The sequence below is a fragment of the Klebsiella sp. H-Nf2 genome, assembly GCF_002806645.1.
Taxonomy (GTDB): Bacteria; Pseudomonadota; Gammaproteobacteria; order Enterobacterales; family Enterobacteriaceae; genus Klebsiella; species Klebsiella variicola.
In genome coordinates this window covers 1-55985 of sequence record NZ_PIBL01000002.1, presented here as the reverse complement: position 1 = coordinate 55985, position 55985 = coordinate 1, and the positions used below count along the sequence as shown (strand labels likewise).

The 55985-nt window shown below is 56.0% G+C and carries 59 protein-coding genes and 2 tRNA genes (1 of these 61 running past the window's edge); 25 read left to right on the top strand and 36 right to left on the bottom strand.

What is annotated here, in order from left to right; genetic code table 11:
• The 3 genes from nusA to CWM58_RS06875 form a co-directional block, all read right to left on the bottom strand.
• A protein-coding gene (gene nusA / locus CWM58_RS06885) for a transcription termination factor NusA (RefSeq protein ID WP_008806630.1) crosses the window boundary here: on the bottom strand, positions 1-734 show its 5' portion. The gene continues 754 nt to the left of window position 1, outside the view; 734 of the gene's 1488 nt are visible here — the first part of the coding sequence; its start codon is at positions 732-734; the stop codon falls past the left edge of the window.
• Positions 735-761: 27 nt separating this feature from the next.
• Entirely contained in the window at positions 762-1214 is a 453-nt protein-coding gene (gene rimP / locus CWM58_RS06880; protein ID WP_002918364.1) for a ribosome maturation factor RimP, read from the bottom strand.
• A 208-nt stretch (positions 1215-1422) separates the two neighbouring features.
• Positions 1423-1499, bottom strand: a tRNA-Met gene (locus CWM58_RS06875).
• Positions 1500-1806: 307 nt separating this feature from the next.
• On the opposite strand from CWM58_RS06875, the gene argG reads away from it, so the two are divergent.
• The 3 genes from argG (at position 1807) to CWM58_RS06860 (ending at position 4854) form a co-directional block, all read left to right on the top strand.
• The gene (argG, locus tag CWM58_RS06870) at positions 1807-3150 is read left to right on the top strand and encodes an argininosuccinate synthase (protein WP_061153203.1); all 1344 of its coding nucleotides are present in this window, start codon (positions 1807-1809) and stop codon (positions 3148-3150) included.
• Positions 3151-3322: 172 nt separating this feature from the next.
• Positions 3323-3952, top strand: coding sequence for a winged helix-turn-helix transcriptional regulator (locus CWM58_RS06865; RefSeq protein WP_023323319.1), 630 nt, complete (start codon positions 3323-3325; stop codon positions 3950-3952).
• A 350-nt stretch (positions 3953-4302) separates the two neighbouring features.
• Complete coding sequence (locus tag CWM58_RS06860; RefSeq protein ID WP_061153202.1) at positions 4303-4854, top strand: YfaZ family outer membrane protein; 552 nt, start codon at positions 4303-4305, stop codon at positions 4852-4854.
• 41 nt (positions 4855-4895) lie between these two features.
• Here CWM58_RS06860 and CWM58_RS28445 read toward each other — a convergent pair whose 3' ends face one another.
• From CWM58_RS28445 to rlmE, 7 genes are all read right to left on the bottom strand, one after another.
• Positions 4896-5144, bottom strand: a complete 249-nt coding sequence (locus CWM58_RS28445; RefSeq protein ID WP_162493299.1) for a hypothetical protein — start codon at positions 5142-5144, stop codon at positions 4896-4898.
• A 297-nt stretch (positions 5145-5441) separates the two neighbouring features.
• Positions 5442-5528, bottom strand: a tRNA-Leu gene (locus tag CWM58_RS06850).
• Positions 5529-5537: 9 nt separating this feature from the next.
• Positions 5538-5867: a preprotein translocase subunit SecG gene (gene secG / locus CWM58_RS06845; protein WP_100680594.1), complete on the bottom strand. Its 330-nt coding sequence runs from the start codon at positions 5865-5867 to the stop codon at positions 5538-5540.
• A gap of 229 nt (positions 5868-6096) precedes the next feature.
• On the bottom strand, positions 6097-7434 hold the full coding sequence (glmM, locus tag CWM58_RS06840) for a phosphoglucosamine mutase (RefSeq protein WP_061153200.1): 1338 nt from the start codon (positions 7432-7434) through the stop codon (positions 6097-6099).
• Positions 7427-8275, bottom strand: a complete 849-nt coding sequence (gene folP / locus CWM58_RS06835) for a dihydropteroate synthase (RefSeq protein WP_061153199.1) — start codon at positions 8273-8275, stop codon at positions 7427-7429. Before folP ends, glmM begins: the two co-directional genes overlap by 8 nt.
• Before the next feature lie 96 nt (positions 8276-8371).
• Positions 8372-10306 carry an ATP-dependent zinc metalloprotease FtsH gene (ftsH, locus tag CWM58_RS06830; RefSeq protein WP_061153198.1) on the bottom strand — a complete coding sequence of 645 codons (1935 nt, stop codon included), beginning with the start codon at positions 10304-10306 and terminating at the stop codon, positions 8372-8374.
• A 99-nt stretch (positions 10307-10405) separates the two neighbouring features.
• Positions 10406-11035 carry a 23S rRNA (uridine(2552)-2'-O)-methyltransferase RlmE gene (gene rlmE / locus CWM58_RS06825; protein ID WP_008806638.1) on the bottom strand — a complete coding sequence of 210 codons (630 nt, stop codon included), beginning with the start codon at positions 11033-11035 and terminating at the stop codon, positions 10406-10408.
• Positions 11036-11158: 123 nt separating this feature from the next.
• On the opposite strand from rlmE, the gene yhbY reads away from it, so the two are divergent.
• A complete protein-coding gene (gene yhbY, locus CWM58_RS06820) occupies positions 11159-11452 on the top strand; it encodes a ribosome assembly RNA-binding protein YhbY (protein ID WP_002918374.1) in 294 nt (97 codons plus the stop codon).
• A gap of 152 nt (positions 11453-11604) precedes the next feature.
• On the opposite strand, the gene greA is transcribed toward yhbY, so the two are convergent.
• Positions 11605-12081, bottom strand: a complete 477-nt coding sequence (gene greA, locus CWM58_RS06815; protein ID WP_008806639.1) for a transcription elongation factor GreA — start codon at positions 12079-12081, stop codon at positions 11605-11607.
• 235 nt (positions 12082-12316) lie between these two features.
• Between greA and dacB the strand changes: the two genes are divergently transcribed.
• Positions 12317-13750 (top strand): serine-type D-Ala-D-Ala carboxypeptidase, encoded by a 1434-nt coding sequence (gene dacB, locus CWM58_RS06810; RefSeq protein WP_061153197.1) that lies wholly within the window; start codon positions 12317-12319, stop codon positions 13748-13750.
• A gap of 54 nt (positions 13751-13804) precedes the next feature.
• Here the strand turns inward: dacB and cgtA are convergent, their stop codons facing one another.
• The 4 genes from cgtA to rplU form a co-directional block, all read right to left on the bottom strand.
• Positions 13805-14983 (bottom strand): Obg family GTPase CgtA, encoded by a 1179-nt coding sequence (cgtA, locus tag CWM58_RS06805; RefSeq protein ID WP_100676248.1) that lies wholly within the window; start codon positions 14981-14983, stop codon positions 13805-13807.
• A gap of 15 nt (positions 14984-14998) precedes the next feature.
• On the bottom strand, positions 14999-15964 hold the full coding sequence (locus CWM58_RS06800; protein ID WP_061153195.1) for a DMT family transporter: 966 nt from the start codon (positions 15962-15964) through the stop codon (positions 14999-15001).
• 92 nt (positions 15965-16056) lie between these two features.
• Positions 16057-16314: a 50S ribosomal protein L27 gene (rpmA, locus tag CWM58_RS06795; protein WP_002434222.1), complete on the bottom strand. Its 258-nt coding sequence runs from the start codon at positions 16312-16314 to the stop codon at positions 16057-16059.
• Positions 16315-16334: 20 nt separating this feature from the next.
• Positions 16335-16646: a 50S ribosomal protein L21 gene (gene rplU / locus CWM58_RS06790; protein WP_002918379.1), complete on the bottom strand. Its 312-nt coding sequence runs from the start codon at positions 16644-16646 to the stop codon at positions 16335-16337.
• A 260-nt stretch (positions 16647-16906) separates the two neighbouring features.
• Between rplU and ispB the strand changes: the two genes are divergently transcribed.
• Both ispB and sfsB read left to right on the top strand, forming a co-directional pair.
• Positions 16907-17878, top strand: a complete 972-nt coding sequence (gene ispB / locus CWM58_RS06785; protein ID WP_008806643.1) for an octaprenyl diphosphate synthase — start codon at positions 16907-16909, stop codon at positions 17876-17878.
• 196 nt (positions 17879-18074) lie between these two features.
• Positions 18075-18347: a DNA-binding transcriptional regulator SfsB gene (gene sfsB / locus CWM58_RS06780; protein ID WP_061153194.1), complete on the top strand. Its 273-nt coding sequence runs from the start codon at positions 18075-18077 to the stop codon at positions 18345-18347.
• Positions 18348-18394: 47 nt separating this feature from the next.
• Here the strand turns inward: sfsB and murA are convergent, their stop codons facing one another.
• The 7 genes from murA to mlaF all read right to left on the bottom strand — a co-directional run bounded on the left by murA (position 18395) and on the right by mlaF (position 23201).
• Positions 18395-19654, bottom strand: a complete 1260-nt coding sequence (gene murA, locus CWM58_RS06775; RefSeq protein ID WP_061153193.1) for a UDP-N-acetylglucosamine 1-carboxyvinyltransferase — start codon at positions 19652-19654, stop codon at positions 18395-18397.
• A gap of 53 nt (positions 19655-19707) precedes the next feature.
• Entirely contained in the window at positions 19708-19962 is a 255-nt protein-coding gene (ibaG, locus tag CWM58_RS06770) for a BolA family iron metabolism protein IbaG (protein ID WP_004144910.1), read from the bottom strand.
• Positions 19963-20098: 136 nt separating this feature from the next.
• Complete coding sequence (gene mlaB / locus CWM58_RS06765) at positions 20099-20389, bottom strand: lipid asymmetry maintenance protein MlaB (RefSeq protein ID WP_008806646.1); 291 nt, start codon at positions 20387-20389, stop codon at positions 20099-20101.
• Positions 20389-21024: a phospholipid-binding protein MlaC gene (mlaC, locus tag CWM58_RS06760; protein ID WP_061153192.1), complete on the bottom strand. Its 636-nt coding sequence runs from the start codon at positions 21022-21024 to the stop codon at positions 20389-20391. The genes mlaB and mlaC overlap by 1 nt, the downstream gene beginning before the upstream one ends.
• Positions 21025-21042: 18 nt before the next feature.
• Positions 21043-21594, bottom strand: coding sequence for an outer membrane lipid asymmetry maintenance protein MlaD (gene mlaD, locus CWM58_RS06755; RefSeq protein WP_061153191.1), 552 nt, complete (start codon positions 21592-21594; stop codon positions 21043-21045).
• Between the two features lie 4 nt (positions 21595-21598).
• Positions 21599-22381 carry a lipid asymmetry maintenance ABC transporter permease subunit MlaE gene (mlaE, locus tag CWM58_RS06750; protein ID WP_004150949.1) on the bottom strand — a complete coding sequence of 261 codons (783 nt, stop codon included), beginning with the start codon at positions 22379-22381 and terminating at the stop codon, positions 21599-21601.
• Positions 22382-22388: 7 nt separating this feature from the next.
• Complete coding sequence (gene mlaF / locus CWM58_RS06745; RefSeq protein WP_100680593.1) at positions 22389-23201, bottom strand: phospholipid ABC transporter ATP-binding protein MlaF; 813 nt, start codon at positions 23199-23201, stop codon at positions 22389-22391.
• Between the two features lie 209 nt (positions 23202-23410).
• Here mlaF and CWM58_RS06735 point away from each other — a divergent pair, with 209 nt between their 5' ends.
• The 11 genes from CWM58_RS06735 to npr all read left to right on the top strand — a co-directional run bounded on the left by CWM58_RS06735 (position 23411) and on the right by npr (position 31307).
• Positions 23411-24388 (top strand): calcium/sodium antiporter, encoded by a 978-nt coding sequence (locus tag CWM58_RS06735; protein WP_008806648.1) that lies wholly within the window; start codon positions 23411-23413, stop codon positions 24386-24388.
• Positions 24385-25389, top strand: a complete 1005-nt coding sequence (gene kdsD / locus CWM58_RS06730) for an arabinose-5-phosphate isomerase KdsD (RefSeq protein ID WP_165785733.1) — start codon at positions 24385-24387, stop codon at positions 25387-25389. The genes CWM58_RS06735 and kdsD overlap by 4 nt, the downstream gene beginning before the upstream one ends.
• A gap of 14 nt (positions 25390-25403) precedes the next feature.
• Positions 25404-25970, top strand: a complete 567-nt coding sequence (kdsC, locus tag CWM58_RS06725) for a 3-deoxy-manno-octulosonate-8-phosphatase KdsC (protein ID WP_100680591.1) — start codon at positions 25404-25406, stop codon at positions 25968-25970.
• Positions 25967-26542: an LPS export ABC transporter periplasmic protein LptC gene (gene lptC / locus CWM58_RS06720; RefSeq protein ID WP_100680590.1), complete on the top strand. Its 576-nt coding sequence runs from the start codon at positions 25967-25969 to the stop codon at positions 26540-26542. The genes kdsC and lptC overlap by 4 nt, the downstream gene beginning before the upstream one ends.
• On the top strand, positions 26511-27056 hold the full coding sequence (lptA, locus tag CWM58_RS06715) for a lipopolysaccharide ABC transporter substrate-binding protein LptA (protein ID WP_002918415.1): 546 nt from the start codon (positions 26511-26513) through the stop codon (positions 27054-27056). The genes lptC and lptA overlap by 32 nt, the downstream gene beginning before the upstream one ends.
• Before the next feature lie 6 nt (positions 27057-27062).
• Entirely contained in the window at positions 27063-27788 is a 726-nt protein-coding gene (gene lptB / locus CWM58_RS06710; protein ID WP_002918417.1) for an LPS export ABC transporter ATP-binding protein, read from the top strand.
• A gap of 47 nt (positions 27789-27835) precedes the next feature.
• Positions 27836-29269 (top strand): RNA polymerase factor sigma-54, encoded by a 1434-nt coding sequence (gene rpoN, locus CWM58_RS06705; protein WP_061153187.1) that lies wholly within the window; start codon positions 27836-27838, stop codon positions 29267-29269.
• 22 nt (positions 29270-29291) lie between these two features.
• Positions 29292-29579, top strand: a complete 288-nt coding sequence (gene hpf, locus CWM58_RS06700) for a ribosome hibernation promoting factor (protein ID WP_004206206.1) — start codon at positions 29292-29294, stop codon at positions 29577-29579.
• 70 nt (positions 29580-29649) lie between these two features.
• Positions 29650-30138, top strand: a complete 489-nt coding sequence (ptsN, locus tag CWM58_RS06695; protein ID WP_004144926.1) for a PTS IIA-like nitrogen regulatory protein PtsN — start codon at positions 29650-29652, stop codon at positions 30136-30138.
• A gap of 45 nt (positions 30139-30183) precedes the next feature.
• Positions 30184-31038, top strand: a complete 855-nt coding sequence (gene rapZ / locus CWM58_RS06690; RefSeq protein ID WP_002918428.1) for an RNase adapter RapZ — start codon at positions 30184-30186, stop codon at positions 31036-31038.
• A complete protein-coding gene (gene npr, locus CWM58_RS06685; RefSeq protein ID WP_002918431.1) occupies positions 31035-31307 on the top strand; it encodes a PTS phosphocarrier protein NPr in 273 nt (90 codons plus the stop codon). Before rapZ ends, npr begins: the two co-directional genes overlap by 4 nt.
• Positions 31308-31370: 63 nt before the next feature.
• On the opposite strand, the gene mtgA is transcribed toward npr, so the two are convergent.
• The 4 genes from mtgA to uxuA form a co-directional block, all read right to left on the bottom strand.
• Positions 31371-32096 carry a monofunctional biosynthetic peptidoglycan transglycosylase gene (mtgA, locus tag CWM58_RS06680; RefSeq protein WP_008806653.1) on the bottom strand — a complete coding sequence of 242 codons (726 nt, stop codon included), beginning with the start codon at positions 32094-32096 and terminating at the stop codon, positions 31371-31373.
• Positions 32093-32746: an isoprenoid biosynthesis glyoxalase ElbB gene (gene elbB, locus CWM58_RS06675; protein WP_100680589.1), complete on the bottom strand. Its 654-nt coding sequence runs from the start codon at positions 32744-32746 to the stop codon at positions 32093-32095. Before elbB ends, mtgA begins: the two co-directional genes overlap by 4 nt.
• A 233-nt stretch (positions 32747-32979) precedes the next feature.
• Complete coding sequence (gene arcB / locus CWM58_RS06670) at positions 32980-35319, bottom strand: aerobic respiration two-component sensor histidine kinase ArcB (protein ID WP_074387488.1); 2340 nt, start codon at positions 35317-35319, stop codon at positions 32980-32982.
• A 149-nt stretch (positions 35320-35468) separates the two neighbouring features.
• Complete coding sequence (gene uxuA / locus CWM58_RS06665; protein WP_047667027.1) at positions 35469-36533, bottom strand: mannonate dehydratase; 1065 nt, start codon at positions 36531-36533, stop codon at positions 35469-35471.
• Between the two features lie 287 nt (positions 36534-36820).
• On the opposite strand from uxuA, the gene CWM58_RS06660 reads away from it, so the two are divergent.
• Both CWM58_RS06660 and CWM58_RS06655 read left to right on the top strand, forming a co-directional pair.
• Positions 36821-37837 carry a Zn-dependent oxidoreductase gene (locus tag CWM58_RS06660; protein ID WP_100680588.1) on the top strand — a complete coding sequence of 339 codons (1017 nt, stop codon included), beginning with the start codon at positions 36821-36823 and terminating at the stop codon, positions 37835-37837.
• Positions 37838-37923: 86 nt separating this feature from the next.
• Positions 37924-39207 (top strand): MFS transporter, encoded by a 1284-nt coding sequence (locus tag CWM58_RS06655; protein WP_061153182.1) that lies wholly within the window; start codon positions 37924-37926, stop codon positions 39205-39207.
• Positions 39208-39259: 52 nt separating this feature from the next.
• Here the strand turns inward: CWM58_RS06655 and CWM58_RS06650 are convergent, their stop codons facing one another.
• Positions 39260-40195: a TIGR01212 family radical SAM protein gene (locus CWM58_RS06650; RefSeq protein WP_100680587.1), complete on the bottom strand. Its 936-nt coding sequence runs from the start codon at positions 40193-40195 to the stop codon at positions 39260-39262.
• Between the two features lie 673 nt (positions 40196-40868).
• Here CWM58_RS06650 and gltB point away from each other — a divergent pair.
• A complete protein-coding gene (gene gltB, locus CWM58_RS06640; protein ID WP_077274658.1) occupies positions 40869-45329 on the top strand; it encodes a glutamate synthase large subunit in 4461 nt (1486 codons plus the stop codon).
• Positions 45330-45338: 9 nt separating this feature from the next.
• Positions 45339-46757, top strand: a complete 1419-nt coding sequence (gene gltD, locus CWM58_RS06635; protein ID WP_008806661.1) for a glutamate synthase subunit GltD — start codon at positions 45339-45341, stop codon at positions 46755-46757.
• Between the two features lie 55 nt (positions 46758-46812).
• Here the strand turns inward: gltD and CWM58_RS06630 are convergent, their stop codons facing one another.
• The 7 genes from CWM58_RS06630 to zapE form a co-directional block, all read right to left on the bottom strand.
• Entirely contained in the window at positions 46813-47517 is a 705-nt protein-coding gene (locus CWM58_RS06630; protein ID WP_100680586.1) for an N-acetylmannosamine-6-phosphate 2-epimerase, read from the bottom strand.
• A gap of 119 nt (positions 47518-47636) precedes the next feature.
• Positions 47637-48131 carry a ClpXP protease specificity-enhancing factor gene (sspB, locus tag CWM58_RS06625; protein WP_008806663.1) on the bottom strand — a complete coding sequence of 165 codons (495 nt, stop codon included), beginning with the start codon at positions 48129-48131 and terminating at the stop codon, positions 47637-47639.
• 3 nt (positions 48132-48134) lie between these two features.
• Positions 48135-48773 carry a stringent starvation protein SspA gene (gene sspA, locus CWM58_RS06620; RefSeq protein WP_002918467.1) on the bottom strand — a complete coding sequence of 213 codons (639 nt, stop codon included), beginning with the start codon at positions 48771-48773 and terminating at the stop codon, positions 48135-48137.
• A 41-nt stretch (positions 48774-48814) separates the two neighbouring features.
• The gene (locus tag CWM58_RS28435; protein WP_136027183.1) at positions 48815-49027 is read right to left on the bottom strand and encodes a hypothetical protein; all 213 of its coding nucleotides are present in this window, start codon (positions 49025-49027) and stop codon (positions 48815-48817) included.
• Between the two features lie 57 nt (positions 49028-49084).
• Positions 49085-49477 carry a 30S ribosomal protein S9 gene (gene rpsI / locus CWM58_RS06610; RefSeq protein ID WP_000829815.1) on the bottom strand — a complete coding sequence of 131 codons (393 nt, stop codon included), beginning with the start codon at positions 49475-49477 and terminating at the stop codon, positions 49085-49087.
• Positions 49478-49492: 15 nt separating this feature from the next.
• Entirely contained in the window at positions 49493-49921 is a 429-nt protein-coding gene (rplM, locus tag CWM58_RS06605) for a 50S ribosomal protein L13 (protein ID WP_002918559.1), read from the bottom strand.
• A gap of 266 nt (positions 49922-50187) precedes the next feature.
• Positions 50188-51318, bottom strand: a complete 1131-nt coding sequence (gene zapE / locus CWM58_RS06600) for a cell division protein ZapE (RefSeq protein WP_061153178.1) — start codon at positions 51316-51318, stop codon at positions 50188-50190.
• Between the two features lie 190 nt (positions 51319-51508).
• Between zapE and zapG the strand changes: the two genes are divergently transcribed.
• The 3 genes from zapG (at position 51509) to degS (ending at position 54594) form a co-directional block, all read left to right on the top strand.
• Positions 51509-51907: a Z-ring associated protein ZapG gene (gene zapG, locus CWM58_RS06595; protein ID WP_012540461.1), complete on the top strand. Its 399-nt coding sequence runs from the start codon at positions 51509-51511 to the stop codon at positions 51905-51907.
• Positions 51908-52080: 173 nt separating this feature from the next.
• Positions 52081-53448, top strand: coding sequence for a serine endoprotease DegQ (gene degQ, locus CWM58_RS06590; RefSeq protein ID WP_100680585.1), 1368 nt, complete (start codon positions 52081-52083; stop codon positions 53446-53448).
• Between the two features lie 87 nt (positions 53449-53535).
• Positions 53536-54594 (top strand): outer membrane-stress sensor serine endopeptidase DegS, encoded by a 1059-nt coding sequence (gene degS / locus CWM58_RS06585; RefSeq protein ID WP_008806667.1) that lies wholly within the window; start codon positions 53536-53538, stop codon positions 54592-54594.
• A 25-nt stretch (positions 54595-54619) separates the two neighbouring features.
• On the opposite strand, the gene CWM58_RS06580 is transcribed toward degS, so the two are convergent.
• Both CWM58_RS06580 and CWM58_RS06575 read right to left on the bottom strand, forming a co-directional pair.
• Entirely contained in the window at positions 54620-55330 is a 711-nt protein-coding gene (locus CWM58_RS06580) for a hypothetical protein (RefSeq protein ID WP_100680584.1), read from the bottom strand.
• Positions 55331-55389: 59 nt separating this feature from the next.
• A partial coding sequence (locus tag CWM58_RS06575) for a sodium ion-translocating decarboxylase subunit beta (protein ID WP_133122414.1) occupies positions 55390-55985 on the bottom strand: 596 nt, incomplete at its 5' end.

Below are 55985 nucleotides of genomic sequence, written 5' to 3'. Positions count from 1 at the left end.
ATACGCTTGTCGTTGGTTTTCACCGCGATTTTCGCACGAGAGCCCGGATCGCGAGCTGCCGCTTTGATCTCCAGCACTTCTTCCCCGATTTCCGGCACTTCGATGCGGAACAGTTCGATCAGCATCTCAGGTTTGGAACGGGTCACGAACAGCTGGGCGCCACGCGCTTCCGGACGGACAGCGTACAGTACACCGCGGATGCGGTCGCCCGGACGGAAGTTTTCACGCGGCAGCATATCTTCACGCAGGATCACGGCTTCAGCGTTGTTGCCCAGATCCAGGGTGATGTTGTCGCGGTTCACTTTTTTCACCACGCCGGTGATGATCTCACCTTCGTGCTCGCGGAACTGATCGACCACCATCGCGCGCTCGGCTTCGCGGACTTTCTGCACGATAACCTGCTTAGCGGTCTGCGTGGTGATACGGTCGAAGGTAACAGACTCAATCTGATCTTCGACATAGTCGCCGACGTTCATGCTTTCATCTTCGTAACGCGCCGCTTCCAGCGTGATCTCGCGCGTCGGCTGAGTCACCTCTTCAACAACCAGCCAGCGACGGAAGGTGTCAAAATCACCGCTCTTACGGTCGATTTCTACGCGAACGTCGATCTCTTGTTCGTATTTTTTCTTGGTGGCCGTTGCCAGCGCGCTTTCCAGCGCTTCGAAAATTTTCTCGCGCGGCAGCGCTTTTTCGTTGGAAACGGCTTCAACAACAGCCAAAATTTCTTTGTTCATCGGGGCCTTTCACCTCAATCCAGACTGTTAAAAGTGGGGAACCAGGTTCGCCTTCTGGATGTTACTCAGCGCGAACACTTCATCTTTGCCTTCGACGGTTACCGTGATCATTTCACCGTCTACCGCTTTGATAATGCCCTGCCATTTGCGACGGTTCTGAACCGCCATGCGCAGCACCAGCGCAACTTCTTCGCCAGTGAAACGTTGATAGTGTTCGGCGGTGAACATCGGACGGTCGAGACCAGGCGAAGAGACTTCCAGGTTGTAAGCGACAGTGATCGGGTCTTCAACATCCATGACGGCGCTTACCTGGTGGCTCACATCAGCACAATCATCAACGTTGATGCCATCTTCACTATCAATATAGATGCGCAGTGTGGATGTGCGACCGCGAATAAATTCGATGCCGACCAGCTCAAAGCCAAGCGCTTCAACCGGCGCAGTGAGCATCTCTGTTAATTTTTGCTCTAATGTGGACAAACCCACCCCCAAGACATAAAAAAAGGGCGTATAGCCCAGTTATTCTGAAGTCAGATAACAAAAAACCCCGATAAATCGGGGCTTTAGATAACTGAACCCTGAGATCGCCATGGCGATCTGGAACACCTTCCGCAAGAATTCTTTCAAATTCGGCTACGAAGGACACTTAGTCCTCACAGTATATTTGAAAAAGTACTTAATGGGAAAGTGGTTGCGGGGGCCGGATTTGAACCGACGACCTTCGGGTTATGAGCCCGACGAGCTACCAGGCTGCTCCACCCCGCGCCTGAAACGTGGCATATTTTACTCTTATTGAGTAAAAGACGCAAATACTGCTGGGATTTGGTACCGAAGACGGGACATAAAATCGGGGTGAATTGTATCGGCAATTAGTATATTTTGTCAACATGCATTTTATCACCCCCGATTGCCGTTTGTGCTGGTATTTCAGGCTTTTTTAGCAAAAAGATGATGAAGCCCTTCCTGTCGCCAGTAAAAGATGGTTAAATGAATACTCACAATTAATGCATAAAAATGCAGTTAAGGTTGTTGAGTCGAACTCACCACAGTCTATCGAGCAGGGTTTTATTTTATGACGACGATTCTCAAGCATCTCCCGGTTGGTCAACGTATTGGTATCGCTTTCTCTGGTGGACTGGATACCAGCGCCGCGCTGTTATGGATGCGCAAAAAAGGCGCCGTGCCTTATGCATATACCGCTAACCTGGGTCAACCGGACGAAGACGACTACGATGCTATTCCGCGCCGCGCGAAAGAGTATGGCGCCGAAGGTGCCCGTCTGATCGACTGCCGCAAACAGCTGGTCGCAGAAGGGATCGCGGCGATTCAGTGTGGCGCATTCCATAACACCACCGGTGGGTTGACCTACTTCAACACCACGCCGCTGGGCCGCGCGGTCACCGGCACCATGCTGGTGGCGGCAATGAAAGAAGATGGCGTCAACATCTGGGGCGATGGCAGCACCTATAAAGGCAACGATATCGAACGTTTCTATCGTTACGGCCTGCTGACCAATGCTGAACTGCAGATTTACAAGCCGTGGCTGGACAGCGACTTTATTGATGAACTCGGCGGCCGTCACGAAATGTCCGAATTTATGATCGCCTGCGGCTTTGACTACAAGATGTCAGTCGAAAAAGCCTATTCCACCGACTCCAACATGCTCGGCGCGACCCACGAAGCGAAAGACCTCGAATTCCTGAACTCCAGCGTCAAGATCGTCAACCCGATTATGGGCGTGAAGTTCTGGGACGAAACCGTGAAGATCCCTGCGGAAGAGGTGACTGTACGCTTTGAGCAAGGCCATCCGGTGGCGCTGAATGGCAAAACCTTCGCCGATGACGTCGAGATGATGCTGGAAGCCAACCGTATCGGTGGTCGCCACGGTCTGGGCATGAGCGATCAGATTGAAAACCGCATTATCGAAGCGAAAAGCCGCGGCATTTATGAAGCCCCGGGGATGGCGCTGCTGCATATCGCCTATGAGCGTCTGCTGACCGGTATCCATAACGAAGATACTATCGAGCAATACCACGCCCACGGTCGTCAGCTGGGCCGCCTGCTGTATCAGGGACGCTGGTTCGATTCCCAGGCGCTGATGCTGCGTGATTCACTGCAACGCTGGGTTGCCAGCCAGATCACCGGTGAAGTCACCCTCGAACTGCGTCGCGGTAACGACTACTCGATCCTCAATACCGTTTCAGACAACCTGACCTATAAAGCAGAGCGTCTGACCATGGAAAAAGGCGATTCTATGTTTACCGCCGAAGACCGTATCGGTCAGCTGACCATGCGTAATCTGGATATCACCGATACCCGCGAGAAGCTGTTTGGCTATGCCCAGTCTGGCCTGCTGAGCGCCTCCTCAGCAACCGGTTTACCGCAGGTTGAGAATCTGGAAAACAAAGGCAAATAATCGCCTGACGATGTTTGCTCTCCGCCGGCGGCTTTCCGCCGGCTTTTTATTTTTTGTTACCCACCAACATCAAAAAAAATCGCCAGGACGCATTTTTTCCTTATCGCCCGACCAGCAAAATTGTTGACTATAATAACTTCAATTGATTAATTCATATCTGGTGATAAACATAATGAATATTAAACCACCGATCAGGCCACAAAAGGCCATTGACCGACTGATCGATGTGCTTGAGCCGCACGCCACGCCCGTTAACGCGATCGCCAGAAAAAGACTGACATGGGAATATAAAGGCAAAACTCAGCTCTTTATTTTTAAAAAAGGCGAACTGTCGATTATCCGTAATTCCGACAAGCTATTGATGGTAACCGTCTATGAGCCGCACCTTTTCGGCGTGGCGGAAATGCTACAGCCTAGTCGTAGCCATAGTCTGCGGGCGGAGGTCTCTTCCGAGCTGCTACGGATCGACTATGACCTGGCCTCCGCACTATTTCGCCAGCATAACCTTTGGGAAGAGGTGACCAGCCTGCTGGCCTATCATACTTCGTACCTGGTATATCGTGACGATCTGGTCCTGCAACAGCGAACCTATTCGGTCATACGTAACCATCTACTGGAAATGATGCTATTAACCGAAGAGACCCGACAGCGCGTGTCTATTCTTGAATATATTCAGGACAGGACCCACCTGTCGCGCAGCAGTATTCTCAATGTCTTGTCAGCATTAAAGAAAGGCGGTTATATTGCCTTTGCCCGCGGCGGTTATTTGCAAAGCATCGCCTCACTTCCTGAAAAATTTTGACCGCGCCAGTCACCTTTATTTGTTGTTATTCACCTCACTGTTGAAAATGTTTAAATTTAAATCAATAAACGCTAACGGTAAAAAAAGAAAAATTTTATGCTGAGCATCTGAATTTACCGGCGGACAACATGTCCCTGGGCTCGACCAGCAGGCAGCCACTCACGGCGTTAACCGCCGGGCCTGCACCGGCTCAGGATGTGCCACCGGAAATCGGCCAGGCGTTAGCAGCGGTAGCGGGAGTTGACCCCCTCGCCTGTCGTCTGCAGCGACCATAACGATGAGATCCAAGAACCCGTTAATTTTGCCCGAACGCCCGTATCGGGCTTTTTTTTATCTGAAGGAATTCCACAATGAAGTCTATTACTCCAAAATTGGTTGCCGTGATGATCGCCCTGGGGGCCAGCAGCGCCGTCTGCGCATCCGTTAACCTGCATGGTGAAGCCGGTGCCGAGTTCACCAATCTCTCCGCCAGCTTTGGCGCCGGGGAACCGGGTATGACGTTCAATACCCAGTGGGTCCACAGCGACAACGACGGGGATAGCGTAGGACTGGGAATGGGCTACAACTTTAACCTTGGGCCTTTTCTGATGACGCTGGGCGGTAAAGGTGTCTATCTGAACCCCAACGATGGGGATGAAGGTTACGCCATTGCTGCAGGTGGCGGAGCAGAGCTCCCCCTCGGCCAGTACTTCACGCTCTTCGGTGAGGGCTATTACTCACCAGACTCAATGTCCAGCGGCGTCGATGATTATGTGGAGGCCAATGCCGGATTACGTATTAACGTGCTCCCGTCTCTGAATATCGAAGCAGGCTATCGTTATATCGATATTGCGGGGAAAGATGGCCATCGTGACAACACCCTGGCCGACGGGGCCTATGCCGGGGTTAACTTCCGCTTTTAATCCTTACACAGGGATTGCCGTCCGGCAGTCCCTGTCTTCTCTCAGCTGGCCAACGGCACGCTTTTCAGCACGCGGTTGATCTCCTGCAGACCAGCAACATTATTCTCTTTCCGGTAAACGTCATTCATGGACGCCATCTGCTCCAGACGGGTCAGGGCGCCATACACCTGGTACGCCTCACTATGTCTGTCAAACACATCGCGGCGCTCCACATCCTGCAAATAATGATTTTTCAACGAATGGTTAAGGCGACCAATCAGTGCCGTATTGTCCTGGAAATAGCGCGTCACCGCCTGGGCATTATTCGCTGTAGCCCCAGGCTCACTGTGCGATACCGGTACCGTTAGCGCATTAATCGTCTCCACCGTTTGGGAGGGCGATGTTGAACTGCACCCTGCTAAACCGAGCACGCCGGCGACGATAAGCAACCCGATCTTGTTCATTATGTCACTTCACCTCTGTTAATTTGACGAGGCGACTTTAACGACAGTAAAAGGAGGGAACCAGCAAAGAGATGTTTATAAATAAATGGCCGGTGGGGACAAAAACAAAAAAAGACGCTTTTCAGCGTCTTTTTTCTGGAATATTGGTACCGAGGATGGGACTCGAACCCACAAGCCCGTTAGGGCACTACCACCTCAAGGTAGCGTGTCTACCAATTCCACCACCTCGGTACAGAATACTTAGTGCGGGATGTCGCTGCTCGGCTGAGCCGGTGCAGTTGACTGAGTTTGCTCCGTTTTCGGCGCGCTCAGGTTATCCCACTCACTTCCTTTACTGGTCTTGTTGCTGTTGATATTACCCAGCGCCAGACTGATGATGAAGAACAGCGCAGCCAGGATGCCGGTCATACGGGTCATGAAGTTACCAGAACCGCTGGACCCAAACAGTGTGCCGGAAGCGCCTGCACCGAAGGAGGCTCCCATATCAGCGCCTTTACCTTGCTGCAGCATAACCAGACCAACAAGGCCAATCGCTACAATAAGGAAAACTACCAAAAGAGCTTCGTACATAATCAACCTGTTCCTTGCGGATTTGCCGCATACCAAGTGCTTCGACCAATAAAGCGGGACGTTTTAACGTTTCCCACTGAAGCGGGTGTGAATACTAACCAAAGCGAATGACCTTCGCAAGGGCAATTTCGACACATTGTATCAACTGCAGAAAAAAACAGCAAAAAGTCGGTTTTCTATCATAAAAAAGGCGGCAAGCGCCGCCTTTTTAACCACTTAGCCCGGAAAGCTAAACGCTTTTTACCGCTTCGGCGATACGGTGCGCGAACTCGTGCACCTGCTCTTCATGCTCGCCCTCCACCATGACGCGGATCAGCGGCTCCGTTCCGGATTTACGCAGCAGGACACGGCCCCGCTTCCCTAACGCCGCTTCCACTTCTGCGGTTACCGCTTTGACATGCTCGTTCTCCAGTGGATTACCGCTGCCTTCGGTAAACCGCACATTCACCAACAGTTGAGGGAACATCTTCATGCCGCTGCAGAGGTCATGCAGGCTCATATGGTTGCGTACCATCGCCGCGACCACCTGCAGACTGGCGACGATGCCATCGCCGGTGGTGGTTTTATCCAGCAGGATCACGTGGCCGGAGTTTTCCGCACCAATGCGCCAGCCTTTTTCCTGCAACATCTCGAGCACATAGCGGTCACCGACCTTCGCGCGGGCAAATGGAATACCTAACTGCTTGAGCGCCAGCTCCAGTCCCATATTGCTCATCAGCGTGCCGACGGCGCCGCCGCGCAGCTGCCCCTGACGCAGTCCTTCCCGGGCGATGATGTAGAGGATCTGGTCGCCATCGACTTTATTACCTTCATGGTCAACCATGATCACCCGATCGCCATCACCATCGTAGGCAATGCCCAGATCGGCTTTCTCCGCCAGCACGCGCGCCTGCAGCGCACGCACGTCGGTGGCGCCGACCTCTTCGTTGATGTTGAGGCCGTCTGGCTCGCAGCCCATCGCGATAACCTGGGCTCCCAGCTCGCGGAAGACATTGGGGGCAATGTGATAGGTCGCGCCGTGCGCGCAATCCACCACCACTTTCAGCGTGGAGAGGCTCAGTTCGTTGGGAAAGGTGCCTTTACAAAATTCAATGTAGCGCCCGGCGGCATCGACGATACGGCTGGCTTTGCCCAGTTCTGCCGAATCCACGCAGGTAAGCTCCTTCTCCATTTCGGCTTCAATCGCCTCTTCCACATCGTCTGGCAGCTTGGTGCCCTCAATGGAGAAGAATTTAATACCGTTGTCGTAGAAAGGGTTATGCGAAGCCGAGATAACGATCCCCGCCTCGGCGCGGAATGCGCGCGTCAGGTAGGCGATAGCCGGTGTCGGCATGGGTCCGGTGAACGACGCAGAGAGCCCCGCTGCCGCCAGCCCAGCTTCCAGCGCCGACTCCAACATGTAGCCCGAAATACGGGTATCCTTGCCGATGATAATTTTACGCGAGCCGTGGCGCGCTAACACTTTCCCTGCCGCCCAGCCCAGCTTAAGCACAAACTCCGGAGTGATCGGCGCATCGCCGACGCGGCCACGAATACCATCGGTGCCAAAATACTTGCGGTTACTCATAACGTTTTTTTCCCTTAGCGGCGAGGGTGGCTTCCACCACGCGCAGCGCTTCTACCGTTTCTTTGACATCATGGACGCGGATTATCTGCGCGCCCTGCATTGCTGCAATGACGGCACACGCCAGGCTGCCGTTCAGCCGTTCTGACGGCCCGACGTTCAGCAACTGACCTACCATCGACTTACGCGACATACCGACCAGCAGAGGCAGCCCAAAGTGGTGAAATTCACCCAGTCTGGCCAGCAGTTGATAATTATGGGAGAGATTTTTACCGAAACCGAATCCCGGGTCGAGCAGCAATTTTTCTTTTGCGATCCCCGCCTGCTCGCAGCGCACAATATGTTCTGTAAAAAAGCGCTCGACATCGGCGAAGACATCCTCATATTTCGGCGCCTCCTGCATGGTTTTCGGCTGACCCTGCATATGCATCAGACACACCGGCAGCCCGGTTTCCGCGGCGGCCTGCAGCGCGCCAGGTTCGGTCAGAGAGCGAATATCGTTAATGATATGCGCCCCTGCCCGGGCCGATTCGCGGATAACCTCCGGTTTGGAGGTATCCACCGAGATCCACACTTCAAAGCGCTGAGCGATCGCTTCGACGACCGGGATCACCCGTGCGAGTTCCTCTTCTACGCTCACCTCAGCCGCCCCGGGCCGCGTCGATTCACCGCCGATATCAATGATGGTCGCCCCGGCGTTAATCATCAGGTTGGCATGCTTCACCGCCTCAACCAGCGAGTTGTGGGCACCGCCATCGGAGAAGGAGTCGGGCGTCACATTAAGAATGCCCATCACATGGGGATGAGAGAGATCGAGGGTTGAGCCCTGGGCTACAAGTTTCATCACAAAATCCCTGAGACTGAAGAGGTTAAAAAAGAAAAACCCCGGAGCGGGCGCCCCGGGGTTTTAAGGTTAAAACAAGACATCAACAGCGGTAGCTTACTTGTCGCCCAGCTGCTCTGACATGGTGTTGCCCGGGTTCGGCGTACGCGGTTCATCAACCGGGCGCGGCGCACGAGGCGTACCATTGTTGTCAGAGTTGTTCGAAGAACCAGATTCTTCCCAACCCGCTGGCGGACGAACATCGCGACGAGCCATCAGGTCGTCAATCTGCGGCGCATCGATGGTCTCATATTTCATGAGCGCATCTTTCATCGCGTGCAGAATATCCATGTTGTCGTTCAGCAGCTGACGAGCACGACCGTAGTTACGCTCAATCAGCGATTTCACTTCCTGGTCGATGATACGCGCGGTTTCATCAGACATATGCTTCGCTTTCGCTACGCTACGGCCGAGGAAGACTTCGCCCTCTTCTTCCGCATACAGCAGCGGACCGAGTTTGTCGGAGAAGCCCCACTGAGTCACCATGTTACGCGCCAGGTTTGTCGCCACTTTAATATCGTTGGACGCACCGGTAGAAACATGTTCCGGACCGTAGATAATCTCTTCCGCCAGACGACCGCCGTACAGCGTGGAGATCTGGCTTTCCAGTTTCTGACGACTGGCGCTGATCGCATCGCCTTCCGGCAGGAAGAAGGTCACACCCAGCGCACGACCGCGCGGGATAATCGTCACTTTATGGACCGGATCGTGTTCCGGTACCAGACGGCCGATAATGGCGTGGCCCGCTTCGTGGTAAGCGGTCGATTCTTTCTGCGCTTCCGTCATCACCATGGAGCGACGTTCCGCACCCATCATGATTTTGTCTTTCGCTTTTTCGAACTCAACCATCGACACAACGCGTTTGTTGCCGCGAGCAGCAAACAGCGCCGCTTCGTTGACCAGGTTCGCCAGGTCCGCACCGGAGAAGCCCGGGGTACCGCGCGCAATGATCGCCGCGTCGATATCCGGCGCCAGCGGTACGCGACGCATATGCACTTTCAGGATCTGTTCACGACCGCGAACATCCGGCAGACCAACAACAACCTGGCGGTCGAAACGGCCTGGACGCAGCAGCGCCGGGTCAAGAACGTCCGGACGGTTAGTCGCCGCGATAACAATGATACCTTCGTTACCTTCGAAGCCGTCCATTTCAACCAGCATCTGGTTCAGGGTCTGCTCACGTTCATCGTGACCACCGCCAAGGCCCGCGCCACGCTGGCGGCCGACGGCGTCGATTTCATCGATGAAGATGATGCAAGGCGCTGCTTTCTTGGCCTGTTCGAACATGTCACGCACACGAGATGCACCGACACCGACGAACATTTCGACGAAATCAGAACCGGAAATTGTGAAGAACGGCACCTTCGCTTCGCCAGCGATCGCTTTCGCCAGCAGCGTTTTACCGGTACCCGGAGGGCCGACCATCAGGACGCCTTTCGGGATCTTACCGCCCAGTTTCTGGAAGCGGCTCGGCTCACGCAGGTATTCCACCAGCTCACCGACTTCCTCTTTCGCTTCGTCACACCCGGCAACGTCGGCAAAAGTGGTTTTGATCTGGTCTTCCGTCAGCATACGGGCTTTGCTTTTGCCGAAGGACATCGCGCCCTTCCCGCCACCGCCCTGCATTTGCCGCATAAAGAAGATCCAGACGCCGATCAACAGCAGCATTGGGAACCAGGAGATGAAGATGGAAGCCAGCAGGCTTGGCTCTTCTGGTGGTTCGCCAATAACTTTGACGTTTTTAGTCAACAGGTTATCGAGCAGCTTCGGATCGTTAACCGGAATGTAAGTCGTGTAACGGTTACTATCTTTCTTGGTAACGTTGATCTCACGTCCGTTGATACGCGCTTCGCGAACCTGGTCCTGATTGACCTCTTGCAGGAAGGTAGAATAATCCACCTTGCGGCCATTCGACTCGCTGGGCCCAAAGCTCTGGAATACTGACATCAGCACAACGGCAATGACCAGCCAGAGTATTAGGTTTTTCGCCATGTCACTCAAGGGATTAACCTCTTATTACAACTGTGTTAAAAACAGCGTCAGGATACTCTATATCCAGTTTCATTCAAACTTTCGTTTGAAATCTGCCGGTTATGGTTTACGCCCGGTCGCTACAATATACACTTCACGCGAACGAGCGCGGGAAGAGTCCGGCTTACGAACTTTGACCTTCGTAAACAGGGAGCGAATTTCTCGAAGATACTCATCGAAGCCTTCGCCCTGGAACACCTTCACTACAAAACTACCACCTGGCGCTAATACATCACGAGACATTTCAAGCGCCAGTTCTACCAGATACATAGCCCGGGGAATATCCACCGCCGGTGTTCCGCACATATTCGGCGCCATATCGGACATGACAACTTGGACTTTACTGTCGCCCACTCGCTCAAGTAACGCTTTCAGGACTAATTCATCACGAAAATCGCCCTGAAGGAAGTCCACACCAACGATTGGATCCATTGGTAAAAGATCGCAAGCAATGATGCGGCCGCTGTTGCCGATCTGCGTGACCGCATACTGCGACCAGCCACCGGGAGCAGCACCGAGGTCAACTATCGTCATCCCCGGCTTAAAAATTTTGTCACTTTGCTGTATTTCATCAAGTTTAAACCAGGCACGGGAACGTAACCCCTTTTTCTGTGCCTGTTGAACATATTTATCGCTAAAGTGTTCCTGAAGCCAGCGGCTTGAGCTGGCAGAACGCTTTTTACCTGTCATTTAACATTCCCGTTCGGGTTCATCGTACTTTACTGCGTAAAAATCGACGCGGTAGTTTGGCGATATATGGGAGATGGCGGTAGAATGACCCGTTTTCAATCCCAACGTAAGCAAAAAAATACGATGAATCTGAGTACTAAACAAAAACAGCACCTGAAAGGTCTGGCACATCCGCTCAAGCCAGTAGTTATGCTTGGCAATAATGGTTTGACCGAAGGGGTACTGGCCGAGATCGAACAAGCGTTAGGGCACCATGAGCTCATCAAGGTGAAGATCGCCTCAGAAGATCGCGAAACTAAAGCCTTGATCGTGGAAGCCATCGTGCGTGAAACCGGCGCCTGTAATGTACAGGTCATCGGTAAAACGCTGGTTCTGTACCGCCCAACGCCAGAGCGTAAGATCTCGCTGCCACGCTAAGAATATCCTGAATCTCGACACAACTTTGTGTAAAACGAGGGATTTCTGCGGCCAGGCGAGCAAAATGCCATGCTCCTGACGTTGATAAAAGGCCGCTATGCGGCCTTTTTCCTTTCTTTACAATCTATAAACATCGTAGCGGGAAATACGCCTTACAGGTATTCAACCTTAGTAATTTCGTATTCCACTTCACCACCCGGGGTACGGATAGTCACGACATCATCCTGCTCTTTGCCGATCAGACCACGCGCGATCGGTGAGTTCACGGAGATCAGATTCTGCTTAAAATCCGCTTCATCATCACCCACGATGCGGTAGGTCTGTTCCTCGTCGGTATCCAGGTTCAGCACGCTGACGGTTGAACCAAAAATCACCCGGCCATTATTCGGCATTTTGGTGATATCAATCACCTGGGCATTGGACAGCTTCGCTTCGATATCTTTGATTCGCCCTTCGCAGAAGCCCTGCTGCTCACGCGCGGCATGATACTCAGCATTCTCTTTCAGATCGCCGTGCTCACGAGCGTCAGCAATAGCGGCAATGATTTCAGGACGACGCACAGACTTCAGATAATCCAGTTCTTCGCGCAGTTTCTCAGCGCCACGTAAGGTCATCGGAATCGCTTGCATTAGTTATACCTCTTTATCATTCCTTCAGGGAACGGATAGTCCCGCCCCGCCACCTGTCCTGCCCACAGGCAGGACACGAGCAAAAAGAAACCGACCCGGGAAACACTCCCCAGGTCAGCAGCAATTTTTCATTTGATAGGTATTTTACCCCGAAGTTCATTATGGGTCATCGTTTACTTTACTGGGCGTTGCACCGTAGTATGACGGCCTGGCTTCAGGTTGTTAGCGCGAGATTATGCGATTTCCCAGATTTATCATCGGATTGACTGCCGGTATAGCGCTTAGCGCTCAGGCGGCGAATATTGACGAGTACATCAACCAGCTTCCCGCCGGTGCGAACCTTGCCTTTATGGCGCAAAAGGTCGGCGCATCGACGCCGGAAATCGACTACCACAGCCAGCAAATGGCGCTCCCGGCCAGTACGCAAAAGGTTATCACCGCGCTGGCGGCTCTGCTGCAGCTGGGGCCCGATTTCCGCTTTACCACCACGCTGGAAACCAAAGGCTCACTTGACGGCGGCGTGCTGAAAGGCGACCTGATTGCCCGCTTCGGCGGCGATCCGACGCTCAAACGGCAGGATATTCGCAATATGGTGGCGACACTGAAAAAAGCCGGCGTGCAGCGTATCGAAGGCAATGTGCTCATCGATACCTCGGTCTTCGCCAGCCACGACAAAGCGCCGGGCTGGCCGTGGAACGACCTGACGCAGTGCTTCAGCGCTCCGCCGGCGGCGGCGATTGTCGACCGTAACTGCTTCTCTGTCTCACTGTATAGCGCGCAGAAACCGGGCGATCTCGCCTTCATTCGCGTTGCGTCCTATTATCCGGTCACCATGTTCAGCCAGGTGCGAACGCTGCCGCGTGGCTCATCGGAAGCGCAGTATTGCGAGCTCGACGTGGTGCCGGGCGATCTCAACCGCTATACCCTCACCGGCTGCCTGCCGCAGCGTAGCGAACCGCTGCCGCTGGCCTTCGCCATTCAGGATGGCGCCAGCTACGCCGGGGCGATCCTCAAAGCGGAGCTGACCCAGGCGGGGATCACCTATAGCGGCACGCTGCTGCGCCAGACGCTGGCCAATGACCCCGGAACGGTATTAGCCACCACTCAGTCGGCTCCTCTGCACGATCTGCTGAGGATCATGCTGAAGAAATCAGACAACATGATTGCCGACACCGTCTTTCGCACCATCGGCCACGCCCGTTTCGGCGTACCAGGCACCTGGCGGGCAGGATCCGATGCCGTACGCCAGATCCTGCGGCAACAGGCTGGGGTCGATCTCGGCAACACGATCATCGCCGACGGCTCTGGCTTGTCGCGCCACAACCTGATCGCCCCCGCGACCATGATGCAGGTGCTGCAGTATATCGCCCAGCACGATACCGAACTCAACTTCATCTCGATGCTGCCGCTGGCGGGCCACGATGGATCGCTGCAATATCGCGCCGGTCTCCACCAGGCGGGCGTGGATGGTAAAGTCTCGGCGAAAACAGGTTCGTTGCAGGGGGTTTATAACCTTGCTGGCTTTATCACTACCGCCAGCGGACAAAAGGTGGCCTTCGTGCAGTATCTCTCCGGCTACGCCGTGGAACCCGCCGACCAGCGTAATCGCCGCATCCCGCTGGTCCGCTTTGAAAGCCGCTTGTATAAAGATCTGTACCAGAACAACTAAAAACAAAAGGGCCGCATGAGAGATGCGGCCCTTTTTGATCCAGAGAAGTCAGGATTAACGTTTGTAGATGAATTCGACGCCTTCTTCGTCGTCTTCGTCCCAGTCGTCATCCCAGTCTTCGTCATCTTCCACTTCGACTTCGGCTTCTTCAAGCTGCTGACGGTGATAGTCGTCCCACATGAACTCGACTTTCTCCGGCTTCTGCTCTTCTTCCGCGTGCACGATCGGGTTTTCGATGATAAAGGTCATCACATCCCAGCACAGATCTTTCACGCCCTGCTGGCTGGCAGCTGAGATCAGGTAGAATTTCTCTTCCCAACCCAGCGCTTCGGCAATCGCCTTCGCTTTGGCTTCGGCTTCCGCTTTGTCCATCAGGTCAATCTTGTTAAAGACTAACCAGCGTGGCTTAGAGGCCAGCTTCTCGCTGTATTTCTCCAGCTCGCCAATGATAATGCGCGCATTCTCAACCGGATCGGAACCGTCGATTGGCTCGATGTCGATGAGATGCAGCAGCACACGGCAGCGCTCAAGGTGCTTGAGGAAGCGGATACCAAGGCCTGCGCCTTCCGCCGCCCCTTCAATCAGCCCCGGGATATCAGCAACCACGAAACTCTTCTCGTTATCCATACGCACCACGCCCAGGCTCGGCACCAGGGTGGTAAACGGATAGTCAGCCACTTTCGGCTTGGCAGCAGAGACCGCACGGATAAAGGTGGATTTACCGGCATTCGGCATCCCCAGCATCCCGACGTCGGCCAACAGCATCAGTTCAAGCTGCAGGTCGCGCTTATCGCCCGGGGTACCCATGGTCTTCTGACGCGGGGTACGGTTAACGGATGATTTGAAACGGGTGTTGCCCAGACCGTGCCAGCCGCCTTTCGCCACCATCAGACGCTGACCGTGTTTGGTCATATCGCCCATGGTCTCGCCGGTCCCCTGATCGATAACCCGCGTCCCTACCGGCACTTTCACCGTCACGTCTTTACCGCGTTTACCGGTACAGTCGCGGCTCTGACCGTTCTGCCCGCGTTCGGCGCGGAACGATTTTTCAAAACGGTAGTCGATCAGGGTGTTCAGGTTCTCGTCCGCTTCCAGCCAGACATCGCCGCCGTCACCGCCATCGCCGCCGTCCGGGCCGCCACGTGGAATATATTTTTCGCGGCGGAAGCTTACGCAACCATTGCCGCCGTCACCTGCTACGACCAGGATCGTTGCTTCATCTACAAACTTCATTTTACTCTCCGTAAATCATTCGCCTGAGCGGGGCAGCGGTACAACCGCCTCTCGCTTACGCCAACGCCCCCAAAGACGATGGCCGATGGCGGAATACATCGCGCCCGCAACCACGACAAACGCACCGAGATAACCAATCAGGTTTAACATCGGTCTGGCGAAAAAATCGGGCCAGGCCATTGATAATAAATCAGAAAACAGTAGCGTAAACAGTGGCGTCAAGGTGATTAACGCGCTGACCTGCGCCGCCTGCCAGCGCGCCATGGCTTCCGCCAGCGCCCCGTAGCCGACCAGGGTATTCAGCCCGCAAAAAATCAGGCATGCCAATTGCCAGTCGCTTAACTGGGATATCACCCCGGGCTTAGCGAGCGGCAGTAATGCAATCGTACATAAAGTGTACAGCAAAAATAGTATCTGCTGTGATGCCAGACGGCGCAATAACACCTTTTGCGCGACGCCATAGCTTACCCACACCGTTGCAGCAGCAACGCCGAAAATTACCCCCCATGTGTAATCCGTCAGGCGGGTAAAGATTTCAATCAGGCTGGTATTGAAGAACATCACCAACCCGCTGAGCAACATCAACGCGCCCACCACCTGGGTGCCGCGCATGCGCTCTTTCAGTATCACGACGCTTGCCACCATCATGCCCACCGGCGATAGCTGGCCGATGACCTGAGAAGCTGTGGGGCTGAGATATTGCAGGGAAGAACTGAACAGAATGAAGTTACCGAACAGGCCACCGGTGGCAATGGCTAATAAGACCAGCCAGCGCGGCTTACGAAAAATTCGCAGCGGCGGCAGTTTGCCTTTGATCGCGAGGATCGCGCCAAGCCCAATACTTGCCATCAGAAAGCGATAAAACACCACCGTAGGCGGCGCCATCACCTCGAGAACCTGCTTCATTGCAATCGGCAACGCTCCCCAGCACATCGCGGTGGTGAGCGCCAGAATAATGCCAATCCCAGCCTGCTGCTTCATGCCTGTTTCCCTGCAAAATTTTCCAGTAGACGAATGTAAAAAGCCCCGCAACGTGTTGCGGGGCTTTCATCCGTTACCGGGACGCGAAAAACTTATTCAGCAACGATGCTGATGAATTTACGGTTTTTCGGGCCTTTAACTTCGAACTTGACTTTACCGTCAGTCAAAGCGAACAGAGTGTGGTCACGGCCGCAACCAACGTTGGTGCCAGCGTGGAATTTGGTACCACGTTGACGAACGATGATGCTACCTGCCAGAACTGCTTCACCGCCGAAACGTTTTACGCCCAGACGTTTAGCTTCTGAATCGCGACCGTTACGAGTCGAGCCGCCAGCCTTTTTATGTGCCATTTAAATCTACTCCTCAGGTCTTAGGCGCTGATGCCAGTGATTTTCACATCAGTGAACCACTGACGATGGCCCTGCTGCTTACGATAGTGTTTACGACGACGAAACTTAACGATTTTAACTTTCTCGCCACGACCGTGAGCAACAACTTCAGCTTTGATTACGCCGCCCTCAACGAAAGGAACGCCGATCTTGATTTCTTCACCGTTTGCGATCATCAGCACTTCAGCGAATTCAACAGCTTCGCCAGTTGCGATGTCCAGCTTTTCCAGGCGAACGGTCTGACCTTCGCTTACTCGGTGTTGTTTACCACCACTTTGGAAAACCGCGTACATATAAAACTCCGCTTCCGCGCACCTCTTTATGTGATTCAGAGTGCGCTATAAATATTCACAATAGGGCGCGAATATTACGCAAAACGCGAGCCTTTGACAAGAGCGATCAGCGATCAATGCAGAAAAAAAACACAACTTTCACGACAACGTTTATCTACGGCAATTTTTCAGTACAATCATATCTTCTTTTAATTCTGTCTTAATCCTTCTGTGATCCCACCTGGATTCATGGTAACAGGACATTTGGCCCGGCTTTTGCGATGAATTTAGAAAAAATCAATGAGTTAACCGCGCAAGATATGGCGGGTGTCAATGCGACGATTCTTGAGCAACTCAACTCCGATGTTCAGCTTATCAATCAGTTAGGCTATTACATCGTCAGCGGCGGCGGCAAACGCATTCGCCCGATGATTGCTGTGCTTGCCGCGCGCGCGGTGGGCTATCAAGGGAGCGCGCATGTCACTATTGCTGCGCTGATTGAATTTATTCATACCGCCACGCTGCTGCATGACGACGTCGTCGATGAGTCTGACATGCGTCGCGGCAAAGCCACGGCCAATGCGGCGTTCGGCAATGCCGCCAGCGTGCTGGTTGGCGATTTCATCTATACCCGCGCTTTCCAGATGATGACCCAGCTAGGCTCACTGAAGATCCTCGAGGTCATGTCGGAGGCGGTGAACGTCATTGCCGAAGGTGAAGTGCTGCAGTTGATGAACGTCAACGATCCGGATATCACGGAAGAGAACTACATGCGCGTCATCTACAGCAAGACGGCGCGCCTGTTTGAGGCGGCCTCGCAGTGTGCGGGAATGCTGGCCGACTGCTCTGCGGAAGAAGAGCGCGCGTTGCAGGATTATGGTCGCTATCTCGGTACCGCTTTCCAGCTGATCGACGATTTACTCGACTACAGTTCCGACGGAGAGCGGCTCGGTAAAAACGTCGGCGATGACCTGAACGAAGGCAAACCGACGCTACCGTTGTTGCATGCTATGCATCACGGTACCCCCGATCAGGCGGCGATGATCCGCGGGGCGATCGAGCAAGGCAATGGTCGCCATCTGCTGGATGCTGTTCTGGAAACGATGGCCACCTGTGGCTCGCTGGAATGGACGCAGAAACGAGCTGAAGAAGAAGCCGACAAAGCGATTGCTGCCCTGCAGATCCTCCCGGACACCCCGTGGCGCGAAGCCTTGATTGGGCTGGCACATATCGCGGTCCAGCGCGATCATTAATCCCCTCTCCTTTCCCGCGCGATGCGCGGGAAAGTTCCAGTAAAAGTCCATTTTCCACCCTAACTTCCAGCTATCTTGATACATTCTGAATATTCCGGCGCTTTAACAGAACTTGTTAGAACCTTACATAGTACGCGGGTATAGTGTCCTTATCGCCCATGTGGGACGATCTGGATCTTTATCACCAGGAGAATTTATGGATAAGTTCATCGACTGGCATCCCGCAGATATTGTTGCCGGATTACGTAAACGTGGAACATCGCTGGCGGCAGAGTCGCGACGGCATGGCCTGAGTTCTTCAACGCTGGCGAACGCCCTGACTCGCCCCTGGCCGAAAGGCGAGTTGATTATCGCCACGGCGCTGGAAACGCAGCCGTGGGTCATCTGGCCGTCACGCTACCACGACCCGGTGACTCATGAGTTTATCGACAGAACGCAGATGATGCGTCAAAAGAAGACAGACAAGTGATGTGATTGACTGGCAGTGACCCCCACGGGGTCACTGCCATGATGCTATTACTCGCCTTTCACGCGCTGAATATTGGCACCCAGCGCCTGCAGTTTATCCTCGATACGCTCATAGCCACGATCGATGTGGTAGATGCGATCGACGATGGTGGTCCCTTCAGCGATACAGCCTGCCAGTACGAGGCTCGCCGACGCACGCAAATCGGTCGCCATCACTTGTGCGCCTGAAAGCTGCTTCACGCCGTGACAGATAGCGGTATTGCTCTCGATTTCCGCATGCGCACCCATACGGATCAGCTCAGGAATGTGCATGAAGCGGTTTTCAAAGATCGTTTCGGTGATCACACCGGTCCCTTCCGCCACCAGGTTGAGCAGCGTGAACTGGGCCTGCATATCGGTCGGGAAGCCCGGGTGCGGCGCGGTACGCACGTTAACCGCTTTCGGACGGTTGCCGTGCATATCGAGGCTAATCCAGTCTTCGCCCGTTTCGATGTCAGCCCCGGCGTCACGCAGTTTCGCCAGAACGGCATCGAGGGTATCTGGCTGCGCGTTACGGCAGAGGATCTTGCCGCCGGAAATCGCCGCGGCCACCAGGAAGGTACCCGTTTCGATACGGTCCGGCAGTACACGATATACGCCGCCACCCAGGCGCTGCACGCCTTCGATGGTAATGCGATCGGTGCCCTGACCTTTGATTTTCGCGCCCAGCGCGTTAAGGAAGTTGGCGGTATCGACAATTTCCGGCTCGCGCGCGGCGTTTTCGATAACGGTGGTACCTTCAGCCAGCGTCGCCGCGCTCATGATAGTCACGGTCGCGCCTACGCTGACCTTATCCATCACAATGTGCGCGCCTTTCAGTCGCCCGTTGACAGACGCCTTCACATAACCTTCTTCCAGTTTGATTTCGGCGCCCAGCTGTTCCAGACCGGTAATGTGCAGGTCGACCGGACGCGCGCCGATGGCACAGCCGCCTGGCAGAGAAACTTGTCCCTGACCAAAACGCGCGACCAGCGGGCCCAGCGCCCAGATGGAGGCACGCATGGTTTTCACCAGGTCGTATGGAGCACAGAATACATCAACCGGGCCGGCGTCAATCCATACCGAACCATTGCGCTCAACCTTCGCGCCCAGCTGGCTCAGCAGCTTCATGGTGGTATCGATATCTTTCAGCTTGGGTACGTTCTGGATCTCTACCGGCTCTTCGGCAAGCAGCGCGGAAAAGAGGATTGGCAGGGCGGCGTTTTTTGCACCAGAAATGGTGACTTCGCCCTGAAGGCGAGTCGGCCCCTGAACACGGAATTTATCCATTGATTCTGTTCTCTATTAAAAATTCACATACGCTGCAGGGGACCCCCCACAGCTTAGAAGCCATTTAGTTTGCGGTCTCGCGCCCACTCCTGCGGAGTGAAGGCCTTGATCGACAGCGCATGGATACGGTTGTCAGCAATATATTCCATCAGCGGCGCGTAGACGCTCTGCTGCTTTTTAACCCGGCTCATGCCATCGAACATCTCACCCACAGCAATAACCTGAAAGTGGCTGCCATCGCCAGAGACGTGGACTTCCTGGAGGGGGAGTGCGTTCATCAGCACGGTCTGAATTTCATGATTTTCCATGGGCTCAAATTTATCTGATAGTGAAAACAGCCCAACATCTTAGAGGAAAGTGGCGCGGTCTTAAACAAGCAAAAAGCCCCGACGAAAAGATTGCCGGGGCTTTCGGAATAGCTTCAACGCTAAGACACTGAAAAGATTATGGGATCATATCGACAGGCAGGTTGTAAAGACCGATCAGCGTTTGCAGATTTTCGCTCTTCGCGATCAGTTGCGCTTCCCGCCCCTGACGGCGAATCAGTGCCACAAAATGCACTAACAGCGCCAGGCCCGCCGTGTCCACGCGCGTAGTCTGGCTGAGATCGATGATCGTCGCCCCCTCCGTCGCCCTGGCGCGTGCTTCCCAGAGCGGGACCAGCAGATCCTGGTCCAGCTCTCCGTGCAGCGCCAGCGTCTCGCCCTCGCGAGTCCAGCTCAGCTGCCCGGTCATTATTTTTTCTGATCCAGCGTGATCGGCTGAGCAGAGATCGCTTTCAACTGCGCAGTCAGCCCGTCGACGCCTTTGGTACGCAGCAGATCGCTCCACTCATTCTGTTTGGTGGTGATCATGCTGACCCCTTCGGCGATCATATCGTAAGCCTGCCAGTGGCCGGTCTGCGTATTTTTACGCCACTGGAAGTCCAGACGCACTGGCGGACGGCCATTCGGGTCGACGATGGTCACGCGGATAGGCACGATGGTGGCATCACCCAGCGGCTGCTCTGGAGCAATCTGGTAAGTCTGACCATGGTACATCGCCAGTGCCTGGCCGTAGGCCTGCTTCAGATATTCGCGGAAGGCGGCAAAGTAGGCTTCACGCTGCGCCGGGGTCGCTTCTTTGTAGTAGCGGCCCAGCACCAGCGCGCCGGCATATTTCACCTGCACATACGGCAGCAGCTCCTGGTCGACGATGTCGCGCAGATAGTTAGGGTTAGCTTTAATCTTCGGCTGTTCATTCTTCAGGCGATCGAAGGTTTTCTGCGCCGCTTCATTCATCAGCTTATACGGGTTGGACTGGTCTGCCGCCTGGGCGGCGGTCAGCGGGGCAATCACCAGCATGGCGACCATGAGTAAGCGTTTAAACATATCGTGTTTCTCCTGAAATTAATGCGTCGTGCCGGCTGCCGGCGTCGCGTCAGTATGACCTTCTGCCGCGGCCTTATCATTGCCAGAATTCTGATTATCGCTGCCCTTGCTGTTATAAAGGAACTGACCAATCAGATCTTCCAGCACCATGGCGGACTTGGTGTCCTGGATCGTGCCGCCGTCTTTAAGGATAGCCGTCCCGAGGTCCGGGTCTTCAAAACCGACGTTCAGCGCCAGATACTGCTCGCCCAGCAGGCCCGAGGTGCGGATCGCCAGCGAACTGGTATCCGGGATATGGTTGTAGCGCTCATCAATATCGAGCTCCACGCGTGGCAGATAGGTTTTCGGGTCAAGAGTGATGTCCGCCACTCGGCCGACAACCACACCGCCGATGCGTACCGGCGAACGCGCCTTCAGGCCGCCGATGTTATCGAAGGTCGCGTACAGGCGGTAAGTCGGCTCGGTACGTAGCGAGGTAACGTTCGCCGCCTTCAGGCAGACAAACAGCGCCGCCAGCAGCGCCACCAGTAAGAACACCCCTACCCAGATTTCATTTTTTTTCGTTTGCATGAACTCAATTCCCAAACATCAGCGCAGTCAGCACAAAATCCAGCCCCAGAACCGCCAGCGACGCATGCACCACGGTGCGCGTTGTCGCCCGGCTAATCCCGGCGGAAGTGGGGATAGCGTCATAACCGTTAAATAACGCAATCCAGGTTACCGTAATGGCGAATACCAGGCTCTTAATCAGGCAGTTCACCAGATCCATTCGCCAGTCGACGGCATTTTGCATCGCGGTCCAGAAAAAGCCACCATCAATACCCTTCCAGCTCACGCCTACCAGCGCACCGCCCCAGATCCCCACCGCCACGAAGATAATCGTCAGCAGCGGCAGCGAAATGACGCCAGCCCAGAAGCGGGGGGAAATCACGCGGCGCAGCGGGTCCACCGCCATCATCTCCATACTGGAGAGCTGTTCCGTGGCCCGCATCAGGCCAATCTCGGCGGTCAGCGCCGATCCGGCGCGGCCGGCAAACAACAGCGCAGCAACCACCGGTCCCAGCTCGCGCAGCAGCGACAGCGCCACCAGCATGCCAAGACTGGTCTCTGCGCTGTAGGTGGTTAAGACCAGATACCCCTGCAGGCCGAGCACCATACCGATAAACAAGCCCGATACAATGATAATCAGCATCGACAGAACGCCAACGTTATAGAGCTGACGAACCAGCAGCGGCGCGTGCTTGCGAAACTCTGGTTTGCCCACAACGGCGTTGAAAAGCATTAATCCGGCGCGTCCAAACGTCGCGGTGGTTTTAATCCCGCGATGCCCTAGCGCGGCCAGCGCATTAAACAGCATGAGTCGCTCAACTCCCTATGCCTAATAAATCATGGTGATAGTCGCCAGCCGGATAACGGAACGGCACCGGGCCGTCGGCAATACCATCAATGAACTGACGAACCCGAGCGTCGGCATTTTCCCGCAGCGACTGGGCGCTACCGTGGGCGACAATCTTTTTATCCGCCACGATATACGCGTAGTCTGCGATGCTAAGCACCTCAGGCACATCGTGCGAAACCACGATGCAAGTGACACCCAACGTGTTGTTGAGTTCAGAAATCAACTTCACCAGCACGCCCATGGTGATGGGATCCTGCCCGACAAACGGTTCGTCGAACATAATCAGGTCCGGCTCCAGCGCAATGGCTCTCGCCAGGGCGGCGCGGCGCGCCATCCCGCCGGAAAGCTCGGAGGGCATTAACTTCGCCGCACCTCGCAACCCCACCGCCTCCAGCTTCATCATCACCGTCGTATGCAACAGCGCAGGCGGCAGCTGCGTATGCTCGCGCAGCGGATAGGCAACGTTATCAAATACATTGAGATCGGTGAACAGCGCGCCGGACTGGAACAACATGCTCATCCGCTTACGCACCGTGTAAAGACGCGAACGCGTCATCTGTGGTACGTTCTCGCCATCAAACAGGATCTCTCCCCTGTCCGGCGGGATCTGCCCACCGATCAGGCGTAACAGGGTAGTCTTGCCGATCCCCGAAGGTCCCATGATCGCAGTAATCTTACCGCGCGGTACCGACAGCGAGATGTCGTCGAAGATCACACGATCGCCGCGAGAAAAGCGGATACCGCGCACTTCAACTAAATTCGCCTGAGTTTGGCTCATAAAATCATCCTTACTAAACACCTGACGGGCAAGCATGGCCCTTTCTTGCGCCACAATCACAACATTTTTACAGAATCTTACCTGCACAGGTTAGCGAAAGCTGGCATTTGTTTTACTTTTGGCACACATAAAGTCAAAATTAAGAATTCGTTACGCTGCGTAGGGATAACCCAGCGAGGCGACGATTATACCTGAAGAAAGGACTTTAGATGCTCTTAGCGACGGCTCTGTTAATTATTGGTTTACTGCTGGTTGTCTACAGCGCCGATCGTCTGGTCTATGCCGCTTCCATCCTGTGTCGTATGTTGGGGATCCCGCCGCTGATCATCGGTATGACGGTGGTGAGTATCGGCACCAGCCTGCCCGAGATCATGGTTTCCACCACGGCCTCGCTGCATGGGCAGATCGATCTGGCGGTCGGCACCGCGCTCGGCTCCAACATTACCAATATTCTTCTGATCCTCGGTCTCGCCGCCTTACTCAGGCCATTTACCGTGCATTCTGATATTCTGCGCCGCGAATTACCGCTAATGTTGCTGGTCAGTGTGCTGGCCGGGCTGGTGCTCTACGATGGACAGTTGTCCCGTCTCGACGGGCTGTTTTTACTGGCGCTGGCGCTTCTGTGGCTGTTGTTTACCATCAAAATTGCCCGTCTGGCGGAGCGCCAGGGAAGCGATAGTCTGACCCGCGAACAGCTGGCGGAGCTGCCGCGTGAAGGATCGCTGCCGGTCGCTCTGCTCTGGTTAGGGGTGGCGATGATTGTCATGCCGATGGCTACCCGTATGGTGGTGGATAACACCACGGTATTGGCAAACTTTTTTGCCATTAGCGAGCTGACCGTCGGTCTGACGGTGGTAGCGATAGGCACCAGCCTGCCAGAGCTGGCCACCGCTATCGCCGGGGCGCGGAAAGGGGAAGATGACATTGCTATCGGCAATATCATCGGCGCCAATATCCTCAATATTGCGCTGGTGCTGGGTTTACCGGCGCTGATCGCGCCGGGGAGCTTTGCGAGCGAAGCCTTTACTCGCGACTATGGCGTGATGCTGCTGGTCAGCCTGATCTTCGCGGTGCTGTGCTGGCGCCGCCAGCAGCAGCCGGGACGACTGGTTGGCGCACTGCTGGTCGGCGGCTTTGTGGTTTGGTTGGCGATGCTGTTCTGGACAGCGCCGCTCTTCGTTGAATGACTCGGGATAACATCATGTCGCAAATAGATTTGCCCACGGATTTTGACTTTCAACAGGCAGGCCGTCAGGTGCTGGAAATTGAACGTGAAGGTCTGGCCCAGCTCGATCAATATATAAATGAAGACTTTACCCATGCTTGCGAAACGATTTTCCGCTGCGGCGGCAAAGTCGTGGTGATGGGGATGGGCAAGTCGGGCCACATCGGCCGCAAAATAGCAGCGACCTTCGCCAGTACCGGCACCTCGGCTTTTTTTGTCCACCCCGGCGAAGCGGCGCATGGCGATTTAGGGATGGTCACCCCACAGGATGTGGTGATTGCGCTATCGAACTCCGGCGAATCGAATGAAATCCTGGCGCTGATCCCGGTCCTGAAACGCCAGCAGGTGAAGCTTATTTGCATGACCAGCCGGCCAGACAGCAGCATGGCGCGCGCGGCGGATATCCATCTGTGCGTGAAAGTGCCCAAAGAGGCCTGCCCGTTAGGGCTGGCGCCCACCTCCAGCACCACCGCGGCGCTGGTGATGGGTGATGCCCTCGCCGTCGCCCTGCTGGAAGCCCGCGGCTTTACTGCTGAAGATTTCGCCCTGTCCCATCCGGGCGGCGCACTTGGTCGTAAGCTGTTGCTGCGCGTCAATGATATTATGCATACCGGTGATGAAATCCCGCACGTCGGCCTGCAGGCCACCCTGCGCGATGCGCTGCTGGAAATTACGCGTAAAAATTTAGGCATGACCGCCATCTGTGATGACCAGATGAAAATTATCGGGATCTTCACCGATGGTGACCTGCGCCGGGTCTTTGATACCGGCGTCGATATGCGCAATGCCAGTATTGCCGACGTCATGACCCGGGGAGGGATCCGTATCCGTCCCGGCACCCTGGCGGTAGATGCCCTAAACCTGATGCAATCCCGTCATATCACCTGCGTGCTGGTTGCCGATGGCGACCATCTGCTGGGTGTGGTACATATGCACGATCTCCTGCGCGCGGGCGTAGTGTAAGTAAGGAAAAAATAATGAATAATGCTGATGCTCAGTTAGCGACATGCTATGGGCCGGTAAGCCTGGCGTTTCTCGATCGCGCGGCTAAGATCCGTCTACTGATCCTCGATGTTGACGGTGTATTATCCGACGGACTTATCTATATGGGTAATCACGGCGAGGAGCTGAAAGCGTTCAACGTCCGCGATGGCTATGGTATCCGCTGCGCGCTGACCTCCGGCATCGAAGTGGCGATTATTACCGGGCGAAAAGCTAAACTGGTAGAAGACCGCTGCCAGACGCTGGGCATTACGCATCTGTATCAAGGTCAGTCGGACAAGCTGTTGGCGTTTCGTGATTTATTAAGCAAACTGGCGGTTCGCCCGGATGAAGTGGCCTATATCGGTGATGATCTGATCGACTGGCCGGTGATGGCGGAAGTGGGTTTAAGCGTCGCCGTCGCCGATGCACATCCGCTGCTGCTGCCGCGGGCGAATTATGTCACGCGAATTAACGGCGGACGCGGCGCAGTACGCGAAGTCTGCGATTTGTTACTATTGGCGCAGGGCAAGCTTGATGAGGCCAAAGGGCAATCAATATGAGTAAAACCAGACGTTGGGTTATCATTTTACTGTCGCTGCTCGCGCTGATCCTCATCGGCCTGAATCTGGCGAATACGGACGACACGGCCCAGCCGGAGGTCAATCCCAACGACCCGACGTATAAAAGCGAACATACCGACACCGTCGTGTACAGCCCGGAAGGCGCCCTGAGCTATCGGCTGATTGCCGAGCACGTGGAATACTTTTCCGATCAGGCGGTTTCCTGGTTTACCAAGCCGGTGATGACCACCTTTGATACCAATAAGGTGCCAACCTGGTCAATCAGGGCAGATAAAGCGAAGCTGACGAATGACCGTATGCTCTATCTTTACGGGCACGTTGAGGTGAATGCGCTCGCGCCTGACTCTCAACTGCGCAAAATTACGACGGATAACGCCCAGATAAATCTGGTCACACAGGACGTTACCTCCGATGACATGGTGACGTTATACGGCACCACATTTAATTCCAGCGGCCTGAAAATGCGTGGAAACCTTCGCAGCAAAAATGCCGAGCTGATTGAAAAGGTGAGAACCTCTTATGAAATTCAGAACAAACAAACTCAGCCTTAAGATTGCGCTCGCCGGCGCTTTACTGGCCGCCAGCCTGCCGGCATTGGCCAAGACGGGCGATACCGATCAGCCGATCCATATCGAGTCCGATCAGCAGTCGCTGGATATGCAGGGCAACGTCGTCACTTTCACCGGTAATGTAGTCGTCACCCAGGGGACGATCAAAATTAACGCTGATAAAGTGGTGGTCACCCGTCCGGGCAATGAGAAAGGTAAAGAGGTGATCGAAGGCTTCGGTAACCCGGCTACCTTCTACCAGATGCAGGATAACGGCAAGCCGGTAAAAGGCCGGGCGTCGAAAATGCGCTACGAGCTGCAGAATGATTACGTCGTGCTGACCGGCAACGCTTACCTTGAGCAGCTCGACAGCAATATCAAGGGCGATAAAATCACCTATCTGGTGAAAGAGCAAAAAATGCAGGCCTTCAGCGACAAAGGTCGACGCGTCACCACCGTTCTGGTGCCGTCCGAGCTGCAGGATAAAAGCGGCAACCAGCAAAAGAAGAGTAACTAATTCGTTATGGCAACCTTAACTGCGAAGAATCTCGCCAAAGCTTATAAAGGCCGCCGCGTAGTGGAAGATGTCAGTCTCACCGTTAACTCCGGAGAGATTGTCGGCTTGCTCGGCCCTAACGGCGCCGGTAAAACCACCACCTTCTACATGGTGGTCGGCATTGTGCCGCGCGATGCGGGCAATATTATTATCGATGACGAAGACATCAGCCTGCTGCCGCTGCACGCGCGCGCGCGCCGGGGCATCGGCTATCTGCCGCAGGAAGCCTCTATTTTTCGTCGTCTGAGCGTCTATGACAACCTGATGGCGGTCCTGCAGATCCGTGACGATTTAACCAGCGAACAGCGTGAAGATCGCGCCAAAGAGCTGATGGAAGAGTTTCATATTGAGCACCTGCGCGACAGCCTCGGTCAGGCGCTCTCCGGTGGTGAACGCCGCCGTGTCGAAATCGCTCGCGCGCTGGCGGCGAACCCGAAATTTATCCTTCTGGATGAACCGTTTGCCGGTGTTGACCCGATCTCCGTTATCGATATCAAACGCATTATTGAGCACCTGCGCGACAGCGGCCTCGGCGTGCTGATCACCGACCATAACGTCAGAGAGACCCTCGCCGTCTGCGAACGCGCGTATATTGTCAGTCAGGGACACCTTATTGCTCATGGCACACCGCAGCAGATCCTCGAAGATGAGCAGGTTAAGCGCGTGTATCTTGGGGAAGACTTCAGACTCTGATAGGGTAGAGGTTACAGACGTTTTAGCCGGAGATATTTACCCTGAACATGAAGCAAGGTTTGCAATTAAGGCTTAGCCAACAGCTTGCCATGACGCCGCAGCTGCAGCAGGCGATTCGTTTGCTGCAGTTGTCCACGTTAGAACTCCAGCAAGAGCTCCAGCAAGCGCTGGAAAGTAACCCATTGCTTGAGCAAACCGATCTTCACGAAGAGGTAGAAGCGAAAGAAGTGGAGGACCGCGAGTCCCTCGATACCGTCGATGCGCTTGAGCAAAAAGAGATGCCGGACGAGCTCCCTCTCGATGCCAGCTGGGATGAAATCTATACCGCCGGTACGCCGTCAGGCAACGGCGTGGACTATCAGGATGACGAGCTGCCCGTCTATCAAGGTGAGACCACCCAGACGCTTCAGGATTACCTGATGTGGCAGGTCGAGCTGACGCCCTTCACCGATACCGACCGCGCCATTGCCACCTCTATCGTCGACGCCGTCGACGATACGGGCTATCTCACCATTCAGATTGAAGACATCGTTGAGAGCATCGGCGATGACGAGATCGGCCTGGAAGAGGTGGAAGCCGTCCTGAAGCGCATCCAGCGCTTTGATCCGGTTGGCGTCGCGGCGAAAGATCTGCGCGACTGCCTGCTGATCCAGCTGTCGCAATTCGCCAAAGAGACGCCGTGGCTGGAAGAGGCCCGGTTGATTATCAGCGATCATCTCGATCTGCTGGCTAATCATGATTTCCGTACCCTGATGCGAGTAACGCGCCTGAAAGAAGAGGTGCTGAAAGAGGCGGTGAATCTGATCCAGTCACTGGATCCCCGCCCAGGGCAGTCCATTCATACCAGTGAACCAGAATATGTCATTCCGGACGTACTGGTCCGCAAGGTTAGCGGCCGCTGGACCGTGGAGCTCAACGCCGACAGCATTCCCCGGCTGAAAATTAATCAGCAGTATGCGGCGATGGGCAACAGCACCCGTAATGACGCCGACGGCCAGTTCATTCGCAGCAATCTGCAGGAAGCCCGCTGGCTGATTAAAAGTCTGGAAAGCCGCAACGATACGCTACTGCGCGTCAGCCGCTGCATCGTTGAACAGCAGCAGGCTTTTTTCGAACAGGGTGAAGAGTATATGAAGCCGATGGTGCTGGCCGATATCGCCCAGGCTGTCGAGATGCATGAATCCACCATTTCCCGTGTCACCACGCAAAAATATCTGCACAGTCCGCGCGGTATTTTTGAACTGAAGTATTTCTTCTCCAGCCATGTGAATACCGAAGGCGGCGGCGAAGCCTCGTCGACGGCCATTCGCGCGCTGGTGAAGAAATTAATCGCCGCGGAAAACCCCGCGAAGCCGTTGAGCGACAGTAAGCTCACCTCCATGCTGTCCGAGCAGGGTATCATGGTCGCGCGCCGCACTGTCGCGAAGTACAGAGAGTCTTTATCCATTCCGCCGTCAAACCAGCGTAAACAACTGGTCTGACACAACCGATAAGGAAGACACTATGCAGCTCAACATTACAGGACACAACGTCGAGATCACCCCCGCGATGCGCGACTTCGTCACGGCGAAGTTCAGCAAACTGGAGCAATTTTTCGACCGGATCAATCAGGTCTATATTGTGTTAAAAGTAGAGAAAGTGACGCAAATTGCGGACGCGAATCTGCATGTCAACGGTGGCGAAATCCATGCCAGTGCGGAAGGGCAGGATATGTATGCAGCTGTCGATGGTCTTATCGACAAGCTGGCAAGGCAGTTAACGAAGCACAAAGATAAACTAAAACAACACTAATTGTCCGGGCCCCTCTGCGTCCGTCGTAGTTTAACATCGGCGGCGGGCGTGGGGGCGCTCAGGTGAAATTATGATGAACAACGATTCGGCTCTACAACTGAGCAACGTCCTGAACCAGGAATGTACCCGTAGCCAGGTTCACTGCCAGAGCAAGAAGCGTGCTCTGGAAATCATTAGCGAACTGGCCGCCAAACAGTTAAGTTTGCCGCCGCAGGTGGTGTTCGAAGCGATCCTCACCCGCGAAAAAATGGGCAGTACCGGGATTGGCAATGGTATCGCCATTCCTCACGGTAAACTGGAAGAGGATACGCTGCGTGCTGTCGGCGTTTTTGTCCAGCTGGAAACCCCCATCGCCTTCGACGCGATCGACAATCAGCCTGTCGACCTGCTGTTCGCGCTGCTGGTGCCAGCCGACCAGACAAAGACTCACCTGCATACGCTCTCCCTGGTGGCCAAACGGCTGGCGGACAAAGCGATTTGCCGTCGCCTGCGCGCTGCGCAGAGCGATGAAGAGTTGTATGAGATCATCACCGAAGCAGGAAGCAGCGATGACGCATAACGGCAGTCGCACCTTATCCTTTATCGTACTGAGGAGAAACGGTACATGGTACTGATGATCGTCAGCGGCCGCTCGGGCTCGGGGAAATCCGTCGCTCTGCGAGCGCTGGAAGATATGGGCTTTTACTGCGTGGATAACCTGCCGGTCGTGCTGCTGCCCGACCTGGCGCGGTCGCTGGCTGACCGCAATATCTCCGCGGCCGTCAGCATCGACGTGCGTAACATGCCAGAATCACCGGAAATCTTTGAACAGGCGATGCAGAACCTGCCAGAATGCTTTTCTCCGCAACTGCTGTTCCTTGATGCCGACCGTAATACCCTGATCCGCCGTTACAGCGATACGCGTCGCTTACACCCGCTCTCCAGCAAGAATCTGTCGCTCGAAAGCGCGATCGACGAAGAGAGCGATCTGCTGGAGCCGCTGCGCTCCCGTGCGGATCTGATCGTCGATACGTCCGAAATGTCGGTGCATGAACTGGCCGAGATGCTGCGTACTCGCCTGTTAGGTAAACGCGAGCGCGAACTGACGATGGTCTTCGAATCCTTCGGCTTCAAACACGGTATTCCGATCGATGCCGATTACGTCTTTGACGTGCGCTTTCTGCCAAACCCGCACTGGGATCCGAAGCTGCGTCCAATGACCGGTCTGGATAAACCGGTGGCCGCCTTCCTTGACCGGCACACCGAAGTGCACAACTTTATTTACCAGACCCGGAGCTATCTTGAGCTATGGTTACCGATGCTGGAGACCAACAATCGCAGCTATCTGACGGTGGCCATTGGCTGCACCGGCGGTAAACATCGTTCGGTTTATATTGCTGAACAACTGGCTGACTACTTCCGCTCCCGCGGTAAGAACGTACAGTCTCGTCATCGGACGCTGGAAAAACGTAAATCATGACCGTAAAGCAGACCGTTGAAATCACCAATAAGCTGGGCATGCACGCCCGCCCGGCGATGAAGCTGTTTGAGCTGATGCAGAATTTCGATGCCGAAGTACTGCTGCGCAACGATGAAGGCACGGAGGCAGAAGCAAACAGCGTGATTGCCCTGCTGATGCTGGACTCGGCGAAAGGGCGGCAGATAGAGGTGGAAGCCAGCGGTCCGCAGGAAGTTGAGGCGCTCGCCGCGGTGATAGCCCTGTTTAATGCCGGATTTGATGAAGACTGAGCGTTACGCTTCCCGGCGACGGCCGACTGGCGACAGTGCCAGCCCCGGCGCCGGATTAACGCGCTAATACAGCTTATGCTCGCGCATAAACCCTTCTCCACCCAGCTGTCGCATCTGGCGTAAGATCCAGGCCTGGCGGCTGCGCACATAGCCCGAAGGCGCGTCGGCGCGATAGCGGATCGGATTTGGCAGCACCGCGGCCAGCAGAGCCGCTTCCCCCGGCGTCAGCTGGCTGGCAGGCTTATGAAAATAGCGCTGCGCGGCCGCTTCCACACCAAATATCCCATCACCAAACTCGGCAATATTCAGGTAGACGGTCAGGATCCGCTTTTTACTCCAGACGGTTTCTATACCGACCGTCAGCCCGGCTTCCAGCCCCTTACGCAACCAGCTGCGGCCATCCCATAAAAACAGGTTTTTCGCCGTCTGCTGCGACAGCGTTGACGCGCCGCGGATGCGGGTATCATGACGCTCATTGTGCGCCAGCGCTTTTTCTATCGCCGATACGTCGAACCCCCAGTGTTCCGGGAACTTCTGATCTTCGGCGGCAATCACCGCCAGCCCCATCCACGGAGAGATCTCATCCATGCCGACCCAATCAGAGTGCGCCAGATAGTGGACATCTCCGGACAGCCAGGCGCTCACCTGCCGTTCGAGCATCACCGCCGAAAACGGCACCGGCAGCACGCTAAACAGCGCGATCCCCCCGCCCCAGAAGACGGCGGCGATCAGCAGCAGACGCAGCGCCAGTCGTTTTAGCAGCGCAAAGGGCGCTACGCGGAGTCTCATGCGCTCAGCGCCAGCACGCGGGCGACCAGCTTTTCGATCCCGGTGGCGGCTTGCGCAATATTCTCTGCCAGCATATACGCCGGGGTGGTGACCACTTTGTTGTCTTCATCCACCACGATGTCGTCGACCGGGCAAGGCACGTGCTCCGCCCCCATCTCTTCGACCACATCGGCAGTATCGAGATCGGTCCCGATGGTTATTCGCAGCGGAAACGCAAAAATCTTCGGCAGCAGCGCCGGGGCAATGCACATGAAACCCAGCGGTTTGCCGGCCTGATGCATCGCCAGCGCCAGGGTCTGCAGATCACCGTCCACCTGACATTCGCTGCCCTCGGCGGCGAAGCTGCTTAAATTTTTCGCCGCGCCGAAGCCGCCGGGGACGATCAGCGCGTCCAGCGTCTCCGCACGCGCCTGCGTCAGCGGTAAGATGTCGCCGCGGGCAATTCGCGCCGCTTCCACCAGCACGTTGCGTTGCTCCGTCAGCGGTTCCCCCGTCAGATGGTTGATGACGTCGCGCTGCGGTTTATCGGGTGCAAAGCACACCGCCTGCGCGCCGTTGCGCGCGATCGCCAGCAGGGTAATCACCGCTTCATGAATTTCACTGCCGTCGTACACGCCGCAGCCGCTCAGTACCACACCAATTTTTTTCATCGCTTTCGCTCCTCCATGCAACTCGCTGAAACCAGTCAAAAATGTCGATTTACTCGCTATGCTTCACATATTTTACTGATTCATGTAACAAATTAGTTAAGCTTTGCTATCTTAATGAGCGAGCAATCCACTTCTCAGGTTGCGCCACGTAACAACATCACTCAAATAACACTGGCTCAACCACCAGTTCCCTGGTGTTGGCGCAGTATTCGCGCACCCCGGTCTGTCCGGGGTCATTTTTTCCCGGCCTTCGCCACCCACGCCTTCAGTACCGCCACGTCGTTTTGCCACTCAGATTTCATCTCTTCAACCCATTCAGCGACATTATCAGACCAGGCAGGCAGATCCGGGGTCTGGATCTGCTGCCCCAGCTGCTGAATATGGCGCAGACCGATAGAACCGGCCGCCCCTTTGATCTTATGCCCCTCCTCGACGATCCCTTTTTGATCGCGGGCGGTGAGATTGGACTCGAGGACAGACATATAGCCCGGCATCATCTTCTCAAACACCGCGAGTCCATCGTTGATAAGCTTCGGTCCCACCAGTTCGATATATTGCTCCAGCATATCGGTATCCAGCACCGCGTCGGCTTTATGCACATCGGCCGCCGGCGCTTCCTGCGCTTCCTCTTCCGGCGCATCCCAGAATTTCTTGATCATGGCGGTGAGCGCTGGCACCGACAACGGCTTGCTCAGCACATCGTCCATCCCGGCATCAAGATACTCTTTCTTATTCTTCAGTACGTTGGCGGTCAGGGCTACCAGCGGCGGCAGCTCATCCGCGGCAAAATTCTGTTTTAGCTGGCGAGAGATATCCAGCCCCGTCATATCCGGCAATTGAATATCCAGTAGCACCAGGTCGTACTCGCCAGGCTCGAACATCTCCAGCGCGGCTTTCCCGGTCATGGCGACATCCACACTGTTGCCCAGCTTTTCCAGCACCGAGCGCGCCACGATGACGTTGAGCTCAATGTCTTCCACCAACAGCACGTTGAGTGCAGGTAATGGCATGTCGTCTTCCGCCAGCGTGTCTTCCACTTCTTCCGCAATGGCAGGCGCATGGACGGTGAGCGTAAAGGTCGCCCCTTTACCCGGCTGGCTGGTTACGCTGATATCGCCGCCCATATTGCGCGCCAGGCGACGCGATACGGCGAGGCCAATCCCGGTGCCGGTGGCTGGTTTGCCGCCGTGGCTGTCTTTGACCTGGTAATACATGGCGAATATTTTGTCTTGTTCCGCCTCAGGAATACCGATACCGGAGTCTTCCACTTCGAAGTGCAGGATATCGCCTTCGTCATAGCGCACGCGGACATTTACCCCGCCGCCCTGGGGGGTAAACTTCACGGCGTTGCTGATAAGATTCCACAAAATCTGGCGCAGACGCGTACCGTCAGTGATCACTTTATGCGGTAGCGGCAGGCTCGGCTCCAGCACAAAGCGCAGGCCTTTCTGCTGGGCCTGCAGACCCGAGAGGTTTTCAAGGTCGGCAAGGAAGCTGGTGAAGTCTACCGGCTGGTTATCGAGCTGAACCTTACGGCGCTCCATTTTATCCATGTCGATAATATCATTGAAGATATTCCCCAGCGTCACCGCCGAGACATGGATGGTCTTCAGGTATTTCTCCTGCTCGCTGGTCAGTTCGGTATCCAGCAAAATACGGCTCAGCCCGACGATCCCATTCAGCGGGGTACGCAGCTCATGGCTGATGGTCGAAATAAAGGTAGTTTTATCCCGGCTGGCGCGCTCGAGGGCGTCCTGATAGCGTTTTCGTTCAGTGATATCGCGCCCGAAGCCCATCAGGCCGCGACGCTTACCGACGCGATCGTAGTACGGGACCTTGCGGATTTCGAAGCACGCTTTGCGGCCATCGGGATAGTCCAGCCACTGCTCATAGGTCAGCGATACATTGTGGCGGAACACCTTCTCGTCGGTTTCCAGCACTTTTTCCGCGGCCTCTTCGCTATAGACGTCCTGCGGTTTGAGGTGGATCAGCTGTTTCTCACTTTTGCCGGTCAACAGCTCCATCGCCCGGTTACAGCCTGAAAACTCCTTATCCTCATTGCGGTAGAAAACCAGATCTGGTGAAGCGTCGAGGAAAGAGCGCAGAAAGGAGGATTGCTGTTCGAGCTGGATCTGCGTCTCTTCACGCTCTTTCATCTCGATCTTCAACTGCTCGAGAGTGGTCTCGCGCTCGGCTTCCGCCTTTTCACGTTCGCCAATCTCCTGATTCAACTGCGCGATGTTATCTTTCAGCTGCACGTTCAGCTTCAGATCGCGCTCGCGCATCTCCTCCAGCTTGTCCACCAGCCGCGAAAGACGCTGGCGGGACTCTTCGAGCTGCTCCACCACCACCGAGAGAAAGTAGACCGCCCAGGGGGTGATCAGCAGACCGAAGAAGATAGAGCGGATAACGTCGATACTTTCAACCTGGCCATGCAGCACCATGGTGACCGCCATCTGTACCACAATGGCCAGCACCACCAGCGCAAGAGCCAACAACATCGAAAAGCGGACCAGACCCAGCTTCATCATCAGGTCGACATAATACTGCGCCAGCATACGAATTTGCTTCATAGGGGATTCCTTCACGACAACTCCGCACAATAATACTCAATTCTGAGCAATGCGCTGTAAGTTGTGCAAAAAATGCGGGAAGGAGCCGATATGACGGCCGGTCGCCGAGGCGAACCAGCCGCTAAAAAGAGGCAGGGTCAGGAGAGTGGTTAGCGCTTGCTTAATGCCTCCCAGAGGCCCTTCAGGTAGGTCACGCCGAGGGCGCGGTCGTACAAGCCATAGCCCGGCCGTCCGGTCTCTCCCCAGATAAAGCGGCCATGATCCGGGCGAATATAGCCGTCGAACCCGTTGTCATACAGCGCTTGCATCACCTTATACATATCCAGCGAACCGTACTCTGATGGATGCGCGCACTCGTAAAAGTCTTTATCCTGCATCAGCTTAATATTGCGGACGTGGGCGAAATGGATCCGCTTGCGCCGGGTAAACTCTGCCAGGATAGCGTACACATCGTTATCCGGATCTTCGGCAATCGAGCCGGTGCAGAGCGTGATGCCGTTGGCGGGCGAGTCGACGGCCCGGCAGATCCAGTCCAGATCGTCGCGGTTTTTGACCACCCGCGGCAGGCCAAAAATCGAGTACGGCGGATCGTCCGGATGGATCGCCATTTTCACCCCGACCTCTTCACAGACCGGGATCACCGCCCGCAGAAAATAGACCAGGTTCTCCCGCAGCTTGTGGTCATCCACCGCGCTATATTTGGCAAACAGGGTCTGCACCTCCGCCAGCCGTTCAGGCTCCCAGCCCGGCAAGGCGAAGCCGTTTGAGTTCTCCAGAACCTCTTTCACTACGTCTTCCAGCCGCTTATCGATATCTTTCTTCTCAAAAGCCATCGTCAGCGAGCCATCCGGCAGGACGTAGTTCATATCCGTCTTCATCCAGTCGAAAACCGGCATGAAGTTATAACAGATAACTTTGACGCCGAAGCGGGCAAGGTGGCGAATGGTCTGCTGATAGTTGGCAATATAGCGATCTCGGGAAGGAAGGCCGATTTTAATGTCATCATGAATGTTGACGCTCTCTATCACCTCCATTTTCAGGCCTGCGGCATGGGCCTGGCTGACCAGACGCTCAATTTTATCGACTGGCCATACCTCGCCCACCGCGACGTCATAGAGCGCGCCAACTACCCCCTCCACGCCGGGCACCTGTCGTATATGCTCTAATGAAACCTTGTCTTCCTCTGGCCCAAACCAGCGCATTGTCATCTGCATCGTTATCACCTGCTTCATAATTTGTATTTTTACCCTACTACCATACCAGTAATCATAATCGAATTGTCCTTCACTGTCGTGATAACGATCACATTCCTGCACCGGGCAAGCCCATCCCGGCGTATTCATATTTTTTTCAATTTATTTCAATAGATTAATAATAGCCTGGCTTTTTCTGACGACCTCTTCCAAATGTGATCCAGAGCTATTTATGATCAAATGCATACTTGTATGGTAATAAAAAGCAGCGACATTCGTTCGCAAAACAGACAATGGAAGGAAAAGAAATGAGAAGCGTCGTCGTCAAAGAGCCAGGCCAACTGAACATTGAATCACGTCCGGTTCCCGTTCCGGGCAGCCATGAGGTACGGGTGAGAATCGCCTTTGCCGGGATCTGTGGTTCCGATGTGCATATCTATCAGGGCCACAACCCCTTCGCGAAATATCCCCGCGTTATTGGTCATGAATTCTTCGGCATTATCGATGCCGTCGGCGAGCAGGTCTCTCCGACGCGTATCGGCGAACGCGTCGCGGTCGACCCCGTAGTCAGCTGCGGCCATTGTTATCCCTGCTCGGTTGGCCGGCCGAATGTTTGCGCGCAGCTCCAGGTCATCGGGGTGCACCGCGATGGGGGATTCAGCGACTATGCCTGCGTGCCGGCCAAAAATGCCTGGCGCATTCCGGAGGCCATCAGCGATCGTCAGGCGACAATGGTTGAGCCTTTTACTATTGCGGCAAACATTACCGCCCAGCTGCAGCCCACGCCGCAGGATATCGCCCTGGTCTACGGCGCTGGCCCGATGGGCCTGACGGTGATCCAGGCGCTGAAGGGGGTGTATAGCGTTAAGCAGGTGATCGTCGTGGATCGCATTGCCGAGCGTCTACAGATGGCGCGGGACAACGGCGCCGATCTGACGCTCGATAACACCCATCAGCCGCTGGCGGATCAGCTGGCGCAGCGGCAGCTAGCCCCCACGCTGGTCATTGATGCCGCCTGCCACCCAGCCATTCTGCAGGAGGCAATCCTCCTCGCCTCCCCAGCCGCCCGCATCGGCATACTCGGTTTCTCCGGCGAGGCGTCCACGCTGACCCAGCAAAGCATCACCAGTAAAGAGATCTCCATTTTCTCCTCCCGGCTGAACAGCGGGCGCTTTCCGCTGGTCATCGACTGGATGGAGAAAGGCCTTATTCATCCTGAGGCGTTAATCACCCACTGTATGCCGCTGGAGCAGGTGAAAGAGGCCATGGAGATTTTCGCCAACGATCGGAAGACCTGCTGCAAAGTGCTGCTGCAGCTAGGCTAAGCCGACATCATTTTTAAATAACGGCCGACGGATATCTGTAGCTCCGCCGCGCCTGATATAAATCATATAATGAGCATGGTGTTATCATGGGAAAAAATATTCGCTGGATTATCGTCCTGTTATTATTTTTAGTATATATGATAAATTATCTGGACCGGGTGGCGTTATCCATTACGGTGCCGATGATTGAAAAGGACCTTGCACTTAACGCTGAACAATTTGGTATGATTTTCGGCAGCTTTTTCTTCGGCTACGCGGTCTTTAATTTTATTGGCGGCCTCGCCGTCGATAAATTTGGCGCCACATTGGTGATGGGTCTGGCGGTTGGGTTATGGTCGCTATTTTGCGGCTTAACCGCGGTTGCCACCGGCTTTTATTCCATGCTGGTGCTGCGGGTGCTCTTCGGGATGGCAGAGGGCCCGATTTGCGCCTCAGCGAACAAGATGATTAACGGCTGGTTTCCTAAAAAGCAAGCGGCAACCGCAGTGGGGTTCCTCAGCGCCGGCTCTCCGCTGGGCGGCGCGGTCGCCGGACCTATCGTCGGTTATCTGGCCCTGGCTTTCGGCTGGCGTCCCGCGTTTATGATTATTTTCGCCATCGGTATTGTGTGGATGGTCGTGTGGTTTTTTATTGCCGCTAACTCACCTGACAAACATAAGCATGTCAGTCAGGAAGAGCTCATGCTCATTAATAAAATGAAGCAAGAGGAGGACGCCCTGGAAACCGTAGAAAATCAAACTGCCCACTCATTGGGTTATTATCTCAAGCAGCCTATTATTCTGGTGACGGCATTTGCGTTCTTCTGCTACAACTATATTCTGTTTTTCTTTCTCAGCTGGTTCCCGTCCTATCTGGTCCAGCAGCACCATCTGGATATTAAACAGATGAGTCTCACCACTATGATCCCGTGGATCGTCGGCTTTGTTGGTCTGGCGCTGGGGGGTTATATATCCGATAAAATATTTAACCTGACTGGACGGCTGTTGCTGTCGCGCAAAATCGTGCTGGTGGTATGCCTGCTGATGGCCGCGCTCTGCGTGGGGCTCGCCGGTACCGTTAGCAGCGTCGTTCCTGCCGTTCTGCTGATGTCGGTCTCCATCTTTTTCCTCTATGTGACCGGGGCGATCTACTGGGCGATTATTCAGGACGTGGTGCATAAATCCCGCGTCGGCGGCGCCAGCGGCTTTATCCATCTTATCGGCAGCGTCTCCGGCATCGTGGGGCCGATTGTTACGGGCTATATCGTGCAGTCTACCGGCAAATTCGACAGCGCCTTTATTCTCGCCGGCACCATCGCCGCGCTTGGCGCCCTTCTGGTACTGTTCGTGATTAAAACCCCACGTCTGACGATGAAAACCAGCCAGGCGTAGGTGACAGGAAAGCCATGCCCGGCGCAGCGATCTGGCCGGGCATCATCTGATATCACTTCACGTCCTGGGGGATGACCCAGCTGCGGCCCAGCGCCGATCCCTGTGCGCCCTGCTCATTCAGATAGCGATCCAGTTCAACCATTCCGGTCCAGCGATTTTCGCACCACATCGGCGCCAGTAGTGTGGGTCTACGGGCGCTGGCCGATATCCGGTGATAGATCACCTCCGGCGGCGTATGGCGGATCATCTCCCCGGCGGTAACGGTATACGCCTCCAGCTCAATGCCATCGAGACGCCCGGCCTGCCACGCTTTGGCCATAATACTGCCTTTAACAATATGCAGCGGGTGCAGCTTGATGCCGTTCACGCCGGTCGCCACCACCCGCTCCAGCGTCTCCAGGCAATGCCCCTGGGTCTCCCCGGGCAGGCCGACGATCAGATGCGCGCAGACCTTCAGCCCGCGCTCTCGCGCCAGACGCGCGGTGCGCTGGTAGCATGCGAAATCATGCCCACGGTTAATCCGATGCAGGGTTTTATCATGGGCGGTTTGCAGTCCCAGCTCCAGCCATACCTCATACCCCTGCTCATGATATTCACTCAGTAGATCGAGGACCGCCTCCGGCACGCAGTCCGGACGGGTGCCGACGCAGAGGCCGACGATATTCGCCTGGCTGATGGCCTGACGATACATCGAGCGGAGCACCTGCACTTCAGCGAAGGTGCTGGTATAGGCCTGGAAATAGGCCAGATAGCGCTTTGCCCGGTTGACGAGCTGCGCCTGATGAGCGAGCTGTTCGGCGATGGAGCGATGCTGCTGCGCCTCATCGGCAAAGGAAGCCACATTACAGAAAGTGCAGCCGCCGCGGCCCAGCGTGCCGTCGCGGTTCGGGCAGCTAAAACCGCCGTGCAGCGTCAGCTTATGGACCTTTTCGCCATAGCGGCGCATAAGATCCCCACCAAACATATTGACTAATTTCTGTAACTGCATAATCTGATAGACCGGCCTCAACAAAGGGGGCCAAGCCTGCCACTTTTTGTCACCGACGGCGATGACCTGGATCAATCGTCAGCGCGGCGGCCACCCTCATTGCATAAACAATCACGATTACTGCAATTTCATTCACCTCTGCGGTGATGAGTTTTGCTTATATTTCACCTGCGGATAGCCCTAATCTTCTTCACGGCAAAAAACAGTATTAATATCCACCATAAAAATACATTGCAGTCAAATATGCTAACAGTGGAATATATTTCAGCGCATAACGGTAACGCAAAGCCGCGCGCACAGTGAGACAGATCACACTAGCCTTACCCTCAGCAGGCGTATCAAGAGCACAAAAAATGGCACTATTTATTTCTAAAACAATAAGTTAACACCTGCATAGCACATTTTTGTATTAATAAGATTGCCATTTGACGTAAGTGTGGATTCCCGATAAGTTGGGGATCCGCTGGAAGCTTTCTGGATGAGCACTCTGCTCATCATATTTATGCAGTAATTGAGATTCCCTCTTAACAGCAAGTCCTCAAACTTGTGTACCGATGCGAAAAGGATTTAAAGAGGGCGAATGCGAGGTGCAAACCCCGTCGCCATGCTCTTTCTGTGCCTGTGCGCAATCGGTATCGGAGGGTGTCCGTAGAGCCTGGGGAGGTTCACTGATATGTTGTACGACAAATCCCTTGAGAGGGATAACTGTGGTTTCGGCCTGATCGCCCACATAGAAGGCGAACCTAGCCACAAGGTAGTGCGAACCGCGATACACGCACTGGCCCGCATGCAGCACCGTGGCGCAATCCTTGCCGATGGTAAAACCGGCGATGGTTGCGGTCTGCTGCTGCAAAAACCCGATCGTTTCTTCCGCATCGTTGCTGAAGAGCGCGGCTGGCGTTTAGCCAAAAACTACGCCGTTGGGATGCTGTTCCTGAATAAAGATCCTGAGCTGGCTAAAGCGGCGCGCCGCATCGTTGAAGAAGAACTTCAGCTTGAGACCCTGTCGATTGTCGGCTGGCGCGATGTGCCGACCAACGAAGGCGTCCTCGGTGAAATCGCCCTCTCCTCGCTGCCCCGTATTGAGCAAATCTTTGTGAACGCCCCGGCTGGCTGGCGCCCGCGCGATATGGAGCGCCGTCTGTTCATTGCGCGTCGTCGCATTGAAAAACGCCTGCAGGAAGACAAAGATTTCTACGTTTGTAGCCTGTCCAACCTGGTCAACATCTATAAAGGTCTGTGTATGCCGGCAGATTTGCCGCGCTTCTACCTGGACCTCGCGGATCTGCGCCTGGAGTCGGCCATCTGTCTGTTCCACCAGCGCTTCTCCACCAACACCGTGCCGCGCTGGCCGCTGGCCCAGCCGTTCCGTTACCTGGCGCACAACGGTGAAATCAACACCATCACCGGCAACCGCCAGTGGGCCCGCGCCCGTACCTATAAGTTCCAGACCCCGCTGATCCCGGATCTACACGACGCCGCGCCGTTCGTGAACGAAACCGGCTCTGACTCCAGTTCAATGGACAACATGCTGGAGCTGCTGCTGGCCGGCGGGATGGATATCGTGCGCGCCATGCGCCTGCTGGTGCCGCCAGCCTGGCAGAACAACCCGGATATGGATCCGGAGCTGCGTTCGTTCTTCGACTTTAACTCCATGCATATGGAGCCGTGGGATGGCCCGGCGGGCATCGTCATGTCCGATGGCCGCTACGCTGCCTGTAACCTCGATCGTAATGGCCTGCGCCCGGCGCGCTACGTCATTACCAAAGATAAGCTCATCACCTGCGCCTCTGAAGTCGGTATCTGGGACTACCAGCCGGACGAAGTGGTCGAGAAAGGCCGCGTGGGCCCGGGCGAGCTGATGGTTATCGATACCCGCGCCGGTCGCATTCTGCACTCGGCGGAAACCGATGACGATCTGAAGAGCCGCCACCCGTACAAAGAGTGGATGGAGAAAAACGTTCGTCGCCTGGTGCCGTTCGAAGATCTGCCGGAAGAAGAAGTCGGCAGCCGCCAACTGGATGACGACACGCTCGCCAGCTACCAGAAACAGTTTAACTACAGCGCGGAAGAGCTGGACTCCGTCCTGCGCGTGCTCGGCGAAAATGGCCAGGAAGCGGTCGGTTCGATGGGCGATGACACGCCTTTCGCCGTGCTCTCCAGCCAGCCGCGCATTATCTACGATTACTTCCGTCAGCAGTTCGCCCAGGTGACTAACCCGCCTATCGATCCGCTGCGTGAAGCGCACGTCATGTCGCTGGCCACCAGCATCGGTCGCGAAATGAATGTCTTCTGCGAAGCGGAAGGCCAGGCCCATCGCCTGAGCTTCAAATCGCCGATCCTGCTGTACTCCGATTTCAAACAGCTGACGACGATGGAAGAAGAGCACTATCGTGCCGACGTCCTCGACATCACATTTAACCCGGCAGAGACCTCCCTCGGCGAGACGGTGAAAGCCCTGTGTGACAAAGCAGAGCAAATGGTGCGCGAGGGTACCGTGCTGCTGGTGCTGTCCGACCGCAACATCGCCAAAGACCGTCTGCCGGTACCGGCGCCGATGGCCGTTGGCGCGATCCAGACCCGTCTGGTCGATAAAAGTCTGCGCTGCGATGCCAACATCATCGTTGAAACCGCCAGCGCCCGCGATCCGCATCACTTTGCGGTCCTGCTTGGCTTCGGCGCGACAGCTATCTATCCGTACCTCGCCTATGAAACCCTGGCGAAGCTGGTCGACAGCAAAGCTATCGATAAAGCCTACCGTGCGGTGATGCTGAACTATCGCAACGGTATCAACAAAGGTCTGTACAAGATCATGTCGAAGATGGGGATCTCCACCATCGCGTCCTACCGCTGCTCGAAGCTGTTCGAAGCCGTCGGTCTGCATCGCGAGGTTTCCGATCTCTGCTTCCAGGGCGTGGTCAGCCGCATCGGCGGCGCCGGCTTCGACGATTTCCAGCAGGATCTGCTGAATCTGTCGAAACGCGCCTGGCTGGCACGTAAGCCACTGGCTCAGGGCGGCCTGCTGAAGTTCGTGCACGGCGGCGAATATCACGCCTACAACCCGGACGTGGTTCAGACCCTGCAGAAGGCCGTGCAGAGCGGCGAATACAGCGACTATCAACAATACGCGAAGCTGGTTAACGAACGTCCGGCGGCCACGCTGCGCGATCTGCTGGCGCTCAATCCAGGCGAAGACGCTATCAGTATCGACGACGTAGAACCGGCGAAAGAGCTGTTCAAGCGCTTCGATACCGCGGCGATGTCGATCGGCGCCCTGAGCCCGGAAGCGCACGAATCGCTGGCGGAAGCGATGAACAGCATCGGCGGTTTCTCTAACTCCGGTGAAGGCGGTGAAGACCCGGCGCGCTACGGCACCAATAAAGTGTCGCGCATCAAGCAGGTCGCGTCCGGCCGCTTCGGCGTCACGCCAGCCTATCTGGTCAATGCCGACGTCATCCAGATCAAAGTCGCCCAGGGGGCGAAACCGGGTGAAGGTGGCCAGCTGCCAGGCGATAAAGTTACCCCGTATATCGCCAAACTGCGCTATTCCGTACCGGGCGTGACGCTGATCTCCCCGCCGCCGCACCACGATATCTACTCTATCGAGGATTTGGCACAGCTGATTTTCGACCTCAAGCAGGTCAACCCGAAAGCGATGATTTCGGTCAAACTGGTTTCTGAACCGGGTGTTGGCACCATCGCCACCGGCGTGGCCAAAGCCTATGCCGACCTGATCACCATCGCCGGCTACGACGGCGGCACCGGGGCGAGCCCGCTCTCTTCGGTGAAATATGCCGGCTGTCCGTGGGAGCTTGGCCTGGTGGAAACCCAGCAGGCGCTGGTTGCTAACGGTCTGCGTCATAAGATCCGTCTGCAGGTGGATGGCGGCCTGAAAACCGGCCTCGATATCATCAAAGCGGCGATCCTCGGCGCAGAGAGCTTCGGTTTCGGTACCGGCCCGATGGTCGCTCTGGGCTGTAAATACCTGCGTATTTGCCACCTGAACAACTGCGCGACCGGCGTGGCGACTCAGGATGACAAACTGCGTAAGAACCACTATCACGGTCTGCCGTTCAAAGTGACCAACTACTTTGAATTTATCGCCCGTGAGACCCGCGAGCTGATGGCCCAGCTGGGCGTCAAGCGTCTGGTGGATCTGATTGGCCGCACCGATCTGCTCAAAGAGCTGGATGGGTTTACTGCCAAGCAGCAGAAACTGGATCTGGGTAAACTGCTGGAGACCGCAGAGCCGCATCCGGGCAAAGCGCTGTACTGCACAGAGAACAACCCGCCGTTCGATAACGGCGTGCTCAACGCGCAGCTGCTGCAGCAGGCGAAACCGTACGTGGATGAAAAGCAGAGCAAAACGTTCTGGTTCGATATCCGCAATACCGACCGCTCCGTGGGGGCCTCTCTGTCCGGGTATATTGCCCAGACCCATGGTGACCAGGGACTGGCCGGGGATCCGATCGTCGCCCACTTTAGCGGCACCGCGGGCCAAAGCTTCGGCGTGTGGAACGCCGGTGGCGTAGAGCTGCATCTGACCGGCGATGCCAACGACTATGTCGGTAAAGGCATGGCGGGTGGTCTGCTGGCCATTCGTCCTCCGGTCGGCTCTGCGTTCCGCAGCCACGAAGCCAGCATTATCGGCAACACCTGCCTGTACGGCGCGACCGGTGGTCGTCTGTACGCCGCAGGCCGCGCAGGTGAGCGTTTCGCCGTGCGTAACTCCGGCGCGATTACCGTGGTGGAAGGCATCGGTGACAACGGCTGTGAATATATGACCGGCGGCATCGTCTGCGTGCTCGGTAAAACCGGCGTCAACTTTGGTGCAGGGATGACCGGCGGCTTTGCTTATGTCCTGGATGAAGATGGCGACTTCCGTAAACGCGTGAACCCGGAACTGGTGGAAGTGCTGGACGTTGATTCTCTGGCTATCCATGAAGAGCACCTGCGCGGTTTAATCACCGAACACGTGCAGCTTACCGGTTCGCAACGTGGCGAAGAGATCCTCGCCAACTGGCCGGCCTTCTCCGCGAAGTTTGCGCTGGTTAAACCGAAGTCCAGCGATGTTAAAGCACTGTTGGGTCACCGTAGTCGTTCCGCAGCTGAGCTGCGGGTGCAGGCGCAGTAAGGGGTTAAGATGAGTCAGAACGTTTATCAATTTATCGACCTGCAGCGCGTTGATCCGCCAAAGAAACCGCTGAAGATCCGTAAAATTGAGTTTGTGGAAATTTACGAGCCGTTTTCAGAAGGCCAGGCCAAGGCGCAGGCAGATCGCTGCCTCTCCTGCGGCAACCCGTACTGCGAATGGAAATGCCCGGTGCATAACTACATCCCGAACTGGCTGAAGCTGGCCAACGAGGGGCGTATTTTTGAGGCGGCTGAGCTGTCGCATCAGACCAACACCCTGCCGGAAGTCTGCGGGCGCGTTTGCCCGCAGGACCGACTGTGTGAAGGCTCCTGTACGCTGAACGATGAGTTCGGCGCGGTGACCATCGGCAACATCGAACGCTATATCAATGATAAAGCGTTCGAAATGGGCTGGCGTCCGGATCTCTCCGGCGTGAAGCCGACCGGTAAAACCGTCGCTATTATCGGTGCTGGCCCGGCGGGCCTCGCCTGTGCCGACGTGCTGACCCGCAACGGCGTCAAGGCGGTGGTGTTTGACCGCCATCCGGAAATCGGTGGCCTGCTGACCTTCGGTATCCCGGCGTTCAAGCTGGAAAAAGAGGTGATGACCCGCCGCCGTGAAATCTTCACCGGCATGGGCATTGAGTTCAAACTCAATACCGAAGTGGGCCGTGACGTGCAGCTCGACGACCTGCTGAAAGAGTACGATGCCGTGTTCCTCGGCGTCGGGACCTATCAGTCGATGCGCGGTGGACTGGACAACGAAGACGCCCCGGGCGTCTACGACGCGCTGCCGTTCCTGATCGCTAACACCAAGCAGATCATGGGCTTCGGTGAAACCGCCGATGAGCCCTACGTCAGCATGGAAGGCAAACGCGTGGTCGTGCTCGGCGGTGGCGACACCGCGATGGACTGCGTGCGGACCTCCATTCGTCAGAATGCGGCGCACGTGATCTGTGCCTATCGTCGTGACGAAGAGAACATGCCGGGTTCAAAACGCGAAGTGAAAAACGCGCGTGAAGAAGGCGTTGAGTTCCAGTTCAACGTCCAGCCGCTGGGTGTGGAAGTGAATGCCAATGGCAAAGTGTGCGGCGTGAAGATGGCGCGCACCGAGATGGGCCAGCCGGACGCGAAAGGCCGCCGTCGCGCGGAGATCGTCGCTGGTTCTGAACACGTGGTGCCGGCTGATGCGGTGGTAATGGCCTTTGGCTTCCGTCCGCACAGCATGGAGTGGCTGGCGAAGCACAGCGTTGAGCTGGACTCTCAGGGCCGCATCATCGCGCCGGAAGGCAGCGACAACGCGTTCCAGACCAGCAACCCGAAAATCTTCGCCGGTGGCGATATCGTTCGCGGTTCCGACCTGGTGGTCACCGCGATTGCCGAAGGCCGTAAAGCGGCGGACGGGATCCTGAACTACCTTGAAGTCTGATTAGACTCTGAGCCTCAGCGCATAAAAGCCCGATGTTTAACGCCATCGGGCTTTTTTATTGCTCATTCGCCGGGCAAACCGCCGCTTTCAGCGCCGAATTATACCAGCCGCAGATATGCTCTAAGCGGGTGATCGCCGATCCGACGGTTACCGCCCACGCACCGCAACGCATCGCCTCAGCCGCCTGCGCAGGCGTATTGTAGCGCCCCTCAGCGATGACTCTGCATCCCGCGGCGCTCAGGCTTTTCACCAGCGCCAGGTCCGGTTCGTCCGGTGTCTCCTCTGCGGTATAGCCTGAGAGGGTGGTGCCAACCATATCGAAACCCAATTGCCAGCATTCAAGGGCATCGTCGAGACAGGAACAATCTGCCATCGCGTTTTTCCCCTGGTGGTGAATTGCCGCCAACAACGATGCGACAGAGGCCGGGCGCTGACGCCGCGTGCCGTCAACCGCAATGATATCGGCCCCCGCCTGCGCCAGGGCATTCACATCCTCAAGCCACGGCGTAATACGCACCGGGCTATCATGCAGATCGCGCTTAATCAGCGCGATAATGGGCACCGTCACTAACGGACGAACGGTATGCAGATTGGCCAGACCTTCTATGCGCAGCGCCACCGCCCCCGCCTGCTCTGCCGCCAGCGCCATCGCCGCGACGATGGCGGGGTTATCCAGCGGGCTGCCCGGTACCGGCTGACAGGAGACAATTAACCCGCCGTCATGGCGAATACGCCGCTCCAGTTGTGCAAGTAAAAACATGACTGCTCCCTGAAAGATAAGTGTGGCAATAACAGTATCAGCCGCAGGACGCGTGATGTGTGGCGGGGTTAACAAAGCAGACAGGCAAAAAAAACAGGCCCCGGAGGGCCTGTCAGGCGTTACTTCACAACGCGGAGCGCCGGGCGACCACCGCGCGGCGGCGGCGTGTCGTCAGGATCGTCGTCGTGATTATCCGGCTTATCGCCATCAATCACCGACATCACCGTTTCGCTTTCGCTCTCAGGCGCGACGTCATCATCGTTGAGGCTGCTGACATCTTCGTCATAGGCCGCCTCAGGTTCGAACATCGTGCCAGCGCCGTTCTCACGGGCATAGATGGCGAGTACCGCAGCCAGCGGGACGGAAACGTTGCGCGGAACGCCGCCAAAGCGCGCATTAAAACGCACCTCGTCATTCGCCAGCTCCAGATTGCCGACCGCACGCGGGGCAATATTGAGAACGATTTGACCGTCGCGCGCATACTCCATCGGTACGAGCACGCCCGGCAGAGTGACATCCACTACCAGGTGCGGCGTCAGCTGGTTATCCAGCAGCCACTCATAAAACGCCCGCAATAAATACGGACGACGCGGCGTCAGCTGTGATACATCCATTATTTAGCCCCGACCGAGGCGCATTTCACGCTCGGCTTCAGTTAAAGAAGCGAGGAAGGAATCACGCTCAAATACGCGAGTCATGTAGCCTTTGAGCTCTTTCGCGCCTGCGCCAACCAGTTCCACACCGAGAACCGGCAGACGCCACAGCAGCGGCGCCAGGTAGCAATCTACCAGGCTGAACTCGTCGCTCAGGAAGTAAGGTTTCTGGGTGAAGACCGGCGCGATAGCCAGCAGTTCTTCACGCAGCTGCTTACGCGCAGCATCAGCTTGTGCTGCGGTACCGCTCTGGATGGTATTCATCAGCGAATACCAGTCCTTCTCGATACGTTGCATATACAGGCGGCTTTCTCCACGCGCCACCGGATAAACCGGCATTAACGGCGGATGCGGGAAACGCTCATCCAGATACTCCATAATGATGCGAGATTCCCACAGAGTGAGCTCACGATCCACCAGCGTCGGTACGCTTTGATTCGGGTTGAGGTCAATCAGATCCTGAGGTGGGTTGTCCTTCTCCACGTGCTCTATCTCAAAACTGACACCCTTCTCAGCCAGCACAATGCGGACCTGATGGCTATAGATGTCAGTAGGACCAGAAAACAGCGTCATTACCGAACGTTTGTTGGCAGCGACAGCCATGAAAACCTCCAGGTATATTCAGAATTTTGTACTGCTGCCAGTCACTCATGACCGGCCAGATGTAAAAACCCCAGTAGCGTGATGTCACCTTCGTTCACGAATAAAACAAAAAATGAACAATCACCAGCATTTGGGCAGAAAATTGGATGATAGTTTACCAGATTTTGAAGACGTTGTGGTGAGGGGATTCTGGAAATGCTGAAAAAGTGGCGAAAAGCGGCGGCATGATTGTGGATAACAGCCGTTTTATCCATAAAAAAACCCGCCGGAGCGGGTTTTTTCGCAAATTGTTCTGCGTGAGCAGAAAACAATTAACGTTTGGAGAACTGCGGACGACGACGTGCTTTACGCAGGCCGACTTTCTTACGTTCAACCTGACGAGCATCACGAGTAACGAAGCCTGCTTTACGCAGTTCGCCACGCAGAGACTCATCGTACTCCATCAGAGCGCGGGTGATACCGTGACGGATCGCACCAGCCTGACCAGAGATACCACCACCTTTAACAGTGATGTACAGATCCAGTTTCTCAACCATGTCGACCAGTTCCAGCGGCTGGCGAACTACCATGCGGGCAGTTTCGCGACCGAAGTACTGTTCCAGAGAACGCTGGTTGATAACGATTTTGCCGTTGCCCGGTTTGATGAAAACGCGAGCTGCGGAACTTTTGCGGCGACCAGTGCCGTAGTATTGATTTTCAGCCATTGCCTATAATCCCGATTAGATGTCAAGAACTTGCGGTTGCTGTGCCGCGTGGTTGTGCTCGTTACCCGCGTAAACTTTCAGTTTACGGTACATAGCACGACCCAGCGGGCCTTTTGGCAGCATGCCTTTAACCGCGATTTCAATCACACGCTCAGGACGGCGGGCAATCATCTCTTCAAAGGTCGCTTCTTTGATACCACCGATGTGGCCGGTGTGGTGGTAGTACATTTTGTCTTCGCGCTTGTTGCCGGTTACAGCAACTTTTTCTGCGTTCAGAACGATGATGTAATCACCGGTATCAACGTGCGGAGTGTATTCCGCTTTATGCTTACCGCGCAGGCGACGAGCCAGTTCAGTAGCCAGACGGCCCAGAGTTTTACCGGTCGCGTCAACAACATACCAGTCGCGTTTTACGGTTTCTGGTTTAGCTGTAAAAGTTTTCATTAAAAGCTTACCCAAATAATAAGTTACACGTTGGTGAACACCCAAACGTTTAGTCAGTTGAGGTTCACACGACATTGTCCAGCAAACCTACCCCTTCGAATAGCCTATGCCGGCACATAGAAAGTTTCGGGAAAAAAACCTTCTTGTAACGTGGGGTCGCAAGATTATAGAGAAGTCGGGGTCAAAGATCGACCCCTTTATGAGATTTTTCAGGCAGGTCCCGGGGCGGCCTTCCGGCCCTGAATCTGCCGGGAAAAAGTGCCCTGTCAGGGCATGTGCGGACGCTTGAGGTACTCTTCGCTCTGCATTTCCTGCAGACGCGACAGACAGCGCTGAAACTCAAACTTCAGCCGCTCACCCTGATAAATGTCGTACAGCGGCACCGCGGCGCTGACCACCAGCTTCACGTGGCGCTCATAGAACTCATCCACCAGAGCGATAAAGCGCCGCGCTTCGCTCTCCAGCTGCGCGGTCATCACCGGCACGTCGAGCAGCATCACGGTGTGGAACAGACGGGAGAGAGCAATATAGTCATGCTGGCTACGGGCATCCACACACAGCGTGGCGAACGACGCCGCCAGCGTCTGGTTTTCGACGCCAAGCGTGGGCAGCTCGCGGTGGTTGATCTCCAGCGTCGGGCCGACAGCCGCGCGCGGCGCCCCGGCTAGCGCCAGCCACAGTTTATCCATCTGTTCGCGAGTTTCACTGTTCAGCGGCGACAGCCACAGGTGCGCCTGCGTCAGCGTACGCAGACGATAATCGATGCCGGCATCGACGTTCATAATATCGCAATGCTGCTTGATGGCGTCGATAGCAGGCAGAAAACGAGCGCGCTGCAGGCCATTGCGATAGAGCTCATCCGGCGGAATATTGGAGGTGGCGACCAGGGTGATGCCACGGGCAAACAGGGCTTTCATCAACCCGCCCAACAGCATGGCATCGGTAATATCGGAGACGAAAAACTCGTCGAAACAGAGCACATCGGTTTCCGCTTTAAAGCGGTCGGCGACAATCTCCAGCGGGTCGCTATGTCCCTGCAGGGTGGTCAGCTCTTCGTGCACGCGCAGCATAAAGCGATGAAAATGCAGGCGCTGCTTACGCTCGCCTGGCAGGCTCTGGTAAAACAGGTCCATCAGCCAGGTTTTTCCCCGCCCCACGCCGCCCCACATATACAGGCCGCGGACAGGTGCCGCCTCGGCAGCCGGTTCGCGCTTACCCAGCAGTTTGCCGAATTTCGCGCGCAAACCGCCGCCTGACGCGACGGGCGCGGGCTGAGTCTGCAGTTCCTGGTAAATGGTATCAAGGCGGCTCACCGCTTCTTGCTGGACGTCGTCGGGTTGATGGCTGCCCTCTTTCAGGGCTAAAAGGTAACGCGATGTTGGAGACAGGCTTTGCATGATCTAATTGTTATTCCTTGAAAACCGTAATGCCGAAGCTCACGATTGACGAAAAAAAGGCCGTTCTACACTACGCGATGATACGCCAGGATTCCACTTCTGTGGAATTAGCGGTTATAGTGGCACTATCGGGCGCAGGCGGAGAGCCTAACAGCCACCCTACGGAACCACAAAACAACGGGAGATGTTCATGACCTGGGAATACGCGCTAATTGGATTAGTCGTCGGTATCATTATTGGTGCCGTCGCCATGCGTTTCGGCAACCGCAAACTGCGCCAGCAGCAGGCGCTGCAGTTCGAACTGGAAAAAAATAAAGCCGAGCTTGAAGAATACCGTGAAGAGCTGGTCAGCCACTTCGCGCGCAGCGCCGAACTGCTGGATAACATGGCGCACGACTATCGTCAGCTGTATCAGCATATGGCGAAAAGCTCTAACAACCTGCTGCCGGACTCTATGGCAGACGCCAACCCGTTCCGCAACCGCCTGGAAGAGTCAGAAGCCAGCAACGATCAGGCCCCTGTCCAGATGCCGCGCGACTATTCTGAAGGCGCATCCGGTTTACTGCGCGGTGGCGCAAAACGCGATTAACTGATCGCGTCTGATAAAATATCTCCGGGCGCGCCCACCGCGCCCGCTCCTTCCCCCACTTCCCGGCTACAATTTAAACCAGTACCCACATTGTTACCTGTGCAAAAATTCAATAACATCAGGTTATTCAGGACGTTTTTCCATACACCTCAGGTTACGAGAGCCAGCATCTAATGAAGAAACAGACTTTGCTGTTGAGTGCGTTAGCGTTAAGCATTGGGTTATCGTTGTCGGCCCTGCCTCCGGCAGCAGCATCCTTACCGACTCAGGTGCCCGGCCAGGGCGCGTTACCGAGCCTGGCGCCGATGCTGGAAAAGGTCCTGCCAGCGGTGGTCAGCGTGCAGGTGGAAGGCACCGCCTCGCCGACGCTCAATATGCCGGAAGAGCTGAAGAAATATTTTGGTGATAACGCCCCGCAGGAGCAGGCGCAGCCGTTTGAAGGGCTCGGCTCCGGTGTCATCATCGACGCAGCGAAGGGCTACGTGCTAACCAATAACCACGTCATCAATCAGGCGCAGAAGATCAGCGTCCAGCTGAACGATGGCCGTGAGTTTGATGCCAAACTGGTCGGCAGCGATGAACAGAGCGACATTGCGCTGCTGCAACTGGTTAAGCCGGCGAACCTGACGCAAATCGCCATTGCTGACTCCGATAAACTCCGCGTCGGCGACTTCGCTGTCGCCGTCGGCAACCCGTTCGGCCTTGGCCAGACTGCCACCTCCGGCATTATCTCAGCCCTTGGCCGCAGCGGCCTGAATCTTGAAGGGCTGGAGAATTTCATCCAGACCGATGCCTCGATTAACCGCGGCAACTCTGGCGGCGCGCTACTGAACCTCAATGGCGAGCTTATCGGGATCAACACCGCGATCCTGGCGCCGGGCGGCGGCAGCATCGGCATCGGCTTTGCCATTCCAAGCAACATGGCGAAAACCCTCGCCGACCAGCTCATTCAGTTTGGCGAAATCAAACGCGGCCTGCTGGGCATTAAAGGCATGGAAATGAGCGCCGATATCGCCAAGGCGATGAATCTCGACGTTCAGCGCGGCGCCTTCGTCAGTGAAGTGTTACCAAACTCCGGTTCCGCCAAAGCAGGGATCAAATCCGGCGACGTCATTGTCAGTCTGAACGGCAAGCCGCTGAACAGTTTTGCCGAACTGCGCTCGCGTATCGCCACCACCGAACCGGGGACCAAGGTCAAACTTGGCCTGCTGCGCGATGGAAAACCGGTCGATGTCGAAGTGACGCTGGATAAGAGCACCTCCTCCACCGCCAGCGCCGAGCTGATTATCCCAGCCCTGCAGGGAGCCTCATTCAGCGATGGTCAGATGAAGGACGGTACCAAAGGCGTGGTGATCGATAATGTCGATAAAGGCAGCGCCGCCGCCCAGGTCGGCCTGCATAAGGATGACATTATCATTGGCCTTAACCGGGAACGTATTCACTCGATTGCCGAACTGCGCAAAGTGCTTGAAGGCAAACCGCCGGTCATCGCCCTGAACGTGATCCGCGGCAACGAAAGCATTTATCTGCTGCTGCGCTGATTGTCTTCCCGGACATCGCCGCCATGTGCGATGTCCGGACAACTCATGCTATGCTGCGTCTGACCATTCATTAACGATATTTGCATCATGCCTGGAAAGTTATTACGTTCGATACTTATCGGTTTGATTGTCGGGGGCCTGCTGCTGGCCCTGATGCCATCGCTGCGCCAGTGGCAGCTGACGCCGACCACCCAGAACGATACGGCAGACGACTCCCCTGTGAGCTATAACGCCGCCGTACGCCGCGCGGCGCCCGCCGTGGTGAACGTCTATAACCGCGCCCTGAACAGCACCAGCCATAATCAGCTGACGCTTGGCTCCGGGGTGATCATGGACCAGCGCGGCTATATCCTGACCAACAAGCACGTTATCAACGATGCCGATCAGATCATTGTCGCGCTGCAGGACGGCCGCGTCTTCGAAGCGCTGCTGGTCGGCTCCGACACCCTGACTGACCTCGCCGTGCTGAAAATCAACGCCACCGGCGGGCTACCGGTGATCCCGATCAACCCGAAACGCACGCCGCATATTGGCGATGTCGTCCTGGCGATTGGCAACCCCTATAACCTGGGGCAGACCATCACTCAGGGGATCATCAGCGCCACAGGGCGCATTGGCCTCAACCCAACCGGCCGCCAGAACTTCCTGCAGACTGACGCCTCGATTAACCACGGTAACTCGGGTGGGGCGCTGGTGAACTCCCTCGGCGAGCTGATGGGGATTAACACCCTTTCCTTTGACAAGAGCAATGACGGCGAAACGCCGGAAGGCATTGGCTTTGCGATCCCGTTCCAGTTAGCGACCAAAATTATGGATAAGCTGATCCGGGATGGCCGGGTGATCCGCGGCTATATCGGCATTAGCGGCCGGGAGATCGCCCCGCTGCACGCGCAGGGTGGCGGGATCGATCAGATCCAGGGGATCGTGGTTAACGATGTGGCGCCGGACGGACCGGCCGCGCAAGCCGGGATCCGCGCCAACGACGTGATCATCTCTGTAAATGACAAACCCGCGGTCTCTGCGCTGGAGACGATGGATCAGGTGGCCGAGATCCGCCCGGGATCGGAAATTCCGGTGGTTATCATGCGTGATGATAAGAAAATTACGCTCCATATCGCCGTCCAGGAATACCCGGCCACCAACTAAACGGCTCCCCGTTTGGGGAGCCTCGTTAATCGCTAAATACCGGACCGGCCGGGAATCTGACCAGAAACCCGGTCACCGCCAGCAGCGATCTCAGCGCGGGCCAGACTATCTGTCGCTCGCGAAGCTCATCATCCAGCGTCAGTAGCGCAAACTCCCCCTTCTCCCCCAGCACGCCACCCTGCCAGAGCAGGCGCTGCGCCTGCTGCCGCGCCCAGGGCGACTCGCTCTTCCAGGCCAGCAAATGCAGCAGCGCCTGCTGCAGACAGACGCTGTGGGAATGGTTATCCCGCCGCAGCCGCCGGTAGACGGGCAGGGACACGCTGCGCACGGTATAAAATCCACTGCCCGCCTCTTCATCACCATCGGGGATAGCGCGGGCGAACTGCCCCGCCACGTCGCACAGCCGGTTGTGCGTCAGCGGAAGCTGCCGGGCGCTGAGCGCCCCGGCTGCCATGCACAGCAGACCGCTGCGCTGCAGCGAGGGCGTCGCAGGGCGCACGACCGCCGCCGGTAAGGCAGTCACCGCCCGTGTCGCCTCGTCAGCGTTGTGGTCGGCGCCGGCCTCATAACAGCTGGCCAGCAGCGCTTCACCAGGCGTGGCGTTCAGCGGGGGCGAAAGCAGGTTCAGCGCCGGCTGCAGTTGCGCAAGTTCATCGCCTGACGCCAGCATGGCGTCGACAATCGCCTCCTTTGACGATGTCCGGTTTTCCGGACAGCATGCTATGGCTTCATTCATCACCGTCTCCTTATGAGAAATCTCCGCGGCCGCCATGCCAGCCGCGGGAACAGGCTGGCCTACATCGCCAGCACGTACTTGAGCATCACCCCGGCGGCGATCGCCGAGCCGATCACCCCGGCCACGTTCGGGCCCATGGCGTGCATCAGCAGGAAGTTCTGCCCGTCCGCCTCCAGACCCACCTTGTTCGACACCCGTGCCGCCATCGGCACCGCCGACACCCCCGCCGAGCCGATCAGCGGGTTGATTTTGTGCCGGCTGAACACGTTCATCAGCTTCGCCATCAGCACCCCGGCCGCGGTGCCCACGCAGAAGGCGATCACCCCCAGCAGCAGAATGCCCAGCGTCTGCGGCTGCAGGAACTTGTCCGCCACCAGCTTGGCCCCCACCGACAGCCCGAGGAAGATGGTGACGATGTTGATCAGCGCGTTCTGCACCGTGTCGCTCAGCCGGTCCACCACGCCGCTTTCGCGCATCAGGTTGCCGAAGCAGAACATCCCCAGCAGCGGCGCGGCGTCCGGCAGCAGGAGCGCCACCAGCAGCAACAGCACCGCCGGGAAGAGGATCTTCTCCCGCCGGCTCACCGTGCGCAGCTGCACCATGCGGATCTTCCGCTCCTTATTCGTGGTCAGCGCCTTCATGATCGGCGGCTGGA

What these genes read in the sequence shown, in the direction of transcription:
- argG (WP_061153203.1), top strand. Translation starts at nt 1,807, where the DNA reads ATGACGACGATTCTCAAGCATCTCCCGGTTGGTCAACGTATTGGTATC.
- CWM58_RS06865 (WP_023323319.1), top strand. Translation starts at nt 3,323, where the DNA reads ATGAATATTAAACCACCGATCAGGCCACAAAAGGCCATTGACCGACTG.
- CWM58_RS06860 (WP_061153202.1), top strand. Translation starts at nt 4,303, where the DNA reads ATGAAGTCTATTACTCCAAAATTGGTTGCCGTGATGATCGCCCTGGGG.
- secG (WP_100680594.1), bottom strand. Translation starts at nt 5,867, where the DNA reads ATGTACGAAGCTCTTTTGGTAGTTTTCCTTATTGTAGCGATTGGCCTT.
- glmM (WP_061153200.1), bottom strand. Translation starts at nt 7,434, where the DNA reads ATGAGTAACCGCAAGTATTTTGGCACCGATGGTATTCGTGGCCGCGTC.
- folP (WP_061153199.1), bottom strand. Translation starts at nt 8,275, where the DNA reads ATGAAACTTGTAGCCCAGGGCTCAACCCTCGATCTCTCTCATCCCCAT.
- ftsH (WP_061153198.1), bottom strand. Translation starts at nt 10,306, where the DNA reads ATGGCGAAAAACCTAATACTCTGGCTGGTCATTGCCGTTGTGCTGATG.
- rlmE (WP_008806638.1), bottom strand. Translation starts at nt 11,035, where the DNA reads ATGACAGGTAAAAAGCGTTCTGCCAGCTCAAGCCGCTGGCTTCAGGAA.
- yhbY (WP_002918374.1), top strand. Translation starts at nt 11,159, where the DNA reads ATGAATCTGAGTACTAAACAAAAACAGCACCTGAAAGGTCTGGCACAT.
- greA (WP_008806639.1), bottom strand. Translation starts at nt 12,081, where the DNA reads ATGCAAGCGATTCCGATGACCTTACGTGGCGCTGAGAAACTGCGCGAA.
- dacB (WP_061153197.1), top strand. Translation starts at nt 12,317, where the DNA reads ATGCGATTTCCCAGATTTATCATCGGATTGACTGCCGGTATAGCGCTT.
- cgtA (WP_100676248.1), bottom strand. Translation starts at nt 14,983, where the DNA reads ATGAAGTTTGTAGATGAAGCAACGATCCTGGTCGTAGCAGGTGACGGC.
- CWM58_RS06800 (WP_061153195.1), bottom strand. Translation starts at nt 15,964, where the DNA reads ATGAAGCAGCAGGCTGGGATTGGCATTATTCTGGCGCTCACCACCGCG.
- rpmA (WP_002434222.1), bottom strand. Translation starts at nt 16,314, where the DNA reads ATGGCACATAAAAAGGCTGGCGGCTCGACTCGTAACGGTCGCGATTCA.
- rplU (WP_002918379.1), bottom strand. Translation starts at nt 16,646, where the DNA reads ATGTACGCGGTTTTCCAAAGTGGTGGTAAACAACACCGAGTAAGCGAA.
- ispB (WP_008806643.1), top strand. Translation starts at nt 16,907, where the DNA reads ATGAATTTAGAAAAAATCAATGAGTTAACCGCGCAAGATATGGCGGGT.
- sfsB (WP_061153194.1), top strand. Translation starts at nt 18,075, where the DNA reads ATGGATAAGTTCATCGACTGGCATCCCGCAGATATTGTTGCCGGATTA.
- murA (WP_061153193.1), bottom strand. Translation starts at nt 19,654, where the DNA reads ATGGATAAATTCCGTGTTCAGGGGCCGACTCGCCTTCAGGGCGAAGTC.
- ibaG (WP_004144910.1), bottom strand. Translation starts at nt 19,962, where the DNA reads ATGGAAAATCATGAAATTCAGACCGTGCTGATGAACGCACTCCCCCTC.
- mlaB (WP_008806646.1), bottom strand. Translation starts at nt 20,389, where the DNA reads ATGACCGGGCAGCTGAGCTGGACTCGCGAGGGCGAGACGCTGGCGCTG.
- mlaC (WP_061153192.1), bottom strand. Translation starts at nt 21,024, where the DNA reads ATGTTTAAACGCTTACTCATGGTCGCCATGCTGGTGATTGCCCCGCTG.
- mlaD (WP_061153191.1), bottom strand. Translation starts at nt 21,594, where the DNA reads ATGCAAACGAAAAAAAATGAAATCTGGGTAGGGGTGTTCTTACTGGTG.
- mlaE (WP_004150949.1), bottom strand. Translation starts at nt 22,381, where the DNA reads ATGCTGTTTAATGCGCTGGCCGCGCTAGGGCATCGCGGGATTAAAACC.
- mlaF (WP_100680593.1), bottom strand. Translation starts at nt 23,201, where the DNA reads ATGAGCCAAACTCAGGCGAATTTAGTTGAAGTGCGCGGTATCCGCTTT.
- CWM58_RS06735 (WP_008806648.1), top strand. Translation starts at nt 23,411, where the DNA reads ATGCTCTTAGCGACGGCTCTGTTAATTATTGGTTTACTGCTGGTTGTC.
- kdsD (WP_165785733.1), top strand. Translation starts at nt 24,385, where the DNA reads ATGACTCGGGATAACATCATGTCGCAAATAGATTTGCCCACGGATTTT.
- kdsC (WP_100680591.1), top strand. Translation starts at nt 25,404, where the DNA reads ATGAATAATGCTGATGCTCAGTTAGCGACATGCTATGGGCCGGTAAGC.
- lptC (WP_100680590.1), top strand. Translation starts at nt 25,967, where the DNA reads ATGAGTAAAACCAGACGTTGGGTTATCATTTTACTGTCGCTGCTCGCG.
- lptA (WP_002918415.1), top strand. Translation starts at nt 26,511, where the DNA reads ATGAAATTCAGAACAAACAAACTCAGCCTTAAGATTGCGCTCGCCGGC.
- lptB (WP_002918417.1), top strand. Translation starts at nt 27,063, where the DNA reads ATGGCAACCTTAACTGCGAAGAATCTCGCCAAAGCTTATAAAGGCCGC.
- rpoN (WP_061153187.1), top strand. Translation starts at nt 27,836, where the DNA reads ATGAAGCAAGGTTTGCAATTAAGGCTTAGCCAACAGCTTGCCATGACG.
- hpf (WP_004206206.1), top strand. Translation starts at nt 29,292, where the DNA reads ATGCAGCTCAACATTACAGGACACAACGTCGAGATCACCCCCGCGATG.
- ptsN (WP_004144926.1), top strand. Translation starts at nt 29,650, where the DNA reads ATGATGAACAACGATTCGGCTCTACAACTGAGCAACGTCCTGAACCAG.
- rapZ (WP_002918428.1), top strand. Translation starts at nt 30,184, where the DNA reads ATGGTACTGATGATCGTCAGCGGCCGCTCGGGCTCGGGGAAATCCGTC.
- npr (WP_002918431.1), top strand. Translation starts at nt 31,035, where the DNA reads ATGACCGTAAAGCAGACCGTTGAAATCACCAATAAGCTGGGCATGCAC.
- mtgA (WP_008806653.1), bottom strand. Translation starts at nt 32,096, where the DNA reads ATGAGACTCCGCGTAGCGCCCTTTGCGCTGCTAAAACGACTGGCGCTG.
- elbB (WP_100680589.1), bottom strand. Translation starts at nt 32,746, where the DNA reads ATGAAAAAAATTGGTGTGGTACTGAGCGGCTGCGGCGTGTACGACGGC.
- arcB (WP_074387488.1), bottom strand. Translation starts at nt 35,319, where the DNA reads ATGAAGCAAATTCGTATGCTGGCGCAGTATTATGTCGACCTGATGATG.
- uxuA (WP_047667027.1), bottom strand. Translation starts at nt 36,533, where the DNA reads ATGCAGATGACAATGCGCTGGTTTGGGCCAGAGGAAGACAAGGTTTCA.
- CWM58_RS06660 (WP_100680588.1), top strand. Translation starts at nt 36,821, where the DNA reads ATGAGAAGCGTCGTCGTCAAAGAGCCAGGCCAACTGAACATTGAATCA.
- CWM58_RS06655 (WP_061153182.1), top strand. Translation starts at nt 37,924, where the DNA reads ATGGGAAAAAATATTCGCTGGATTATCGTCCTGTTATTATTTTTAGTA.
- CWM58_RS06650 (WP_100680587.1), bottom strand. Translation starts at nt 40,195, where the DNA reads ATGCAGTTACAGAAATTAGTCAATATGTTTGGTGGGGATCTTATGCGC.
- gltB (WP_077274658.1), top strand. Translation starts at nt 40,869, where the DNA reads ATGTTGTACGACAAATCCCTTGAGAGGGATAACTGTGGTTTCGGCCTG.
- gltD (WP_008806661.1), top strand. Translation starts at nt 45,339, where the DNA reads ATGAGTCAGAACGTTTATCAATTTATCGACCTGCAGCGCGTTGATCCG.
- CWM58_RS06630 (WP_100680586.1), bottom strand. Translation starts at nt 47,517, where the DNA reads ATGTTTTTACTTGCACAACTGGAGCGGCGTATTCGCCATGACGGCGGG.
- sspB (WP_008806663.1), bottom strand. Translation starts at nt 48,131, where the DNA reads ATGGATGTATCACAGCTGACGCCGCGTCGTCCGTATTTATTGCGGGCG.
- sspA (WP_002918467.1), bottom strand. Translation starts at nt 48,773, where the DNA reads ATGGCTGTCGCTGCCAACAAACGTTCGGTAATGACGCTGTTTTCTGGT.
- CWM58_RS28435 (WP_136027183.1), bottom strand. Translation starts at nt 49,027, where the DNA reads ATGGATAAAACGGCTGTTATCCACAATCATGCCGCCGCTTTTCGCCAC.
- rpsI (WP_000829815.1), bottom strand. Translation starts at nt 49,477, where the DNA reads ATGGCTGAAAATCAATACTACGGCACTGGTCGCCGCAAAAGTTCCGCA.
- rplM (WP_002918559.1), bottom strand. Translation starts at nt 49,921, where the DNA reads ATGAAAACTTTTACAGCTAAACCAGAAACCGTAAAACGCGACTGGTAT.
- zapE (WP_061153178.1), bottom strand. Translation starts at nt 51,318, where the DNA reads ATGCAAAGCCTGTCTCCAACATCGCGTTACCTTTTAGCCCTGAAAGAG.
- zapG (WP_012540461.1), top strand. Translation starts at nt 51,509, where the DNA reads ATGACCTGGGAATACGCGCTAATTGGATTAGTCGTCGGTATCATTATT.
- degQ (WP_100680585.1), top strand. Translation starts at nt 52,081, where the DNA reads ATGAAGAAACAGACTTTGCTGTTGAGTGCGTTAGCGTTAAGCATTGGG.
- degS (WP_008806667.1), top strand. Translation starts at nt 53,536, where the DNA reads ATGCCTGGAAAGTTATTACGTTCGATACTTATCGGTTTGATTGTCGGG.
- CWM58_RS06580 (WP_100680584.1), bottom strand. Translation starts at nt 55,330, where the DNA reads ATGAATGAAGCCATAGCATGCTGTCCGGAAAACCGGACATCGTCAAAG.